Source organism: Microcoleus vaginatus FACHB-2002, from assembly GCF_040004035.1.
Lineage (GTDB): Bacteria > Cyanobacteriota > Cyanobacteriia > Cyanobacteriales > Microcoleaceae > Microcoleus > Microcoleus vaginatus_C.
Map to the genome: position 1 here is coordinate 1 of NZ_JAMPLN010000029.1, position 57,671 is coordinate 57,671.

The window sequence follows — 57,671 nt, forward strand, 5'->3', positions numbered from 1 at the left end:
AACTCTCCAGCGTAGCCTGCGACAAAAAATCAAACGGGCTGCGATGAACAATGACTATATGATGCAAATTCTCAAGTGCTTTTGTCAAGCATGATTGAGATGCTCTTACCCTGTCTTCTATGTCCTAACCAATATACACAAGTATGGGGAAGATGACCAAGGGGAGCGCGGAGTTCATAGGTCATTCTACTATTAAATGAATCCCATTTAACGTATTCGCAGAATTTGTCATAATCTTTGCCCGCTTCTTGCCAAATAGACCTTTGTACTGAAAATCCGAAACGCTCATTTGAGTATTTTACCCAAAGTTGGTTAATTGTTTGGAGGTCTGTACAAGGAAAGTTTACCCAATCTGAATGCCCTAAATAGCCTAATTTTTCACAGCACGCTACCCAAAGTATAATTTGTTTAGTTTCGCAATCAGCTTCTTTAAACTTGCCCTCTGCTAAAAAATTGCGTAATTGAGTGTAATCAGCTCCGCTTTCTGAAGCTGGATTAAGAAATTGGTTGTCATAATTTAAAGATTGAAAATCACTCATGGTCAGCGCCTAAGATATTTTGAATATGAGATTATTTGACTTGAGCCGTATGAATTTGCTTCGCGCCCGCTTCGAGAAACCCATGCTTGAGTTAATTATAGTTTTGTAGGGTGCGTTAGGCCGTAGCCGTAACGCACCCATACTAATACTAGCTGCCGCCAATTCGAGCGACATCGCGAGCGTTTTCTTCAAATGCAGCCGTCAGCGCATCATCACCGCTTAAACCCGATGCGATCGCCCTTTCAATAGCCTGCAACACCCGCTTATAATCCCTCGGCATCACCTTCACAAACACCGGCACCATCGAGTCCCAATTTGCCAAAACCTTCGATGCCTTCGCACTTCCAGTCAAATCAACGTGAGTCTGAATTAACTGCCGCAAATCGCTAATTTCCTCAACATCCTCCAATTTTTCCAAATCCACCATCGACATATTGCAGCGAGTAGCAAAATCCCCCGCTTCATCCAAAATGTAAGCAACACCGCCACTCATACCCGCTGCAAAATTGCGCCCGGTTTCGCCCAAAACTACAACTTTGCCGCCAGTCATGTACTCGCAACCGTGATCGCCCACACCTTCAACTACTGCGTTAACGCCGGAGTTACGCACCCCGAAACGTTCGCCCGCCATCCCTCGGATGAAAACCTCGCCGGATGTCGCGCCGTAAAGCACTACGTTACCGACAATCACGTTTTCTTCCGCGACAAAGGTGGAAGCCTGCGACGGATACAGGATAATCTTGCCGCCGCTGAGCCCTTTGCCCAAATAGTCGTTAGCTTCGCCTTCGAGCTCCAGGGTGACTCCCTTGGGCACGAATGCGCCAAAGCTTTGCCCAGCGCTGCCTTGGAAGTGCAGGTGCACCGTGTCATCCGGCAAACCTTCCCAGTGGCGTTTGGTGATTTCGTTGCCCAGAATTGTGCCGACAACGCGGTTGACATTGGTAATCGGCAGTTTGGCGTGGACTTTTTCGCCATTTTCGATCGCACCTTTGCACAAATCCAACAACACAGTCATGTCGATCGACTTTTCCAACCCGTGATCCTGCGCCATCTGGCAATAGCGCCCGACATCCGCCCCAACTTCCGGCTGATAAAGGATTTTCGAGAAATCCAAACCCTTAGCCTTCCAGTGTTCCACCGCTTGTTTCGCTTCCAAAACATCAGTCCGCCCCACCATTTCATTCAGCGTGCGGAAGCCCAACTGCGCCATAATTTCCCGGACTTCCTGCGCGACGAAGGTCATAAAGTTTACCGTGTGCTCGGGGTCGCCGGTAAAGTTTTTCCGCAGCAGCGGGTCTTGCGTCGCCACGCCCACCGGGCAAGTGTTCAGGTGGCAAACGCGCATCATGATGCAGCCCAATGTCACCAGCGGCGCCGTCGCAAAACCGAATTCCTCAGCGCCAAGCAAGGCAGCAATTACTACATCGCGGCCGGTTTTCATTTGACCGTCAGTTTCCACCACAATCCGGCTGCGGAGATTGTTGAGCACCAAAGTTTGGTGAGTTTCAGCCAGTCCTAATTCCCAAGGTAATCCCGCGTGTTTGATCGAAGTTTGCGGCGACGCGCCGGTACCGCCGTCGTAGCCGGAAATTAGCACAACATCGGCGTGGGCCTTAGCAACACCCGCCGCGATCGTCCCGACTCCAACTTCCGACACGAGTTTGACGCTAATCCGCGCTTCCCGGTTGGCATTTTTCAAGTCGTGAATCAATTCGGCCAAATCTTCGATCGAATAAATGTCGTGGTGAGGAGGAGGCGAAATCAAACCCACACCCGGAGTCGAGTTCCGCACCTTCGCAATCCACGGGTATACTTTTTTACCGGGCAACTGTCCGCCTTCACCGGGTTTCGCGCCTTGCGCCATCTTGATTTGCAGTTCCTGCGCTTGGGAAAGGTACAAGCTGGTAACGCCGAAACGCCCGGAAGCAACTTGTTTGATCGCGCTGTTTTTCGAGTCGCCGCGATCGTTCGTCCAAGTGTAGCGATCGGGATCTTCGCCGCCTTCACCGGTGTTCGATTTGCCACCAATGCGGTTCATCGCTACTGCTAGCGATTCGTGGGCTTCTTTGGAAATCGAACCATAACTCATCGCCCCAGTTTTAAAGCGTTTGAGAATAGATTCGATCGGCTCAACTTCCTCAAGGGGTATCGATTCCCGCTGCTTGAATTGCAACAAACCGCGCAAGGTAAAATGCTGCTGGTTTTGTTCGTTTACCAGCCCAGAATACTGTTTGAAAAGCGTATAACTGCCCTCGCGCACCGACTTTTGCAGCGCATGAATTGTCTGCGGGCTAAACAAATGCGCCTCGCCTTCTTTCCGCCACTGATATTCGCCGCCAACATCGAGAGTATGTCCGCTGGCTGGGCGGTCGGGGAATGCGTGATTATGGCGTAAAATTGCTTCTTGGGCGATGACTTCGAGGTCTACCCCTTCAATCCGCGAGGCTGTCCAAGCAAAGTATTTATCGACTACGGATTTGTTTAAGCCGATCGCCTCAAAAATCTGCGCGCCGCGATAACTTTGAATTGTCGAAATCCCAATTTTCGAGGCAACTTTCGTCACCCCTTTAGTTGCGGCTTTGATGTAGTTTTTGCAAGCTGTTTTGTACTCGACATTTAGCAGCAATCCTTCGCGGATCGAATCGGCGATCGTCTCAAAGGCCAAATACGGATTAATCGCGCCGCAACCATATCCAATAAGTGTCGCAAAGTGATGCACTTCGCGCGGTTCGCCGGATTCGAGCACGAGTCCCGCCCGCGTGCGCGTACCTTTACGGATCAAGTGGTGGTGCAGGCCCGCAACTGCCAGCAGCGCCGGAATTGGGGCTTTGTCTGGACTGATACCCCGATCGCTCAAAATGAGGATATTCACCCCGGAGGCGATCGCGCTGTCTGCTGCTGCAAAAACCTCTTCTAAGGCTTGTTCAAGACCTTTCACACCGCTTTTGGGGTCAAACAAAATCGGCAGTGTAATCGACCGGAAATTGCCCTCTTTTACGTGTTTGAGCTTAGCTAATTCTTCATTGCTGAGAATGGGCGTTTTCAGTTCAATCAAATGACAGCTTTCCGGTTCCGGTTTGAGCAAATTGCGTTCAGCGCCGATCGTAGTTTCGGCAGAAGTTACAATTTCTTCGCGGATAGAATCGATCGGCGGATTGGTAACTTGAGCAAACAACTGCTGGAAGTATTCATAAAGCAGTTTTGGCCGATTGGAAAGCACCGCCAGCGGCGTATCCGCACCCATCGCGCCGACAGCTTCCACGCCATCTTTCGCCATCGGTGCTAACAGCAACCGCAGTTCTTCAAAGGTGTAGCCAAAGGCCATTTGCCGCTGCAATAATGTTTCGGGATGAGATTCTGCTACTGCAGGCGCATCTTTCAGTTTGGCAATTTCGACCATGTGCTTGTCGAGCCACTCGCGGTACGGGTGTTCCGAGGCAATTTGATGTTTAATTTCCTCGTCAGAGACGATGCGGCCTTCCTCGGTATTTACTAGGAACATCCGCCCCGGTTGCAAGCGACCTTTTGATACAATTCGTTCTGGGGCGATCGGCAAAACTCCGGCTTCCGATGCCATAATTACCAAGTCGTCTTTGGTAACGCAGTAGCGGGAAGGGCGCAAACCGTTGCGATCGAGCACTGCCCCGATCGATGTACCATCGGTAAAGGCGATCGAAGCTGGGCCGTCCCAAGGTTCCATCAAGCAAGAATGGTATTCGTAGAAAGCTTTTTTCTCGTCACTCATCGACTCGTGGGCTGTCCAAGGTTCGGGAATCATCATCATTACAGCGTGCGGCAAAGAACGCCCAGCCAAAGTCAGCAATTCCAAAGCATTGTCAAAAATTGTCGAGTCGCTGCCTTCGATATTGATTAAATTGGGGATTTTCTTTAAGTCATCGCCGAATAGTTCCGACTCGAACAGCGATTGCCGCGCGTGCATCCAGTTAATGTTGCCGCGCATCGTGTTAATTTCGCCGTTGTGAGCGATGTAGCGGTAAGGGTGCGATCGTTCCCAGCTCGGAAAAGTATTCGTGCTGAAGCGCGAGTGAACCAGGGCTAGAGCGCTTTCCATGTCGGGGTCGTGCAGTTCGGGATAGTAATCGCCGACTTGCACCGGCATTAACATACCCTTGTAGACGATCGTCCGGCACGAGAGAGTGGAATTGTACCAGTAGGGGTCTGTATTAGTCCTGCGGATGGCATTGTGAGCCCGTTTGCGGATGACGTACAGTTTCCGCTCGAAAGCCGCCTCGTCAATACCTGCGGCCCGCCGGAGGAACACTTGCTGCATGAAGGGTTCGCTAGATTTGGCGGTGTCGCCGAGGGACGAGTTGTCGGTGGGAACATCGCGCCAGCCGAGCACTTCCTGGCCTTCTTCGGCGGCGATTTCCTCAAAAATGCGTTTGCCGTTTTCGCGTTCAGTTCGATTTGGCGACGAGTAAATCGCGCCAACTCCGTACTCGCCGGCTTCGGGAAGTTCGATGTTTAGGCCCGCCGTTACTTTCTTGAGAAACTTGTGGGGCACCTGCATCAAAATCCCCGCCCCGTCTCCGGTGTTGGGTTCGCAGCCGCACGCGCCTCGGTGGTCGAGGTTCAAGAGGATTGTCAGTGCCTGCTCGACAATTTCGTGGGATTTGTTACCCTTCATGTGTACGATGAATCCGACTCCGCAAGCGTCGTGCTCGAACTGCGGATCGTACAGACCTTGCTTTTGTGGCAGTCCGTTGCTGTTCATTTTGATGCTCCTGTCAAAGTGGCGAAAAGATGTTGATCTAGAGTAGATGGTGGGATGCCGATCGCTCTAGTATCATGTATTATATGTGGATCTACTCAATTGGGTAGATGCACCAAAAAATCGAAGCTTATTCGATCCGAGGAAAAAAATAGTTAAAGCCGATAAATTAACTATGGAACCCGGAGGTTCAAGATTTATGCTTAAAGACTCTTCAATTATGTGAATTATTAAACCGCAGAGGCCGCAGAGAGCGCAGAGGAAGAGAAGAGAGATGAGTAATTCCGATACCAACTCACATCTTGCACCCTTGTTAATAAGCTTTTCAAGGGCGGGCAAGATGCCTGTTCCACAAAATTTACTCTCTGTGGAACAGGCATCTTGCCTGTTATTGAGAAAGGAGTTTATAGCATTTTTAATGCGACTGTATCCTCAGCGTCTGGGTGACATTCTCCACCAACATTTTGCCTTCTCATCCGCGATGAACCTTTCTGAAAAATTGCAAAAAGTCGATCGACTCCAAGCCTGGTTAGATAGCTTTCGGCCGCTTTCTCCCAACCTGATTGCAGAATTGAAAAAACTCTATGACGTTCGGGTTACTTATCACTGCTTCACAGAACTTAGCCAAACTTATTCAAGTCTAACTATTCAACCAGGTTTCATCCCAGAGGGTCTCTAACCAGATGCTAGAATTTTTGCAGCAGCAGTCTCAAGAGCTGGATTAGGATTCACCTTTAATCAATATTCAAGAACCAGCGCCCTTTCTATGAAGATTTGATGTAGATTGGGGCGATCGAGCTAATAACAGGTGACAACAGCTATGTTGGTTTTGCTATGGTTGTTAAGGCAGGTCGATCGGGCTGAGCACAACTCTTGCAAAACTCTACAGTCGGCTAACCAGTCCCCGCAGGTGGGCTTCGGTTTTAACTATAGATTAGTTAATCTCAAAAAACAACGTCGTTTACCACAGGATTCAGCAAGCAATCCTCAAGGAGTAAAAATCATGGTTCAGATTCAAGAAATTTCTCAAGTATCTACCCTGCACGCACCTGCAGCACCCAACGCAATAGCCGCTACAGAATTGCGGCCTTGGGGCTCCTTTACGACTCTAGAAGAAGGCCCAGGATATAAAATTAAGCGGATCGAAGTTAAGTCGGGACACCGCCTCAGCCTGCAAATGCACCACCACCGCAGCGAACACTGGATTGTGGTTTCTGGTACTGCAAAAGTTACTTGTGGCGAAACTGAACAAGTTCTGTTTACAAATCAGTCTACCTACGTTCCTCAGTGCACTTCTCACCGCCTGGAAAATCCGGGAGTTATCCCCCTGGTTTTAATTGAGGTGCAGAATGGCGAATATCTGGGAGAAGATGATATTATCCGCTTTCAAGACGATTATGCTCGTAATGAAAAGGCTAAGTAACTCAAGTTGCTAAAAATATAGGGGTAAGGTGCGCTGCGGCGCACCCTACATTCTCCGGGTAAGGTACACGCCGAGGCACACTCTACATTTTCAAAACTCAACATTACTTCCCAAATTACCAATTACCAATTACCAATTACCAATTACCAATTACCAATTACCAATTACCAATAATGATTCATCTGAGCAAAACAGCAGCAACAGAAGTAACGCGCCTCAAGTCGAAGCATCCGAATCCCAATGCTTTATTTCGTCTGGGCGTGGAATCGAGCGGCTGCTCCGGTTTGTCTTATACAATGGCATTTGACGATGCGCCAGCCCCAGAAGATGCTGTATGCGAGTCCGAGGGAATTTCCGTTGCGATCGACCCCCAGCACTTAAAATATCTCAATGAGCTCACCTTGGATTATTCTGAAGACTTGATGGGCGGAGGTTTCCGATTTCACAATCCCAATGCCGCCCAAAGCTGTAGCTGCGGCAACTCCTTTTCCGCAAAGGAATAATCAATATGATGACAGTCAAAGACTTAGAAAAAGTCCAAAAAACCTTCAAAGAAGCCGGTCAAGACTACCAAGTTGAACTAGAAAGCGGGAAGATTATCATTGTGGGCCCGTCAGACATTGTATCTAGTGAAATTGGCATTCGCTTGAGTGCCTTTCTCTTCGTTTGGGTGAATCCCCGCCGTTTGGGTCGAGTTTTTGACTCCGCAGGCGGCTTTATTTTACCTGATGCTAACCTTACAGCACCTGATGTTTCTTTTGTCCGAGCCGCACGTCTCAGGCAAAGTCCCCGTTATTTCGGAGAATTAGTCCCAGACTTGGTAGTAGAAATTAAATCACAGAGCGATCGCATTAAACCGCTAGAAAAAAAGATTAATAATTTTATAGAACTCGGAGCGCAAGTAGGAATTTTGATCGATCCAGATGAAGAAACTGTAACAGTTTATCGTCAGGAAGGTGAACCGATTGTGTTGGGAAATGAAGATATTTTGACTGTCCCCGAACTTTTCCCTGGTTGGCAATTGCCAATTGCTGAACTGTGGCCGCCAATTTTTACTGAAGCAGAAACTCAAACTGAAGCCTAATAAAGTTTATGCAGGTTTTACATAGCCAGAAATGCGAAAAGCCTCTCTTCTCTTCCTCTGTGCCCTCTGCGCTCTCTGCGGTTAAATCATTCCTATGCAACCGTAAACGATATGAGTGCCATCGAAAAGCTTTCAATCAAGCTGGCGTACCGAGAATAGTCCACTGCATTAACTGCTGCCACTCGGGAGATTGAGCTAATAAATCTGCATCGAATTCATTTCCCGCATCCTGCGAAAACTCGGCGAAAGCTTCCGCCCAATTAATTACTGTTTCCACAGGCAAATAAGGCGTATAATTCCAAGAACGCTGCAAAAACTCTACCATCTCAACAGAATGACCGGTGCGGTACAAATACCAAGCAATCCAAACTAAGGTACTGTACTTGATTTGCTTTTCCAACAAACGTATTTTATCCGGCAACTCGGGACGGGCAAAAAAATTGTCCATGACTGCGGCGAGGGATTTAGCTTGCGGTAAACCTTTGTACATGGCGCTTTGTTCGTGCTGGCGGTAGCAAACAGTTACTTGCTGCAACCACTCTGCTTCACATCCCATTAAGGCTAAACGCAACACTAAATCTGTATCTTCCGCCGGGGGAAATCGAGGATCAAATCCGCCGGCGCGCTCTAACCACTGACGGCGAAATACCATCGCGCTGGGTAATACTGGTTTCCACCGCAGCCACATTTCTAAGTCTAATTTAGGGACGTTTTGCCAGGGTTTGACATCTTTTAGGGGTTCGCCTATACTATTAACTAGACGCCAGCCACTGTGGACTATTCCTAGATTTGGTTTCGCTGCAAATACAGCCATTTGTGCTGCTAATTTGTCGGGGAAAAAGTAGTCGTCAGCATCAAGAAAAGCGATGAATTCTCCTCGCGATAGCTTTATGCCGTGATTTCTGGCAATCGAAACTCCTTGATTTTGTTGGTAAATGTAGCGAATTCGATCGCCATATTTCTCTAAAACTAACTTGGTATCGTCTCTGGAGCCGTCGTCTACGACAATAATTTCCCAGTTAGTATAGGTTTGGTGCAGAACGCTATCTACGGCTTGGCCGACGTAAGCAGCGCAGTTGTAAGCCGGAATTACTACGCTCACCTGCGGGGTGCGATCGATCGTAACATTACTCATAATTAATTATCTTAAATTCGATTGCGTCTTTATTTTACAATGAGCGTAGGGTGCGTCAGGAACTGACGCACCCAGCAAGGGGTTCTTGTGTTCATTAATTTGGGGTCAAGAATTTGCCAAGGTAAGTTGGTGCGAGTTCAGTAAATCATTGGGGCGAATTGCGAAAGGGTAGCGATCGCCTTTTACCTTCAAATACTTGTCAACTATTTCCAAAACCTGTTCGGGATTGGCCGGCTTGCTCAAAAAATCGGAAGCACCTGTAAATTTCGCCCGCGTGCGGTCAATTATACTATCTTGACCGGTCAAAAACACGATCGGAGTTTCCCGAAAAGCGGGTGTCTTTCGCAAAAAATTGCACAAAGCAAAGCCACTTGTCTTCGGCATCACCACGTCCATAAAAATTAAAGCAGGCTTTTGTTTGGCGAGGAGGCCCACTCCCTGCATGGGGTCTTGAATTTTTAGGACTCGATACCCCTCCGGCAACAAAATTTGCTCTAAAAATTCGCATACTGTCGGACTGTCATCGATACAAGCAATCAAAGGGCGACCCGGCCCTGCAATAGCCGCGGCAAGGCGCCACTGTTCTATAGGCGACGGCAAGTCTGGTACTGTTCGGAAATTTACTAAACCCTGCTTGATGTAATTAACTAAACCGCGAGTGGCCACTGTCACGCACTGCTTTTTCTTAAATGCAATATCCCAAAGAGTATTCTCGCCGTTGAATACGTTACCCAAAGCGATCAAAGAATTAGAACTAAATCGATTTTGCTGCAACTGGGCCGACGGTTTTAAAAGCGGTGCTTGTTCTGGATCTACCAACCACAAACCCATTCCTTTCCACTTCTGCCAAATTTCTTCTGTACAACACAGAACTTTCTCTACTTCTGTTAAAGACAGCAGCAAAGAAGAGGTAATTGTAGAAAAATATTTCTGGGACGGACGCCACTCCCGGCGCAAACCCGATTGACCGATCAGAGCAAATAACACTTCGGAAAGGCTGGTGTGGACGATCGCCCTAGCTTGTTCGAGACTCATTTCGCTGGCTGCTATCCCTCGCTGAAGCAGTTGATATTCCCACAGTTCTCCAGCATCGAGGTTTCTGAGATCCACTTGAAAGTTTCGACAGTGTTGCCCGATCGCTCTGTACCAGCGCCTCGATCTGTGCGCTCCTCCCGTGGCATACACCAAACTACCCTGAAAAAAGTAAAGTTGCCATTGTTGCTCCCCTTGCTCTAACAGCAGTTTCCCCGTTGCTTGTTTCTGGCTGAGTACAGCCAGAGTATGGGACAACATTTTGTATCCGATTGCGGTAGCAGACATATCAACTCGCATCCCCTGTACTCTGTTTGTACCATTATATAGCTGCTGAGTTTTGAAAGATAACAGTAATATTACTGAATTTAGGTTAAAAAACACCACTAATTGTGCGAATTTAACCGTCTTAGGGAGTGATTCCCCTCGGTAGTTTTAGCCATGAGGATGCAACGCCTATTTGCACTATTAACTAATAACTAAAATACTGTTTGTAACTAATAACTAATTGCCCTCGCTATCTTTGGGAGGTACAGGATCGTAACCCCCTGGATGAAAAGGATGACAGCGCAAAATCCGCTTAACCGCCATCGAGCTGCCACGGGCCGGCCCAAATCTTTCTATTGCTTCGATCGCGTATTGGGAACAAGTTGGCTGAAATCTACAGGCGTTAGGCAGGTAAGGAGAAATCCCCATTTTGTAGCCTCGGATTAATCCGATCAGCAATATTTTCACAATTTTTACCTCAGCGATTGATTAGATTAATAGCAAAATATCGTCCCGTACCGCTGTAAGCTAGGTGAATCTAGGGCATTCCCAGCAGTTAGAGTTACGCCAACTTTTACAGTACCAATTATACCTATTTTCATTTTTATTTTAGATAGCTACAGCACAATTTGAGGAGATAATATGGTACTTGTCTCTGAGTTCGCTACTTGACCGATACCTAAAAAATTACCGTCTCGATCGTAAACCTGCAACGGATAGGGAGGTTGGGGTATTGGGTTGTCGGGGGGATTGTTCGTACTTTCCTCCTCAGGCCCGATCGGCGTTTCGGGAATCGGGAGGCGCTGTCCTTGAAACCAGCGTTTGGTATATTGAGGGGAAAGGACGATCGCGCCTAAATGTCCCAAAACCGCCGATGGCAAAATCGGGCAGAATTTATTTTCCTGCAATTGCAGTTCCAATTGTTCAAAACTGAGACTTTCCTCGATCGAAAAACCGCTACTTTCGGTGCGAGTCAAACAAGCCAAAGTACCGCCTGCATTCAACACAGCACCCAGATCCCGCGCGATCGCCCGAATGTAAGTACCCGCCCCGCAGGCGATCGACAAATCCAATTCAGGAAAATCCCCCGGCCGCCAATCCAAGATTTCCAGTCGAAAAACCTCAACATTTCTAGCAGCAACTTCCACAGTTTCGCCTTTTCTTGCTAACTCATAAAGGCGTTTTCCTCCCACCTGAACCGCACTAAAACTCGGCGGAAATTGCTCGATTTTTCCTAGGAATTTTGGCAGTGCAGCTTGTACTTGTTCCAAACTCAACTCTGGCACCGGTCGAGAATGGATAATTTCTCCTTCTAAATCGTCAGTAGCAGTAGTTAAGCCAAACCGAATCGTGCCTCGGTAAGCTTTATTGTGTTGGAGATATTGCAGCAGTCTGGTTGCTTTGCCCAGGGCGATGGGCAAAACGCCAGTCACAGCAGGATCGAGGGTTCCTCCGTGTCCGACTCGCTTGAGTTTCAATAGCCGACGCACTCGCCCCACGCAGTCGTGAGATGTCATGCCCGCAGGTTTGTTGAGATTGAGAAAACCGTCAGTAGTCATTAGGAAGTTCGGCAACGGATTTTGTAACGGATGTAACGGATATAACGGATGTCAGGAAGAGGGAAGAGGGAAGAGGGAAGAGGGAAGAAGTGTACGGGATTTAATGGAGAGAAGGAAGCAGGAAAAAGGAAGATGAAAAGTGTTGAGATTGCTTGCCTTCGCATTGCGAAAGCTAACGTTACTTGCAACGCGAAAGCGGTTTTGAGTTAAAAAGTTCAACATTGAAAACTTAAAACTACAAAGTACCCGCCCGCCCAATTATCAATTCCCAATTCCCAATTACCCATTAAAGAATAAAGTCCGCCTGACTGATAGAAGTGCGGGCAACTCCGAATAAAGTAGCCAGAGTTTCCTTGGTGCTTGTAAGCTGAATAATTGTACTCGGCGAAGTTCCCGCCCCAGCGGCAATGGTGAGTTCGCCAAAGGTGAGGCCGGCAGTCAAGCGAATTCGATCGGTACCATCAGTAAAGTCTGTAATCACATCACCATCTGCCGATCGCCCGATCGCAAAAGTATCGTTTCCGGTGCCGCCAGTTAAAGTATCTGCGCCGCGATCGCCCGATAAACAGTCATTGCCGATGCCACCAAACAGCGAGTCATCGCCGGCACCCCCAAAAAGCGAGTCATCGCCCGCGCCTCCCAACAAAGTATCGGTGTCTTGGTTGCCAAACAGCAAATCATTACCCTCGTCGCCCAGCATTGAGTCAGAACCTTTGCCGCCGTAGAAAGTATCGCCGCCGGCGCCGCCCAAAACGCTGTCGCGGCCGGCACCGCCGAACAGCAAATCATTGCCAACGTCGCCCAGCAGTGAGTCATCGCCGTCGCCGCCGTAGAGGGAATCGTCTGCGCCTAAGCCCAAAATGCTGTCAGGGCCACCCAAACCAAATATCAAGTTAGCGCCCGCAGTACCTCTGAGGGAGTCGGGGCCGCTGGTGCCGCGAGTGCCACCAGGTGATCCTCCGGGACTGGTACCGTTGGTGGGGGTTGGGGTTGTGACGGGAATTGGTACAAGTGGCACTGCTGATGGCATGATTCTCAAGATGGTAGAAATTTGCCATTCTAACTTAGCTTAAAAGCGGAAGTTATATGCTCGCCAACCACCCAGATCGGAAATATCGATCGCATCCGCCACAGCATAAGGTTCGCACAAAAAGCCCTGCACCGTGGAGCCGTCCTCCAACACCAACGTACCAATTCCCAGCGGCGGGGGAATTTTAGCGACAAATCCGCCGAAAGCCGCGATCGACAACTCCCAAACTTCCACCTCGATCGCGCTACCGCCCTCTATCTGACGCACCAATCCCGGCTTGCCCAGAGCAGTACCCGTCAAAGCGTACAGCTTGTAAATCGGGCTGGTACGGCAGGCGCGAACCAAAATGCCTCCCCCCTCGATTAGTTGATAATTCAGCGGCTCACCGCTCAAATGAGCCCCAACTACGGCTATTTTGACTCGTTCTTCTGAGGAAGATTTTGCTGCGCTGGCGGGTTCCGGGACGGTTGGCAGCGGTAGGTTGGTTGCGCCCATAGTTCCCCCCAAACTAGCGTGGAAAGCAGATCCCAGCCGGCAGAGCGATAAATCGTGCCACGCAGGAGCCATCAGTGTCAATCCTGCGGGCAATCCGCTGCTTTGAAACCCGCTGGGAACTGCGATCGCGCACAAATCGAGCAAATTCGCAAAGTTCGTGTAGCGCCCGAGATTGGTGTTGAGCGCGATCGGCTCGGCTGCAACTTCTGCGACAGTATAAATCGTACCTGTCGTCGGCACCGCCAACACATCCATTGACTGCCACTGAATTTCTGCAAGCTTGCGGAGTTCGGCCAACCGGTACGACGCGCGGTAAGCGGCGACGGCATCGTAGCGTTTGCCGCCGCTGATAATTTCGTAGACGATCGGATCGATATCCTCTGGGTGCGCGTCGAGGAAATCGCCGATCGCGGCCAACCTTTCTGCTACCCAAGGCCCGCCGTAGAGGAGTTCGGCAGCATCCGCAAAGGGTTTGAAGTCAATAGGTGCGATCGTGCAGCCCAATGATTGCAAGCGCGCGATCGCCTCCCGGTAGCGCTGTTCGGCTTCTGCATTCCCAAAAAATTCGAGTTCGCCGTCTCCGGGAACTCCCACCCGCAAGCGGGATAAATCCGGCAAAACTTTCGTTTCAGGGTGACGAGAAAACGCATCCTCAGCGTCAAAACCGCTGGCTACTTGCAGCACAGAGGCTGCATCCGCACAGGTGAGAGCGAACACAGAAACGCAATCGAGCGATCGCACCGCCGGCAGCAGGCCGCGAGTGCCGATCGAGCCGCAACTTGGCTTCAGCCCGACAATGTTGGTAAAAGCAGCGGGAACCCGCCCCGATCCTGCGGTATCGGTACCCAGAGCAAAACTCACCAATCCGGCCGAGACTGCTGCTGCGGAACCGGAACTCGATCCGCCCGGAATGTAGCGCGAATCGAACGGATTGCGACAAACTCCATAAGGCGTGCGGGTTCCCACTAATCCTGTGGCAAACTGATCCATGTTTGTTTTGCCGATCGCGATCGCACCTGCCGCGCACAGGCGCTCTACGACTGCGGACGATCGCGCTGGAGTGTGAGCAAACGGAGGACATCCCGCCGTAGTCGGAACGCCCGCCCAATCGAGATTATCTTTGATCGCAAAAGGTATCCCGTAGAGCGGCAATTGTTGCGGGTCTAGGTTTTCCAATGCTTTGGCGCGATCGAGGGTTTCCGCCAGCGGTGCTAAATAAATCCATACTGCCGGATCTGCATAGCGTTCGATCCGATCGTACACGCTGGCGATCGCATCTGCAGGCGCGATTGAGCCGGTGCGGTAGCGATCGAGCAGCGAATGAATGTCGAGACTGTTGCTGTAGTTAAATTTTTCCATAGTGCACCGTCAGTCGATTTTAGATTTTAGATTTTAGATTTTAGATTGAAGAGTTGACTTCACAGGCTGTGTTTGGCGATCGTTATTACAAATAGACGGTTAGTTTACCGCATTGTCGATCGTACTCGCATCGAGTCAGCGGGCTCGAAGTATTTCTCAAGAAATCTTCAAGCCAGGCCTTGCGGGTTTCGTCTTTGTGTGTTGGTAAACTTCGCGATTTCCCATAGCCCCGTCTCATCGCCCGGTTTAATCTTCCCAAACATTTAATTTTACAAATTCGAGAAAAACCGTTTTTTGTAACATTTTACACATTTTCGCATTAAGTTTGCTGTTACCGTTTGAAACGTAGCAATCTAGTAAGATTGCAAACTACAGTATGCCTACCTTTCAAAAAGCTAAGTGCATTGCTGTTACTAACAGTCTCGAATAACTCCTTGGGTTGCAAACAGGACTTATACAGACAAAAACCGAAAAAATTTAACCGCTTCTAGGGTTCCGATTTGAATCATTTTCTAACTCAGCTTAGAAAGTTCAAGTGCTGGTCCGAGAGAAGCAGACTGGTTCTCCCCAAATTTAATTTTAGGGAAACACTAGCCAGTTACACGGCGGGATAAAAGCCCGGGAGAAACGCGATCGGTCATCAAGACTCGGTTCGTTAGCTCTCGGGCTTTATCCTTGTATATCAAGGGGGTTTGCGGCAGCTAAGGAAGCCAAAGAAGGTGCAAAAGCTCGATCGACATATTCACCTCTAACCAGCAACCAGAATATAGTATGAATATCCGATATTGCTCCCCAAAAATAACGCGATCGCCCTTATCCTACTGCGCCCTATTTTTCATCACATTGTTTTTCGCTGTCGGCTGCGTCAACCCGGCAATTTATATCAAAACCACGACAGAAAGCGAAGCAGCTTCTTCAGTAAGTGCTGATGCAGTTAGCCTCGGATTCAGCGCGTGGCCCGGCTGGTTTCCTTGGCAAATTGCCAAAGAGCAAAAGATATTTGAAGCCAACAATGTTGCTGTAGACTTAAAATGGTTTGACGGCTACTTAGAATCGATCAGCACCCTCACAGCAGGACAGATAAATGCTAACAGCCAAACCCTCGGCGATACCGTAAACTCCATATCAGGCGGCGCCGACCAAGTAATTGTTTTAGTCAACGACAACTCGACGGGAAATGACAAAGTGATTGTCGCTGAAGGTATCAATTCCGTTGCCGACTTAAAAGGGAAAAAAGTAGCAGCAGAGGAAGGTACAGTCGATCACTTTTTATTGCTGTTAGGGCTGAGAAAAGCAGGTTTATCAGTGCAAGATATTCAATTTGTACCGCTGGAAACCGGCAAAGCTGCGGCGGCTTTCGTCGGAGGGCAAGTCGATGCGGTGGCAGTATTTGCGCCGTTTACCACGCAGGCATTAAAACGAGCTAACAGCAAGGAACTGTTTAGTTCAAAAGATTTTCCGGGGGCGATTTCCGACCATTTGGTATTCACGCGAAAGTTTATCGACGAACACCCCGATCGAGTGCAAGCCCTGGTCAATTCATGGTTTGCAACATTGGAATACATGAAAGCAAATAAAGAGAAATCTTACGAGATTCTAGCCAACCGCGCCGGAGTTAGCGTTGAGGAATACAAAGAATATGAAAACGGGACTAAGATATTTACGATCGAGGAAAACTTGAAAGCCTTTCAACCGGGAAATGATATGACATCATTGCAGTTTGCGGCTGCCGAAATGAGTAAATTTCTCGTAGATGTAAATTTAGCAAAAACCCAACCAGATCTCAGCACATTATTTGACGATCGTTTTATCAAAGCTTATGCGGAAGGTAAAAGCTAAAAGGCAGAAGTTACGATTTGGCAGACCAAAAAAAACTTAAAAAAAATACTTTTTATAATCCCCAACATCTACTCCAATTACTCGACAAACCATTCCGCAATTAAATCATGCCATCAAATCCCGAACGCCGATCGATCCAATCCCACCTCAAGCAAAAAAGCCTAAATCCCACCGTTTTCTGGCGGATTGCGGAAGAGATACCACAACCCCTCAATATTGGGTTAACGGTAACATCGATCGCACTTCCGCTGCTGCTGTGGTGGCTAGTAACAACCTTCGCCAACGTAGACCCCAAATTTTTGCCTTCCCCCGGCAAAGTTTTAGAGGCATTTGGTCGGCTTTGGAACACTCGCGAACTTTTGAAAGACACGGTAGCGAGTTTGTGGCGGGTAGGAGTGGGCTTTCTGTTCGCCTTGGTTTTTTCCATACCAATTGGCGTGCTGATGGGCAGTTTTCCCAGTATTCGCGCCTTGCTGGAACCCATGTTCGGCTTGATGCGATATATGCCCGCACCAGCATTCATTCCCCTGCTAATTCTCTACTTGGGAATCGGCGAAGAACCCAAAATAATGCTGATATTTATCGGCGTCTTTTTCTTCAATTCGCTGATGGTGATGGATACAGTCAAGTTTGTTCCCAAAGACTTGATCGAATCTACTTATATGTTGGGTGGGAATCGCTGGGAAATCCTAACTCAAGTTATTTTTCCCCACGTTTTGCCGGGAATTCTTGATGCTAGCCGCATCAACCTAGCTGCGGCTTGGCAATTGGTAATCGTCTCGGAATTGATTGCGGCAACCGAAGGCTTAGGTCGTCGGATCAGCGTCGCAGGTCGATTTCTCCGAACCGAGGAAATTTTTGTGGGGCTGATTGTCATTGGGGCGATCGGACTGACTTTTGACTTGCTTTTTCAATATCTGCTGCGGGTTTCTTGTAAATGGTCAAGTCAGAAACAGTAAGCAGATTTTGAAGGAAGAAGGAAGAAGGCAGTGGTGTAAAATAAAATTCAAACCCACGCTAGATATCGTTGTTAGTCCTAAAATTTACAGATTTTGGGAATGAAAAAATCCATTTTTTACTTACAATACAGAGGATAAACTCATGTTTCTGCAAATCAACAACCTGCACAAAAACTTTGAAACGAAAAACGGTAAATTAGTTGTCCTCAAGGACATCAATATGAGCATCAAGCAAGGCGAATTTATCTGCGCGGTAGGCGCATCCGGTTCGGGCAAATCTACTCTTTTGAGGCAGATTGCGGGATTGGACAAGCCGACAATAGGGGAAGTGAAAATTGACGGCAAGGAAGTTGTTGCGCCTGGGCCGGATAGAGGTATGGTATTTCAGCATTACACTCTTTATCCTTGGATGAACGTGCAGGAAAATGCCGAGTTTGGCCTCAAACTTCAAGGCGTGTCGAAGAAAAAGCGGCGCGAACAAGCGAGCTATTATTTGAATGTGGTAGGATTGACGCAGTTTGCTTCGTCGCTGCCGAAGGAATTGTCGGGCGGGATGAAACAGCGGGTGGCGATCGCCCGCGCCCTCGCTTCTGAACCTAAAGTGTTATTAATGGATGAACCTTTCGGCGCCTTGGATATCCACACTAAAGAATCGATGCACGAATTTATGCTCGATTTGTGGCGCCGCACTCAGATTACAATCTTTATGATTACCCACGATGTCGAAGAAGCGGTGTTTCTTTCCAATCGGATTTATGCTTTGGGCGCCCGTCCCGGTACAGTGAGAAAGGAAATGTCGATTAATTTGCCCGATCGCACTCCCAGCGTTAAACGCCACGCCAAATTCCACGATTACCGCGACGAACTCATGGATTTGATGCGGAAACACGGACAGGAAGCAGTTGCAATGGCTGCTTAAATAGAAATAGGTTTGTAGTTGCACTTTTTGCACCCGCGCCAACCGTACAACGGCAAACCTAAGTAAGTGGAAACTTAACATCTTGTACCCTTGTCAATTACCTATTTAGGAACGGGCAAGATGCCCGTTCCACAATAAAATTGAGTTTTGTGGAACGGGCATCTTGCCCGTTCTTAAGAATGGTGCAAGATATCAGTGGAAATAAATATTACTTTGGGAGAGGGCGGGTTTTGCCGCTACAGAATACTATTGTTTGGTTTCGCAGACCTACCCAAATACATCAAGAGGAACTTATGGTGCAACTATCATCGATCGACACAAACTCACAAATTGATTCTGACCTCGTATTAATCGAAGAAACCGTACCGGGCGGCGCGTACTGGTCGGGGGTCATCAAGCGGGGAAACACCCTGCGAATCACCGATTTAGAAGGCTCTCGCGGCGTTTCCATGCTGTGCTACAACGCCGACAATGCGATCGAACGTTTCAACGCAGCAGACACCGCCAAAATTCAATTCAACGCCTTTCTCAAAGAAGGCATGGTGATCTACACAGACATGGGACGCATCCTATTTTCTATCACCCAAGACACCTCCGGCTGTCACGATTTGTTAGGAGGATGCAGCAACGCCATTAGCAATGCCAAAAAATACGGCGAAGGAGACTGGAAAAACTCCCGCGACAACTTCCTCAAAGCCCTAACTCGATGGGGATTGAGCAAAAAAGACATCATGCCCAACCTCAACTTATTTACTCGCATTGCCGTCAAACCCGATGGCACGATGGAGTTTCGCGAAGGCTGCGAAAAACCGGGTAGTTTTATCGATTTGCGAGCAGAAATGAACGTATTGACAATTATCTCTAACTGCCCCCACATCCTGCATCCCGGTTCAATTTACGATCCAAAACCCATTCAAATTCAGATTGTGAAATCCCCCGCACCCGTACCAGACGACTTGTGCCGCACCGCCAACCCGGAAGCCGTGCGCGGCTTCACCAACACCGATGCTTTGTTCGTGCAATAGACCCGATTCCAGCACTTAATCTTGTCCGCATCAATCTGCGGTAAAAAACTCTGCACTTCCATCATAAAAAGTGAACCATGATTGCAACTACCCAACAAATCCTCGATCCAAAAACTGCAATTTATAACGAAGTCTTACCAGCCAGACATCCCTGGTCTCGTGTCATCAAAAAAGGACAGATTCTTCGTATTGTAGATTTAGGCGGAAATCAAGCAGTAGATTTTTTAGTTTACAATGCCGATGACCCTTCCGAACGTTACAGCGCCCCCGATACGATCGTCAATCAAGGCAATATCTTTGTCACTACAAACAGCCAACTCATTTCCAACGAAGGGCGAGCCATTATGACCATAATTGCTGACTCCTGCGGGCGGCACGATACCTCCGGCGGCGCCTGTAGCTGCGAGAGCAATTCCGTGCGGTTTGGGCTAGATAAAAAATACCAGCACGCCTGTGTTGAAAATTTCCTCGCCGCAATTCTTCCCCACGGTTTGGGCAAGCGAGATTTAGTCAGCAATATCAACTTCTTTATGAATGTTCCGGTTAGCGAAGATGGCACTCTTGAAATTGTTGACGGCATCTCCGATCCGGGAAGCACAGTTGATTTGCGAGCCGAAATGAACGCGCTAGTTGCTATTTCTAACTGCCCGCAAATGAACAATCCTTGCAATGCTTACAATCCTACGCCGATTCAGTTGATTATTTGGGATTCCGTGTAATCTAATATGCCCGCCGAGAGGGGGACGCTGGCACTATTGTTAGCGCCCTTCCCTATTGCCCGAAAAGACTTGCATAGCATTCCCAAGCTTTCCTATCTGGAAATTATCTGCGTTTATCTGCGTTCATCTCCCTTACATCTGCGGTTGACTTATCAATCAAAGATTTATACAATTACCCAAATGTTTAACAAAGTTTTGATTGCAAATCGCGGTGAAATTGCCTGCCGAATTATCCGCACGCTCGATCGCCTAGGCATTGCTTCGGTAGCAGTATATTCTGAAGCCGACGCCCGCGCCAAGCACGTTTTCGCCGCCAGCGAAGCCGTTTGTATCGGTGCAGCCGCCGCAGCCGAGAGTTATTTGCGGTTCGATCGCATTCTCGAAGTTGCGCGCAAAACTAAAGCTCAAGCTATTCATCCGGGTTACGGCTTTTTGAGCGAAAATGCTGAATTTGCCGAAGCTTGTGCAAGCGAAAATATTGCATTTATCGGCCCGACTCCGAGTCAGTTGCGCTGCTTTGGATTAAAACACACCGCGCGGGAAATAGCCGCTGCAAATCAAGTGCCGCTAACTCCCGGAAGCGAACTTTTAGCAAGTTTGGAGGATGCCCAAAAAGCGGCTGGGGCGATCGGCTATCCGGTGATGCTCAAAAGTACCGCAGGCGGCGGCGGCATCGGTTTGCAGGCTTGTTTTGGCGATCGAGATTTGGCAGAAGCATTTGAAAAAGTACAGCGTTTGAGTCAAAGCAATTTTAAACAAAGCGGCGTTTTTTTAGAGAAATATATTCAAACAGCTAGGCACATTGAAGTCCAAATCTTTGGAGATGGCAAAGGAAATGTCATAGCCTTGGGTGAGCGAGATTGTTCGGTACAGCGGCGCAATCAAAAAGTAATAGAAGAAACCCCCGCCCCTGCTATTACCGACGAACAGCGAAATCAGTTGTACGGTGCAGCAGTGCGGCTGGGAAAAGCCGTAAATTACCAGTCAGCGGGTACTGTTGAATTTGTCTTTGATGTCGATGCGAAACAGTTTTATTTTTTGGAAGTCAACACGCGCTTGCAAGTTGAACACGGCGTTACTGAAGCTGTCAACAACATCGACCTCGTTGAGTGGATGATAAAACAGGCTTCTGGAGATTTGTTCCCCCTGGAAGAGTACCGCTATCAACCGCAGGGACACTCAATTGAGGTGCGAATTTATGCGGAAGATGCCGGCAAGAATTTTCAGCCGAGTTCCGGGTTGCTGAATAAAGTTGCGTTTCCAGAAAACGTCCGCTGCGACAGTTGGATAGAAACCGGCACGGAGGTTACTCCTTTTTACGATCCGCTGCTAGCCAAAGTAATCGTTTGCGGGGATAATCGAACCCAGGCGATCGTAAAACTAAAAGCTGCTTTAGATGCCAGTGAAATAGCGGGAATTGAAACTAATTTAGATTACCTCCGCCAGATTTTGGACGATTCCCGATTCAACCGGGGCGAACTGAGCACGCGCTTTTTAAACTCTTTTGAATACGCACCTTTAACGATCGATGTATTGGATGGGGGAACCTACAGCAGCATTCAAGATTATCCGGGGCGGATTGGCTATTGGGATGTTGGCGTGCCGCCTTCTGGGCCGATGGATCATCTGGCATTTCGCTCGGCAAATCGTTTAGTAGGAAATCCCGAATCGACAGCAGGATTGGAATTCACAGCGACAGGCCCAACTCTGCGCTTTAATGCCGATACAGTTATTAGTTTGACTGGCGCAATTATGAAGGGAACGCTAAACGGCGAATCGGTGCCGTTTTGGACGGCAATTTCCGTAAAAGCTGGCAGCATTCTCAAGTTAAAAGCCATTCAAGGCGGCGGCTACCGCACTTATTTAGCAGTCAAACACGGCTTTAATGTCCCCGATTATTTGGGCAGCAAATCAACTTTTGTACTGGGCAAATTTGGCGGACACGCGGGCCGCACGCTGCGTCCGGGAGATGTCTTAAAACTCAACCAAACTGCAACTCTGGAAGCGGAAATATCTTTGCCTCCGGAACTAATTCCCACCTATAGCAATAATTGGGAAATCGGCGTTTTGTACGGGCCTCACGGCGCGCCGGATTTCTTTACTGAGTCAGACATTGAAATGTTTTTCTCAACAGAATGGCAGGTGCATTACAACTCGACACGGACGGGAATTCGGCTGATAGGGCCGAAGCCGACTTGGGCGCGTCAAGACGGCGGAGAAGCGGGTTTGCACCCGTCTAACATTCACGATAATGCTTACGCGATCGGCACGATCGATTTTACGGGCGATATGCCTGTAATTCTCGGTCTTGACGGTCCGAGTTTAGGAGGTTTTGTCTGTCCTGCTACTATTGTGCAGTCGGAATTGTGGAAAATCGGACAACTAAAACCGGGGGACAGCATTCGCTTTCACTGTTTGAGTTTTGCTGAAGCTTTGCAGCGGGAATTAGCACAAAATAGGCAAATTGCTACTTTTTGTTTGCCTGTTTTTGGGGAAAATGCAGAGGAATTTCCCGCCGTTCCCGCTTCTCCAATTTTGCACGAAATTCCCGAATCTCCGGGACAGGTTGCTGTTACTTACCGTCAAGCTGGGGATAAATATATTCTAGTTGAATACGGTCCGTTGGTGCTGGATTTAAATTTGCGTTTTCGGGCGCACGCATTGATGGAACAGTTGAAAGCAAATCCGTTGCCTGGTGTTATCGAATTAGTGCCGGGAATGCGATCGCTCCAAATTCACTTTGACAGCCGCCAGATTTCGCAACAGCAGCTAATGCAGGCGCTGATTGCGGCGGAGGCGGAACTTCCGGCGATCGAGGATTTGGAAGTGCCGGCGCGAATTGTGCACTTGCCTTTATCTTGGGAAGATGAATCGACGCTGTTGGCCATTGAAAAATATATGCAGTCTGTGCGATCGGATGCACCTTGGTGTCCGAGCAATATTGAGTTTATTCGCCGCATAAACGGGCTTGAAAGCATCGAACAAGTCAGAGAAATTGTATTTAATGCTAGCTATTTAGTGATGGGTTTGGGAGACGTTTATTTAGGCGCGCCCGTCGCAACTCCCCTCGATCCGCGCCACCGTTTGGTTACTACTAAATACAATCCCGCCCGCACTTGGACTCCTGAAAATGCAGTGGGCATTGGCGGCGCGTATTTGTGCGTTTACGGGATGGAAGGGCCCGGAGGTTATCAATTTGTCGGCCGCACGGTGCAAATGTGGAATCGGTTCAAACAAACGGCGGATTTCCAGTCTGGTAAACCTTGGCTGTTGCGCTTTTTTGACCAAATCCGATTTTATCCGGTTTCTCATGAGGAATTGCACCGCTGTCGGGAAGCATTTATCGAAGGGAAGTTTAAATTAAAGGTTGAGGAAATTACTTTTAATTTGAGAGAATACAATGAGTTTTTGCATTCTATTGCTAACAGTGCGGCTGAGTTTAAAGCGCAGCAGCAGGCCGCATTTAATGCAGAGCGCGATCGCTGGGCCGCATCCGGGGAATTTGAAGCTGAATCTGCCGCAGAAGCCCCAGATGTGGCTTCTGAAACAGCGGCGGAGATTACTTTGCCGATCGGTTGTGAAGCAGTTGTCGCTCACGTTTCGGCCAATGTTTGGCAGGTGCTGGTTAATGTGGGAGATGTGGTTGCAGAGGGCGATCGCCTGTTAATTTTGGAAGCGATGAAAATGGAAATTGCTATTACTGCTGATGGTGCGGGCACTGTTGCCGAGTTGTTTTGTGAAAAGGGGCAAACGGTGACAGCCGGACAAATTCTAGCGGCTGTTCAACCGAATTAATCCCTCTGTTGTCAGTTCGGGGACAGTAGAAGCCGTTGGATAATTGGGGGATGATTTTGATTGTTTTGTGGGATGGGATATCGTAGCCAGTCAGGTGTATTTTCACTGAAGGCGGGACACGCCACAATAATCATCCTCTAATTGTGCAATGCTCGCTCATTTAATCAAGGTTTAGCAGCAGTTAGGGCTTCAAAAGGGTGCGGATACATCAATCAAACAGGCCAGTGGGCGATCGCCCCGCAATTTTCGGCGGCGGGCAGTTTTTCGGAAGGCTTAGTCGCTGTCAAGCGCAATGGCAAATCTGGCTTCATCAATCAAGCTGGAAAGCTGGTCATTTAGCAGGTTCGATGCTCTGTTTAGGCTTTAAATTTGTTTAAATCTAGTTAACTTAACTCCAGCAGCCCAGAAGAGAGCGGCAAACCATCCTGAAATACCAGCAATTCTCCCGGCTGAATTTGCGTCCAAACTTCGTTATCTGTCAGCGGAAAAGTCGCAATAACAGCCACGCGATCGTCCTCCTTTGTCAATTCCCGAAAATCGACAGTTACATCTTCGTCGATCGAGTGAGCGCTAGCAAAAGGTGCTTGTCGCACAATATAATGCAGATTAGTAGAACAGTGGGTGAACAAGTGTTCTCCATCGGAAAGTAAATAATTAAAAATTCCGTGTTCTGCCAAAATTTTAGTAATTTCCTCCAGTACCGGGTAAATTTCCGCTACAGCAGGCTTACTTTGAGGAAAAGTGGAGCGCAGCTTTTCTAATATCAAACAGAATGCTTTTTCGCTGTCAGTTTTGCCAACCGGTTTGTAAACTCCGGCACATTCTGGATAAAAGTTTTCGAGATTTCCGTTGTGAGCAAACACCCAATAACGTCCCCAAAGTTCCCGAATAAAAGGGTGGCAGTTTTCCAGAGCAATTGCGCCTTGCGTAGCTTTGCGGATGTGAGCAATGACGTTAGTTGAATGAATGGGATAGCGGCGCACTACTTCAGCAACCGGAGAAGCAATCGCAGGTTTAGAGTCTATAAAAAGGCGACATCCCAAACCTTCAAAGAAAGCAATTCCCCAACCGTCTTGATGAACGTCCGTTTTGCCCCCCCTTGCAGAAAAACCCTCAAAAGAAAAGCAAATATCTGTTGGAACATTGCAGTTCATTCCCAGTAATTGGCACATAGCTTTTAAATCTCTGGAGTTTGAATGGATGTCGCAGCTATTGGCAGCTACAGACTTGCGATTATACTATTATAGTATGAATTGATTTAGCCTTATAAAAAAAACACAATAATTTTGGATTGTCAACCATAATGCTACTTAAATTTAAAAAAATGCGTGAAGCCAAGCTATCCCGAACGCGCGTGCGAGCGCGTTGCGGTAGGGAATCGCCCAGAATTCAATCGCGTTCCCCGCAGAACAGTCTTCATCGTTCCATTTGTCCTGCAATTTTTTTTATTAAATTTATGTAAGATTCAATTTTATGGGGGAAAATCTGAAAGTTGTTTGATATCCTTCAAAACTATTTGAGGCTTCCCTTTGTACTGTTCTACCTTCCCACTGACATACACATATCCCCGTCCCAGACCCGCATAACGTTTCTCAATTAGCCGCTTCAAGGGAGCCATTTCATCAGTTTCAGCATCTGGTATCCACAAATCTAATTTATGATACACCGAACCAGCATACATTAGAGCGCTGCCGCCGATCCATTTAGTAATTCCCGCCTGCAAATCGCAGAAAATAGTAATAGATTTAGCTCTCTCAGAAGCAGCTAATATTTTCGGGTAGTGCAACCTCAAAGAAACCGCTCCTGCCGTTGCTTCCGACAACCGAAACTCTTCAACAATCGAGCCTCGCATCGACCACCAAGGCAGTAAATTAGCATAGTTGCGAGAGGGAATTTTGGCATTGACAATCGGATTCCAAATCATCAGATTGTAAGCTTTTGCCGCCGATTCTGCCTCAGTCATTTGTCGGTGATACAATCTGGAGCGCCCGTATTTGACGAAGTAGGGACTCCAGCCTTCTTCAATCAGTTTAAGATTGTAATTTTCTCCATCTTTATGTACGTAACAAAGGAGACGCCCGTAGTTGTCGCGGTGTTTTTGTAGAGCCACTTCAACCGAATCGTCGGTATCAAATTCTATGTCAATTTGAGCAAGTCCATCATCTGCTGTCGCGAAGTATTTTTTAGCCATTTCCGTACCTGCTTTCCCCGCCGCAGTTACAGGTTTGGAGCCTCCCGGATGACTTTCTTCTGTATCGACGCAAATCAGCCGGAGAGACTCGGTTTTGCCGTTAAGAGAAATTTTGATGCTGTCGCCATCAACTACTTTAGTTATTTGCAGGTTCGGAATTCTGGTTGCCATATTTTCAACCCTGTTGCACTTGAGATTTCATGCAGGTATCGGTTGAATCATACACGAGTTCGCTATCAATAGCAACTGTAATTTTTGTTGTTTGTATTAATATTTGTCAACTGTCGCGTATTTTATCAAATCGGGGAAAAAATCCCGAAAATCAGATTCTAAGCGCTGATAGTTAGCTGTCAAATCTTCTATGCCGCTTGCCAAGTTATTTGTCCGCTTGATTCGGGCGGACATTCTTGTAAGAGTGATGCCGATTTCGGCAATTTCCTGATAAGATGAAAGCAAGTCGCGGGCAATTATTGTTGGCAGCACCCGCTGGAGAGATTCAGGCAATATATCGCGATTGTCTTGCAGGACTTTATAGACATGGCAAGAAAAATCGGGAAGCGGAATTTCTGAATATTCCAGCCAATTTTTAGCCAAGAAGTGGTCGTAAAACACGTCAATCAAAACTCCAGCAAACCTGCGTCTCTCGGAAGAAACAAGGCTTTTACTCGCTCGCACTATGGCGTGAGAGTCCGTGTAGCTATCTACTTTGCGGTGCAAATCGATGCCTTTTCTAATTTCATCGGGATAAAGGTTGACGGCCGTTCCTTTGACAAAATCTCCTAAGAGGTTGCCAATCAGGGATTCTGGCGTGCCTTTTGATAAGAATAGATGAGCCAAATAATTCATTGCTACAGTAAAAATATCTAACATAGCATAAGGAGAAAGAATAATGGCTCTTCTGGAATGTGTAAAACCGGGTGCTAAACTCGGTCAAATTATTTTTGCCGTCGATGAATCTTGGATAACAAAAGAGCGATCGCCTAACTGTAGTATACAGGCGATCGCTGCACCCACGCTCAAATATTGCTTGCGATCGATTGACTGATGCTCGATCGTTTCACAAGAGAAGCTTAAATCTTTGTAAACCAAACTGATCGCATCAAACTATTGACTGCCTAAACGCTCTAATAGCTTCCCCAGCATCAGTTTCCGCCATCAAAATACAGCGTTTCATCAAATCGATATCGAGGTTGTTGAGTCCGGGTAGCTGACTGCGATCGCTATTTTCATAGCTACCATCTTGGAGATGATATATCTTCAGTAATCCATCTTCCCAAAACCAAACCTCTGGAACACCTAAAGCTTTATAGCGCTCTAACTTACTGATTCCTCCACTGGTAAAGACAACTTCGATCGACAAATCTGGAATTGGTTTTACACTCCCAATATAGTAGGATTCGTCTGCTTGCACAGAGACAACTCCCGATCTTTCCTGCGTCATTGCCCCTGTGGGCTTGAAGAAAATTCCCTGTTCGACGAGAAAGGTAGTCACTAAGTAACCGATAACATGAGCAAAAGTTTCGTGGTCTTCTCCAGGCATCAGAATCTCGATCGTCCCATCATAGTAAAATAGTCGCACTCTAGGGGAGCCTTCAAAGCCTTTTTGGATAAATTTAAACCGTTCCCACATTCCATGATGAACAATTCGCTGATCTGTGGTTTTGCTAAGTAATGGAGGCATCGCGCTCAGATCCAGTCCAGAAGTTATCTTGATTGTAGCTCATATTTTTGACGTTCAATCAAATTTTGCCAAACCCAAAATAGCTTGTTTATTGACAATAGAAATTGTCTAAAACCGCAGATAAACCAGACTACTATCCGCGTTTATCTGGGTTCATCTGGGGTTAAAGAATCCCCCTAAGAACCACCTCGCAACTTATCTTCAACTTTTAAACTCCTAATCTGTTCGCGAATCACATCGGTTTTTGTTCTACCACTGTTCGCGCAATAAGCTTCTAGCCGAAGCATTTCTACTTCAGGCAGTCGAATGGTTAGAACTTTAACATTGTTACTCATACTGCAATTATACTGAAAAATGCAGTACAATTATAGCAGATAAATGCGCCTTGGCAGAATGTTGCCGCACCATGCCAAGACGACTTCCCCGAAGTTGAACGTCCAACAAAGGAGCAATTTAATTATGATTCAAGATCCAGAAAAAGAACCAGAATGCTGGGACGAGCCGATTTTAGCGGATAATCCCAGGCAAGCGAAACAGGATTGCCAAAAACGAGTCGCTACCGGGTTGAATTAGAATCTGTGACTCAACCCCGAAAAGTTGAAAATCGCCCTCAAGTCTACCGTTGCAACTACAAGGAGAAAGAGTAATGGCTGTTCTAGAATGTGTAAAACCGGGTGCTAAACTCGGTCAAATTATTCTTGCCGTCGATCTTACTGTTGCCGGTGCTGTCGATCGCGTTCTGGCAAAAATTCAAGACTTGGGATATGACCCAGAAATTCGTCATGTCAACTATCCGTCTGGAGTTCACGTCTTGGCAATTCTCAAAAACGAACAGCATTCAGAAGCAGTCGATGATGACTACTTGTTAGACGAGTGGCTGCAAGTAAGATCGGAAATTAACCCCGATGCGGTTCATTTGTGGCGCGGTAAATAAACCAATTAACAATTAAACCGCAGATAAACGCAGATAAACGCAGATGAGCTGATGGGAATTTCATCTGCGTTCATCCGCGTTAATCAGCTAAAATCTGCGGTTGCATACCCCTACGAACCTCCCCGCAACTTATCCAAAACCGTCCGGTCTTCCAAAGTCGAAGTATCTCCAGAAACCTCTTCTCCCGCAGCTAAAGAACGCAGCAAACGCCGCATAATCTTCCCGCTTCGAGTCTTCGGCAAAGCATCGGTAAATCGAATTTCGCCGGGACGGGCGATCGCCCCAATTTCCTTAACAACGTGCTGCTTCAACTCAGACGCCAATTCATCGCTAGGTTGCTGCGAGTTGTCCAGCGTGACAAAAGCCACAATATCCTCACCTTTAATCTCATCCGGTTTACCAACAACCGCAGCTTCCGCCACCGCTGGATGCGATACCAAAGCTGACTCGACTTCCATTGTGCCGAGTCGGTGTCCGGCCACATTAATTACATCGTCAACGCGGCCCATTACCCAGAAATAACCGTCTTTGTCCTTGTGCGCGCCGTCCCCTGCAAAGTACACGAATTCGCCATCTTTCGGGTGCAAATATTCCCAATAAGTGCGGCGGAAGCGATCGGGATCGTTGTAAAGTGTACGCATCATTCCCGGCCAAGGATGTTTCACCACTAAATAACCGCCACTTTCGTTAGTTACTGGTTCGCCATCTTGGTCAACAACATCGACCACAATTCCAGGGAACGGTAGGGTTGCAGAACCAGGTTTTGTAGGAATTGCACCGGGCAAAGCGGTAATCATAATTCCCCCGGTTTCTGTTTGCCACCAAGTATCGACGATCGGACAATTCGAGTTGCCAATTACGCGCTGATACCACATCCAAGCTTCGGGATTGATCGGTTCGCCGACAGTTCCTAACAACCGTAAAGATGACAAATTTCTGGCATTTGGCAAGTGTTCGCCCATTTTCATAAAGGTGCGAATTGCCGTGGGTGCAGTGTAGAAAACGGTGACGCCGTATTTTTCAATTACATCCCAAAAACAGCCAGGATTTGAAGGGCGAGGAGCACCTTCATACATTAAAGTTGTCGCACCGTTGGATAGCGGCCCGTAGACAATATAACTGTGCCCAGTAATCCAGCCGACATCAGCAGTACACCAGTAAACATCGGTATCTTGGAGGTCGAATATCCACTTGGTTGTCATGTGGGTATAAAGGTTATAACCGCCCGTTGTATGGACGACACCTTTCGGTTTGCCGGTACTTCCCGAAGTGTAGAGTACGAACAGCATATCTTCGCTGTCCATCGGTTCGGCGGGGCAGTCGGCGGAGGCGTCTTTTTGCAAGTCGTGCCACCAAAGATCGCGCCCCGGTTCCATGTCAATTTGCTGTTTGGTGCGCTGAACTACGAGAACGTTGGTAACGCTGGGTGTGGCGTTGTTGGCGAGGGCTTTGTCTACTTGTGCTTTGAGGCCAACTGCTGCATCTTTGCGGAAGCCACCGTCAGCGGTGATGACGAGTTTTGCTTGGCCGTCGTTGAGCCGATCGCGCAAAGCTTCTGCACTAAAACCGCCAAAAACAACGCTGTGTACTGCACCGATTCTGGCGCAGGCTAGCATGGCGATCGCAGCTTCGGGAATCATGGGCATATAAATGCCCACGCGATCGCCCTTTTGGACTCCCAATTGTTTGATGACGTTCGCCATTTGGCAGACTTCGCGGTGGAGTTGCGCGTAGGTGAGGGTGCGCGAGTCTCCGGGTTCGCCTTCCCAAATCAGGGCGGCTTTATTTTTGCGCCAAGTGGTTAAGTGGCGATCGAGACAATTGTAAGAAATGTTTATTTTGCCGTTGACAAACCATTTGGCAACAGGCGGTTGCCAGTCGAGCACGGTATCCCAGTTTTGGAACCAGTGCAATTCTTGGGCGGCAAGTTCTGCCCAGAATGCTTGGGGGTCAGCTTTGGCTTTATCGTAGAGGGCTTGGTACTCTTCTAAGCTTTTGATGTGAGCTTTTTCGGAGAATTCAGCGGGCGGGTGAAATAGGCGTTTTTCCTGAAGAATTGATTCGATGGTATCTTGTGACATTGCTTTTTCTGTAACTGCATCTACTTCTTTAAACTATTTTGTACGCAATTGAGCGCAAAAATATCTTGAGTTTCGTTAAGAATTTTGGTTATTGTGTAAATGTTGGGGCTGTGGCTGTTTATTTGAAAATTATAATTTCATCGAATTTGGAGGCTAAATAAAGTTCGATCGAGCTTCGTTTAGTGAAAATATTTTATATAAAATATTGTAGAAGTTTTAGTTTAATAGTATAATGATGTGAAGCTGCTTGAAAAGAATTATTCAACCTGAATGAGAGGGGAAAGCATGACCCAAAATTTAGAAGCAAGCCAACTTTCGCTAAATGACGTTCGCCGCCTTCTCAAACTGGAAGAGCGAGAAGGAGACGCCTTCACCGATTTTTTCTCTTTGGAACCGCTGTCTGAATTAGAACAGCAGGAAATATTAAAAATTAGAACAGACTTTCGACGCTACTTATCCGCCGGAAAAGTTTCAGAAGAACTTGTTAAATTTTTAGTGCTTTCACCGTTAATGAGATTAGGAGGATTTTTTGATATTCCGATTGTGCTGACAATGGAAGATAGCATCCCGATCGAGGTGGAGGATGGGGATACTTTAATTAAAGGGCGCTTGGATATCTTAGCCGTAAATCAGCCGGATGCAGAGCTCGTGGCGGCACAGTTTTGGATTTTGGTAGTGGAGGCGAAAAATAGTGCGATCGCACCTTTGACTGGTTTGCCGCAACTCCTAACTTATACTTATAAAAGTTTGCAGCAGCAATCGTCTGTTTGGGGATTGACGACGAATGGCGAAAGTTATCGGTTTGTGCGGGTGACGCGGGGCAATCCTTGTACTTATCAGATTTTACCGGAATTGAATTTGATTGACCCAGAGCGATCGCTCTTGTTGGCGCAAGTGTTGAAAGCTATTTGCAAGTTGCAGAATGTGCAGTTGCAGTTGGCTTAATCTCTCAGGTGAAAATCTGTGCTTATCCCTACTGCCTAGACAAATATTTTGTAACATCGGGGGAAACACCTTTAGTCGCTAATCGCCCTCTATCGCTGGTTCCAAATGTTGTTAACTTCTGTTTAGAAACTGCCGATTCAATTAGAAATTAAGATTTGTTAAAAATTTGCTCTCCTGAGTGACAAAATACAAGTCGTTCTTTAAAATAAGAGACAATTTGACCCGGAAACTGAAGGTAAGAAAATGTCTGAACTTAGACAAAATCTAATTACCAGAGATTGGGTAATCATCGCCACCGAACGGGCGACAAGACCGGATCAATTCGCTAACAAAAAAAAGTGCGAAATATTAGTCCCACCGCACCGTGCCGATTGCCCGTTTTGCGTGGGAAATGAGGAAGACGGAACCTTAGAAACTTGCCGTTTGGGCGATCGCACTGGCTGGAAAGTCAGGGCAATTCGCAACAAATATCCCGCCCTCTCCCCGACAGCAGAATGGATGAGGATATCATCGGGAATTCACCGCACGATGGCGGGAATCGGCGTTCACGAAGTAATTGTCGAACACCCGCGACACGATTTGACCACAGCTTTGTTGAGCGTTGAAGAAGTTGAAAACATACTTTTAGTATACCGCCAGCGCTATGTAGAAATTAGAAAAAATCCCCACATTGAAACAATTATTATCTTCAAAAATCACGGCGAAACTGCCGGAACTTCTCTCGAACACCCCCACTCGCAGATAGCAGCGACGCCCGTTGTACCCAGCCAATTTCGCAGCCGCATCGACGAAGCTATTAGATATTTTGACGACACGGGAGAATGCCTCTTTTGCCGGACTTTGGAAGATGAATTAGCGGCGAAGGAAAGAGTGATTTGTGAGAGTGAACATTTTGTGGCTTTTATCCCTTACGCTGCACTTTCACCGTTTCACACTTGGATTTTTCCGCGCCGGCATTCCTCTTCGTTTGATGAAATTACTGATGCGGAAATTGCGGATCTTGCTGATACTTTGAAAATTGTACTGGCTAAGCTTTATTACGGATTGAACAATCCCGATTACAACTATAATATTCGATCGGTGCCGATCGCCCAACGGGCAACAAAATACTTTCACTGGTATATCGCAATTATTCCCAGAGTCACCAAGCAAGCTGGGTTTGAGTTGGGCAGCGGGATGTTTATAAATACTGCTTTGCCCGAAGAAAGTGCGGCGTTTTTGCGATCGATCGAAATTCCTAGCCACAGTAATTTCCCCCCCATCTAAAGTATCCTACATCACAACAGTCAAATTTACTTCAAATTGGGGTGGAAATGTACGCAGGCAGTCTGAATTGCGAGTCTGTCTTGGGGGAGGAAAGTGATATTATTTGAGATTTGATATTTGAGATTAAAAAATTGGGGATAACGAATGATCTAAGGGTTTAGATCACCCGGCTACAGTTGCATTCTTTTGTGAAACTGGTATCATTTACGAGCTCAAGTTATGAAGGTACAAATACTTAGGGATTGTACCAAACTCACAATAAACTTTCGACATACTGCCAGCCGTCGTCGCTAAAAGTAGCTCTCAACATATCTCTAATTTTGGCATCGATCGATAATATCCCCTCGCCCGACTCACCATTCTCGCCGATTTCGCAACTGTCTTCAGACATATGTTCTTGGATATGGGCCAGAGTATGGGCGAAATTAGCCAGAAAATAATGTTCGTGCACCCACGCTGTCGGATCGGGTATTTCTGCACTCCCAAAAGCTCGATCGACTAAATCTTTTTTGGCAACATCGTCAGTCTGGTTTTTCATGTTGAGTTCGATTTAGGTAGAACTGGTAACTTATCCATTCTAAGCTTAATTGTCAACAGGATCGCGATCCTGATCGACCACAGCAGTGACAAATTTGTGTATTGTGTGCGATCGCGATCCTAATTTTTTGGTCAATCGCGTGTTATCATTTTACCTCAAACTCGGTGGTCAATAATGTTCACATCGAGCAGAATAGACTTGGGAATCATTCCGTGAACTCCTTTTTGAGGATTGTTGACAGCCTGCGTAATCCGAAAATTAACCGCGAGGGAACACAAAACATAAGCATCTTCTTCTTTGAAACCTGCAAACTTTTGTAGCCAATAAACCGTCTGTTTTACCGCCATCTCAAACGCTTCATCTAATGTTATACCGAATCCCATAATCACAATATGAGTGGGCGTTTCAGCAAACGGAAATATCAGAAATAAATCCTTGCGTAAGATGATTTGAATAGTCCCGTTCATGGAAGTTTCAATGGCAGTACCGTCAACTTCACCGTCTCCTTGTGCCGAATGTCCGTCGCCGATGGACAGTAAACCGCCGCGCATAAAAACAGGTAAAAATAACCGCGTTCCTGGTTGGAGTTCCTGATTGTCCATATTGCCGCCGTAGCGCTCTGGAGGAATAGAAGAACGGTTAATTTCTGCATTGGCAACGCCGATAATGCCAAAAAAAGGATGCAGGGGAATCCGAATGCCGCTACCTGCGGGAAATTCAGCAATTTTTTGCTCTAAATCTAGCGAAATAAACCGCAATTTAGGTTCGGAGAAATACTCCGGTAAAGCTCCCCATCCGGGCCGAATTGCATTAAATCCTACTGGTAAACTTGGGTAAACATCCTCAATGTGAATTTCTAAAACGTCTCCCGGTTCGGCATTGTTAACATAAATCGGGCCTGTTAGCAAGTGGGGCCCCGGCCCAACTTTGCGGTTGGGAGGCAAATTCTGACAAATATCTAAAAATTCGGGGGTGAGAAATTCCGGCGGCGCTTTGTCAGCAACATAATATCCTGAATAGGTTTCGATATCGATGCGATCGCCCGAATCGACGATTAAAGCAGGTTCGATGTTCGGAGAAAAACCGCCTAAGTGTACGGTTTTGCAGTTAGCCTTGAGAAGGTGGCGAGTCATGGGATTTTAGATTTTAGATTTTAGATTTTAGATTGAAGGAAGGGTGTTAAGAATGTTATATCGCAAGTCTTAATCATTTTTGAGAATTTTTTTTTAAATGAACCGCAGAGGGCGCAGAGGGCGCAGAGAAAGAGAATTCAGAGATAAGAAGAGGTCAAAAAATGGTTGAGGTTTGTTTGATGTGAGATATTTTACTAATTTCTTAACTTTTTGATAACGTTGGTAGTTTAAAATTTAAAGTTAGCGGGGCGGGTTTATATCTATTGGGGTGGGGAGTTCTGTTTGGCTGGTGAAACCCCCCCTACAACTAATGACTAATGACTTATGTTAACGCCTTTGCCTAATAAACTAGAAACTTCTCAAGGTTATTCTCGCAATCCCTGGTTTTTTGCGGTTTTGATTTTGATTGTCCTATTGCTAGGTTTTATGATGCCATCTAACCTCAACGAACCTCAGCTTTTAACCGATCCGTTTTTGCAAGTCCCAACAGCAAACTCGGTGCGAGTTGTCTGGTTTACCGAGTTTGCCGGTACTCGCAACACGGTTGCTTACGGCGAAAATCTGAATGAAATTGCGGCTGCAAATACTACGAAGCTAAGCCGCACTCGCGAAGACAAAGACTCGCGCATTTCCGATGAAATCAAACAAAGCATAATTGACAGCAATCCAATTGTCCGCGACATCTGGCGCCACGAAGCAGAAGTCCCCAATTTAATGCCCGGTGTTCGCATTCCTTATCGAGTCACTAGCGAAAGGAAAGACGGCGCATCTGTCAGCAGCAAAATATTCACTCTTTCTCCCACACCAGCAGCAGGAATTGCGCTCAAAATTCTCCTCACTTCCGACCATCAATTGATGCCTATGACAGCAGCAAATCTCCAGAAAGTAGCCGAAAAAATGGGGAGAGTTGACGCGGTTTTTATGGCTGGGGATTTAGTTAATATACCCGATCGCGCTTCTGAATGGTTTGACGACTACCGAGGCCGCGCCTTCTTTCCCGCGCTGCAAGGGCGCGCATTTTCCGAACTGGACAAAAACGGCATCAAAACCGTTTACAGCGGCGGCGAAATGATCCAACACGCGCCTTTATTTACCGCCATTGGCAATCATGAAATCATGGGTCGCTTTGCAACCAACAGCACACTCGGCGACCAATTTAACGATCCTTTTCCCCGCGCCGCTGCCGAGAAAATATACGCTCAACGTGCTGCCTCTTTGAATCCCAAGAATGACTCTTCAGTGCGGGAAATATGGCTAAAAAACAATAGTTTTAATAGCGATACCTATGACGAGATTTTCAATTTACCGGGAGGCAAAAAATACTATGCTGTGACTTTTGGCGACGTGCGGTTAGTGACTTTGTATGTTACGAATATCTGGCGGACTCCGAATTTAGATCCGGGTGCGAGAGGCAGGTATCGGGAACGGGACGAAGATTTTAATAATCCCGAAAAATGGGGATACGGACAGCATATTTTTGAGCCTATTGTCAAGGGCAGCGCTCAATATACTTGGCTGCAACAAGAGTTAAAGAGTTCGGAGTTCCAGCAGGCCAAATATAAAATTGTGATGTTTCACCACCCGCCGCATTCTCTGGGTGACAATATTGTACCTGCTTATACCGATCCAGTGCAAATAGTCGATCGCGCTCTCGATGGCGAGATTAAAATGGTGCGTTACGAGTATCCGAAACAGCAAGATTATCTGATTCGGGATGTAGTGCCACTACTAGAAACAGCGGGGGTGCACTTGGTATTTTACGGACATTCGCACTTGTGGAATCGGTTTGTAAGTTCCAGCGGAATGCACTTTTTGGAGACTTCTAATGTGGGCAACAGTTACGGTGCTTTTGTGGGGGAAAAGCGCCGATTTGTGCCGCCGGCATATCGGGAAGATTACAGCGCTATTGGAAACCCGAACGGATTGGAACCTGTGGTGCCAACTGTTGCGCCTTTGTTGGGAGAAGACGGGCGGCCGCTGCCGTATATTGATAGCAATGATATTACGGCTTTTACTATTTTTGATACGGGGGAGGGTACGGTTAGCAGCTACTATTTTGATACGCGGAAACCGGAGTCGCAAGTGGTGAAGTTTGATGAGTTTAAGTGCGAAAGATAAGGGCACGGCATTGCTGTGTCCCTACAGATATCTGAGTCAACTCAGATGTTGCACTATTCTCAATTAGCTGTTTAGGAACGGGCCGGAGAGCCCGTTCCACAAGAAAATTGAGTTTTGTGGAACAGGCATCTTGCCTGTTCTTAACAATGGTGCAAGATGTAATACCAAGTTGCATTCTGATGTAGAATCTAGTTGAGGGTGATAAATGTCAAATAATTTGGAAATTCCCAACAATATTGGGCTGTTGACTCAACCGTCTTATAGCCCCGAATTAATGCCAGTTGAACATCTGTGGGAAGATTTACGAGAAAACTACTTTAATAACCGAATATTCAAGTCAATGTCTAAGCTAGTCGATAAACTTTGTCAAGGGCTTGTCAATCTACCATCTAATCCGGAACGCTTGCGCTCAATGACTTATTTCCCACATTTTAGAATAAGCTCTTTGAAAGCAACTTAGTATCAGCTTATACAACAGGCATACAATGTTAGCTGGAAAAAAAGTCGAGCTAATCGCTCACTGAAAACGTGTTAATACTTTGTTCAAACGTGGGCCTGCGCTGTTCAAATTCCTCAGCACTGGTAGAGAATGCAACAATCCACATATTGCTCCCCTGCTTAATCGTGTAGATTATCTGTTTGGCAGTTACACCCGAAATTGTTGCTTCTGTCACAATCTGACCTGCCTGATAGCGGTCAAGCGACACCTTCTTCTGCTCCACGACACGAAATTCGCTGGGTAATTGTTTGGTAATGATATCCAAGTATGTATCTATTGTCACTGTAGATCCAACTGACTCTCTAGCAATAGCGACATTACTCAGAAAACCGGGTTTACCAACCTTCGAGTCAAAAGCCCAAATGACGAATGCGGATGGATTCTGTTTAAGAGACTGAGCTATCTGCTGATAGTAGGGCCCCAAAGATTCCAGCTTTTGAACCACCACGTCCAGATTTTGGCTGAGATCTCCGCCGCTATAACTCTCCGGTAATTGTAATTGTGCACCACGTCCCTCAAATTTTTTCCAACCTGGGATGGTGGTGGTTTGTGTGGCGACAAACGGACTTGATGCGTGTTGTTGAGAAGTTTCTGGTGGCTTGCAGCCTATGACTAGGCTTGGTAGCAACAGACAGAGTACCAGCAAAAAGTTTTTCTTATTCATGGAATTACGGTTTATACCCCAACTTGGTATCACTCATGATTGTACGTCTGAACGCAACTTGGTATAAGATTAAACTGAGATGTTGCACCCTTTTTAATTACCTGTTTAGGAACGGGCAAGATGCCCGTTCCACAAAACTCAATTTTATTGTGGAACAGGCATCTTGCCTGTTCTTAACAAAAGTGCAAAATTTCAGATTAAACTTTCTCTTTCGCAGGCGGAACCAAACCAGTTTTATTCAAACCCGCATCAATCTGCCTGAGCAATTTAAAATCGTCTTCGGGTAAAGAATTAACAGGCGAGTGTTTTTCCAGAAACGAGAATGCTTGGCGAAATTCACGGGGCCGGGAGTCGATCGCACTATCAAAGTGACAAGGTACAATCCTTTGAAAGTCCCAAGTCGCCACTTTATCCACCCAATCGAGAGTTTCCCTCGGCGCGCGGTTGAGAATCAAAGTCTGCAAAATCGGCGCGACAAACAACCGCCCTCCTCCCCGCAAAGCCTCAAACGATCGCACCCAATCTGTTTTCCACTTGAACGGATACAACCCGAAATAAGCTTTCCTAGAGCGTTCTGGCGCTTGGCGTGCGCTGGCAAATACCTCCGACCACGACGGCACTTCCAGCACGCTGGGGCTAAAATACATGGCAAATAAGGCGATTCTCTGCCAGCCTTTGCGCCGATTTTCGTGGGTGTCTGCCACGGTGTCCGAGGCGCTGTCTTTGGCGTGAAACAGCAGCGGGTACGAGTCGAGTTGGACGATCGCCGGCGGATTTTCAGGAATGGAAACTATGGAATCTGTTAACATCAGCGTGTGCGATCGCCTGTGAAATAACGCAACTTCCGCAAATCTCCCCAAACCGAGGTCGAGGGGGCCGAGAATTGCCCAGTCAAATTGATCGGCTAACGGCGTGTTGCTGCTGTCAAAGGGGAGTACAGAGGTGCGTTTGGCGGGCAAACCCAGCCAACTCAGCGGCAAATTCACGGGGAAACTCCACTGCTGCGGGGCGACAAACACCTGCGCTTCGGGAAAACACCTCGCAAAGGGGCCGACAAAAACTTTGTGCTCGATGCCCGAAACCGTTGTCAGCAGGATGTACTTAACCTCGCCGTGCTCCGCTACTAACTCTTTTACCAAGCGGATGCACTCAGGAGTCGGTGCAACGGGGGCGTAGACGAGAAGGCCTTCGGGTTCTAGTTTAATTACAGTCATCCGAATCGGAACGACAACGTAAAAAATGCCTTGTAGTTGGTCAAAAGTCCAGATTGTATCTTTAACTATTTCCTTGCGGATGGTGCGCCGCTTGCTGTAGGGATAGAGGGGGACGACTGGCCAAAAGGCCCAAGAATAGTCCCTAGAATCAATCTGTGCTGATGTTGGTATGCCTTCGCCCTCTGCCACTGGTGCGACTCCTTGCCGATTTTTTTGTATGTGCGTGCGATCGAACTGTTTTTATCTTATTTCACTCGTGTTGCGCGGATTCGAGGAGTTGAAAAGGGGTTTCACCAGGCCTGGGTGCGAAAACTATTAAACCAACTGTTCAGGATCGATGCCTAACTCCCGCAACCGCGCCGCTAGTCTTTCCTCTCGCTGTTGAGATTCTGTCAGTTGCTGTTGAGCTTCAATTACTTGCTGTTGAGATTCTATCAGTTGCCGTTCCGCCGCCGTTGCTCTTTCACCCGGACTCAAAATCAACCCTCCTTGGGCCGTAAACCACCGCAACCACAACCGATTCATACTCTTATAAGTGCCTTGCCACCAACCTAAACTCAACTGCAACTCAGGAATAAATAACCGCCCATCAATTAATTCTGCAGGTTCATAGTGGCCTCCTACAAGATGAAAAGCTCGCAATTCATCCGTATAGCGACTGAACACAAAATAGTAAGGAATCCGCAAAATTTGTTCATAAACTTGCCACTTAGTCGGCGGTTCCCCAGCTTGCTGAACAGTCCGCCCTAAATCTTCATCTTCAGTTCCCGGCGATAGCAATTCCACCACCACAAAAGGATTTACCCGTTCTTGCCAAACTACATAACTCAAACGCATATCGCGCCCTTGATAAAGCCTTGGCACACCCACCGCAGCAAACCAATCCGGGCGTTTATGCCAGCGCGGTTGTGTTGCATCGTAATACAAATTTAGGTCACTCGCTGTAAAGACTTGTTCCGCATCCCATCCCGGCGGCAAAAACGTGAATTCCAAGAGTTGCGGCTGATCTAAATGAAATGTATCTGGCAAACCGGGCTCCTTTGGGTCTTCGCTAGGTAAATCATACATTGTTGGCAAACTCTGTCGGGGGTCTAGAGGCGGTTCAGCTTGAGCAGGCGGGTAAGTCGGGAATGTCATAATGAATTCTGAGGTTGCTTATCCTGATATGATTATAGCCTTGTGAGAATGTCTTGCATTTCCAAAGAATTCCCATTAACTCTCAATCTCAAATCTCAAATCAAAACTCCAAAATCGATATGACTCAAAACTACCGCATCACTCTTTTACCAGGAGACGGCATCGGCCCTGAAATTATCGCTGTGGCGGTAGATGTCCTGAAACTTGTCGGTCAACAATTGGACATCGGCTTTGAATTTCAAGAAGCTTTAATGGGCGGCGCTGCTATTGATGCAACAGGCAATCCGCTGCCAGAAGAAACACTCTTAAAATGCCGCGACTGCGATGCAGTATTGTTAGCAGCAATTGGCGGTTACAAGTGGGATAATTTACCCCGCGAACAGCGCCCTGAAACTGGATTATTAGGACTGCGCGCCGGATTGGGATTGTTTGCAAATTTGCGTCCGGCGACTATTTTACCGCAATTGGTTGATGCTTCTAGTTTGAAACGGGAAGTTGTCGAAGGCGTGGATATTATGGTCATCCGCGAACTCACAGGCGGCATTTACTTCGGCAAACCGAAAGGTATTTTTGAGACGGAAACAGGCGAAAAACGCGGTGTTAATACGATGGCTTACACCGAGTCGGAAATTGACCGCATCGGGCGAGTCGCTTTTGAGACGGCTAGGAAGCGGGGAAAAAGGCTGTGTTCCGTTGATAAAGCGAATGTTTTGGATGTTTCGCAACTGTGGCGCGATCGTATTATTGCCCTTTCTTCAGAATACCCTGATGTCGAACTTTCTCACCTCTACGTTGACAACGCAGCCATGCAGTTAATTCGCTGGCCGAAACAGTTCGATACAATTGTCACCGGCAATTTATTCGGCGACATTCTTTCCGATGCGGCGGCGATGCTAACTGGTAGTATTGGGATGCTGCCTTCTGCTAGTTTGGGAGCAACGGGGCCTGGAGTTTTTGAACCCGTGCACGGTTCCGCACCAGACATCGCCGGACAAGATAAAGCAAATCCCATCGCCCAAGTTTTGAGTGCGGCAATGATGTTACGTTACGCCTTAAATCAGCCGGAAGCTGCTAATAAAATCGAGCAAGCAGTTGTCGAAGTTTTGGATCGAGGTTATCGCACTGGTGATATCATGTCGGAAGGCATGAAACTCGTTGGCTGTCGGGCAATGGGCGATGCTTTAATTGAAGTTTTGCAAGGTTGATCTATTTATTTTGTAGATAGTGTCTTGACCTGTCAAGGGGTAGCGTTCAAATAATTGAGATCGAAAGGCTTTTGGGATTTTAAAATCCCAAAAGCCAAATGCAGCAACTTCCGATATCATTGCATCAATCACCTGCATTTTGACCTTTCCACGACCCCATAATCGCACAGCGAGTCGCTTGGAGTAACGGGTTGCAGGGCATCGCGACTACCTCCTGCAGATACAACGCTTTTTTTCGTCGGACGTTTCCGGTACAAAACAAACGAGTTTTGCCTTTAACTGAAGTTCCAGAAGTGCGATCGCCCTTGAGTTAGACCAGCATAGGCTGCTAATTGACGCAGCAGCAAGTTGCGGATGAATTGGACGTGAGTGTAACCACTGTGAAAAATTGGGAAGCGGGTAGACATATTCCAAAACTCTATCTAGAAGAAACGAAAGTTTTGTGCGAGATCCTGAAGCTTTCCGTAGGCGATTGGGTAGATTAAAAAAGCAAGCTAAGCAATAGCAAAAGTAACAGCGATCGCACCTATTCCATATCTAATCAAAAAGTGCGATCGTCTCTTTTCTTGCCCCCTTAAAAAAGAATGCCAGTATTGTGCCGCGGCGATTGATTGAGAAAAGTGCAAGATCCGGACTTAGGCATGAGCTCCCGATATGGTGTGGGCCACTCCTCCGGTGGTTGCCCCTACCTCATAACTGCGGGTATTGTACAATAGGTAGTTCGTAAAACTTAACACATTTCTCTCTATTTAAAATCTCTATTTAAAAACATCTTTCGTCTTTGGTAGCACCAAAGTGGCTGTCAAGTAAACTGCTGCGTGGATGCTTAAAATTCGCCAATAATTCAAAGCCAAGTTTTGCCAAGTCGGTTCGTAGACTGCACTCTTCTCGAATAAATGCGGTAAGATTGTGCGATCGCACAATCTTACCGCATTTCCCTCAACCGTTTATGTAATAATCCCGCGTTCCCTTCGCATTCATCGCTTCTCCGAGTCGATTTAACCCGTACACGTAAGCAGCAGTTCTCATGGAAACTGACAATTCCTGAGATTTTTTCCAAATTGCTTCTGTTTCTTCGACCATTTTATGCTTCAACCGTTGGTTGACTTCCTCCAGCGTCCAATAAAGCCCGCTGCGGTTTTGCACCCACTCAAAATAACTAACCGTTACGCCTCCGGCATTGACTAAAATATCAGGGATTACTTGAATTCCCCTCGCTTCTAAAATCAAATCTGCAGCAGAATCAATCGGGCCGTTAGCTACTTCAAAAATAAACTTAGCCTTAACATCATTAACATTCGCTTCCGTTATTTGATTCTCCAAAGCTGCTGGAACCAGCACGTCTACATCTAATGCTAAAAGCTGTTCATTTGTCAAGATTTCGTGTTCTATAATATTGCAAACTGAACCTTCGCAGTAAACAGCTTTGATACCTTTGTTAGAGTCTTTAAAGCCTCGAATACTGGGGATATCCAGCCCTTGTTTTGCATAAATTCCGCCTTGGGAATCGCTGACAGCCACAACTTTGTAACCTGCTTTCCAGAGCAGTTCAGCTATTTCGGCACCTGCATTACCAAAACCTTGTACTGCTACAGTGGTATCTTGAGGATTGAGTTCAAATTTGGGTAAGATAGTTTCTACTACAAAAAAAGCACCCATTGCTGTTGCCGTATCTCTGCCCAGACTGCCACCAATTGTCACTGGTTTTCCAGTCACAACCGCCGGAGAAAGCTGCCGCTTAATAATATTATACTGATCCATCATCCAACCCATAATCATGGGGTTGGTGTAGACATCCGGTGCGGGAATATCGACATCGGGACCGATGAAATCTGCGATCGCATCGACATAGCCCCGGCTCAACCGTTCCAATTCCAGTTTAGACAATTCCTTGGGATTGAGAGTAATTCCGCCCTTGGCTCCTCCAAAAGGCAAGTTCAAAACTGCACATTTAAACGTCATCCAAAATGCTAAGGATTGCACTTCATCAAGGGATACTCCCGGATGATAGCGAACTCCTCCTTTAGAGGGGCCTCTAGTATTGTCGTAGCGCACCCGATAACCTTGAAAAATTCGCAGGGAACCGTCGTCCATCCGCACGGGAATCGATACAATTAAACTGGATTTGGGGTGTTTCAGCCTTTCAATCGTATCCTCGGAAAGCGACACATATTTTAAGGCTCGTTCTAATCTGCGGCTGGCATCGGCAAATAATGAATCAGACATAAGAAGTTAGTTGACTGTTGACTGTTGTTAGTTGAGTGTTGTCAGAGAGAAGAAGGATTCGGGTTCTTAAGCTAATTTAATCACAATCCTGGTTGAATGCTGCCTCCTTTCTTCTGACAACAGTCAACTACCTTGTGTCGATCGACTTTTCGAGCAGTGCCAAGCAGCCATTAAGCAGATACACTTACAATAGAAGGTGATATTAAAGCTCAAGCCGCACTTTGAGTTCGATCGCTCAAATCAGTGCCAGCCATCAGGGGAATTAAATTCTGAAATAGATCGAGGCTTTAGCTGACGTTAGAAACTGAATTATTATTATGGTTGGACTCCTAGCCGCACTCTCTGCGTCTGCGGCAGGGGGTATGAGAATTGCCCTGCCCCTGCTGTTAATTGGTTTGTTGCGGATTGACAAACTTTGGTCGGAAATACCTCTATTGTCGGGGGTTCCCCCCCAGGTGGCTATCACCATCTTGGTGAGTTGGTCGCTGTTAGAATTATTTGCTTCTAAAACCTTTGTAGGGCAGCGGGTACTGCAAATTGTGCAAATTATTTTCAGCCCCATTGTAGGAGCAATTATGGGAATTGCGATCGCTCAGGTAAGTTCGATCGATGAAATTATTGCTCACCCTTGGATGCTGTGGATAATTGGTATTGTCGGAGGTTTGTTGGCTTTAGTGCTGCAACTGGTACAAGCAGGATGGTTTTATCGACTGCGGGGTTTGCCGATTTGGGTGATTTTCCTCCAAGATGTTCTGTGCATTTCCTTGGTTTTGTTTGCCTTTGACGCACCACGGCAGGGAGGGTTAGTTGCGATGATACTGCTGTGGCTGGCAATTCGCAGTTCTAAAGAGTGGTATCGCTGGTACAAAAGTCAGGGAATACCGGGCGATAAGGGAAATCCCCGCCGCCGCAAGCGCGATCCTGATTAATTATTGATTAGTTATTAGTGATTACTTATGGGTGATTAGCTATTGGTGATTAATCATATCGCTTACGCTTGTTACGGAATGATTTAACCGCAGAAACCGCAGAGGGCGCTGAGTCTCCAGAAGAGAGAGATGAATAATTCTGATACCAACGGATTTGATCTCATTAGTCATGTGTAACAACAGTCAACAGTCAACAGTCAACTGTCAACTGCCAACTGTCAACTGTCAATTTAAAGCAATCCGATCGAGTGTAGCGGGCCTTGACCCGTAATTAACTCCAGCAATAGTGCCACAAAACCAATCATCGCCACACGACCGTTCCAGACTTCTGCCCCCGTGGTCAAACCCCACTCCCACTGCTCTTGAGGGTACATTTTCACTCTCTTGGAAGGGCGTATCACATCAGAGAATTTAACGTTGGGAGATTCGATCGACTCGATGACTAAATCGGCCAAAGCTTCAATAAACACCGGATGAGTATTCAGGGCGGGCACTCGGTAGAAATTTTTAATCCCCGATTCTTCTGCTAATTCTCGATACTCCATGTCAATTTCTTGCAGAGTCTCGATGTGTTCGGAAACAAAACTAATCGGAACTACCAACAAATCTTGGACTCCATTTTCTGCCAATTCGGTAATGGCGTCTTCGGTGTAAGGCTTGAGCCATTCCACCGGGCCAACCCGACTTTGATAAGCTAGAGTGTGTTCGTTCGGTCGGTTCAAATGTTCCATAATCAGACGAGTGCAATCTTCTATCTCGCGCTGATAGGGGTCTCCAGCCTCTTCTACGTAGCTGAGGGGGACGCCGTGGGCGCTGAAAAAGATGTGAACGCGATCGGGATCGGGATTGTGGTCTAGTTGTTGGGCTATCAGTTCCGACATTGCCTGAATGTAGCCTGGCCGCTTATACCAAGAAGGAATCGCGGTATATTCGATATCCTTGAGAGCTGGATCTTTGCCCCACATTTCTTCTAGCTGTCGGAAGCTAGAACCGCTGGTGCTGATGGAAAATTGAGGATATAGCGGCAAGATTGTCAAATGTTCGATGCGATCGCGCTTAATTTTGGCGAGTGCCTCTTCAGTAAAAGGATGCCAGTAGCGCATCCCCACGTATACTCGAGCATCTTGTCCCTTGGACTGCAATCGTTCTTGCAGGGCTACGGCTTGTTCCTCGGTAATTCGCCGCAAAGGAGAGCCGCCCCCGATTTGGCGGTAGTTTTCCTGGGATTTTTGAAAGCGCAGGGTCGAAATCAACCAGGCGAGCGGTTTTTGCATCCACGGAAACGGGATGCGAATGATTTCCGGGTCAGCAAACAAGTTGAACAGGAAAGGACGGACATCCTCGATTTGATCTGGCCCGCCCAAGTTTAATAGCAATACTCCCACACGACCCATAGCGGTTACAGCTCTCCCATCGTCTCAGTTCTGTTACTTATCTTTATCATATAACTTAATAATATCTTAAGTCGATAGCAAGGTATACATAATTTTGACTGTGGCAACACTTTTTAGAGATTTAAGTTATCGGTATCAGTTTCTCTCAGTGACTCTACGATGTGATCGCGCGTCTGGCTGCGAGTGAGCGTAGGCGGCACTGCTCGTTTGGGTCAACTAGCCTGGGAAAATTTGACCGTCAGCGCCGAAACTAAAGTTTTAGACCGTTGCTGCGGTAGCGGTCAAACTAAGCAATTTCTGGTGCAATATTTCCCGGATGTCACAGGACTTGACGCTGCGCCATTATCTCTGCAAGGGGCAAGGAAAAATGTACCATCAGCCAATTATTATTTAGAAGCTTTTGCCGAGTCGATGCCTTTTCCCGACTGTCAGTTTGACAGGAGTACACAGCAGCGTTGCGATGCACGAAATGCAACGGGCGCAATTGCGACAATCTTTCAGGAAGTATACCGCGCGATCAAGTCCGGTGGTCTATTCATTTTGGTAGATTTTCATCTGACCATAAATCCGGTACTTTTGCCAGGGTTGGCTGTATTTTTGTGGTTGTTTGAGACTGAAACTGCAGGGAAGTTGAGCGAAACAGACTTGGAAAGTTTGTTGGCAGAGGTGGGATGGCGATCGTACAATTCCAAAGAAGCTCAACAACCCAAAATTTATGCTGGCGGCAGCATTCAAGTAATATCATTTCCGGTTACACCGGAATGATGTTGACGGTTGACTGTTCACGGCGTCAACAGTCAACCGTCAACAGTGAACTCGAATTTACTCTTCCGATGCTAACGGATTTGATATAATCCAAGTTCAAAAGTCATTCGTCAAAAGTCATTAGGAGACAAGATTGCCTTTCCTTGCAAACAATCTGGAAAAGCATCGGCGTTTATCTGCGTTTATCTGCGGTTTCCCTAGCACTCAAAAAAATTTGCAATAAGTCTACTAATGACTCATGACTCATAACTAAACAAACTTTTTCGCTGCTGCCAAAGCCGCCTCAAACTTGAGCAACACATCCTTTTCTGTGTGAATAGCTTTCTCTTGTTCCAGCAGCGGGCGGCCAAAGCGAAAAATGCCGTCTTGTTCTACGTGGTCTACATAAGGCAGCGTTTCTGGATGCGGCAAAAATTTTCTGCCGATTGGGTACGGCGTGTGGAAAGAAAAGCTAAAATCGGGAAACTTGTCGCTCTTGATTTCGAGATAGTAAAGCGAGTAATAATCTTTGGTTTCGCAGTACACACATTCGCGGCACTTATTTACAAGTTTGCGGTTCTGATAGAAAAAATCCCACTTGTCCCAATAGTAGCCATCTTTCATCATTTCCTGGTGGTCGTCGCACAGTTCGAGATATAATTTGTCAGAATCCGCCGGACGGTAGAAATAAAGCATGGCGTAGGGCATTTCAATCAGTAACTTGACTGCTTGATTTTTTCGCTGGTACCATTCTTGTTGGTGAGTTTCGTAGACTTCCTTATATTTAATTGCTTTAAAGCTGTTGAGCTGATTTTCTTTGGCCCAGCGCGACGCCCAAACTGTCCAGTAAGCTAGCTGGAAGGTTGCTGAAATTTCCGCCGAACCTTGTTCTTTCCAGTCGGCAATAATTTTTTCCCAAGCTGAACTAAAAGCTACTCGTGATTGTTCGTTTTCTTCAGGCTTTTCTGTATTGATTGGGGGGGGGATTTCGCGATTATTTTTAATCAGCCCTTTGGGTTCTTTGCGCCAATTATTAATATCGGTTGGCGTTAGACTTAAGATGAATCTTCTGTCGTGAACGGGATATTCTAAATGGATTCCTGATTTACGGAAAGAGCGGTATTCTAAAATAGGGAGTTTGTCTTGTTCAATCCACTGCTGGCGTTCTGCTGGCGAACACTTGAGTATTGTTTCTAATTCTACCGGATCGACGGCTAATTCACTTTTGAATGTCTCCCAAAATCTTTCTTGTTCGGCTGGATTTTCTTCCAGCAGGGATACAATTCGGTTGACGAGATGATCGGTTTGGTCTTGGCAATTTTCGGGAAGTCCTAAGAAGTCGAGGAGTTTGGTCTTGAGTATGCGTCTGGCTGAGATTAGCTCGGCTAACATGAGAAGCTCCAGTAGAGTCATGACTTGCGCCCTTGAATTGGCAAGATTTGCACAAGTCTTATATATCTTAATAGATTCTCTTGGGTTGTCGGCAATTGAAATGTCTGCGCCAGCGAAGCTATCCCGATCGCGCGTGTGTGCCCGTTGCGGTAGGGAATCGCCCACCAGCAGCCCCATCCCTAAGCTAAAATACTCAAAGCTAGACCAAAAGCCCGATCGACCTTTTGCCCTTATTGGCTAAAATCGATAATTGCGATCGCGCACCCACAAACTCACAGGCACAGCATGGCCTGTTTTGTCAACCTTTACTTCTACTAAAAAAGATTGTCGCTGGTTCCTTTGAGCTTCGCTAATCTCCTGATTGACTTTTTCCCTTTCATCCTCTGGCATATAATAAGTTTCTAAGCCGTATTCCATCTGCCAACCGTTATATTTGCCCTTAATTGCGATTTGGTTGGCGGGCAAATTGGTAGGATTTTCTAGACTGACGCGGACGGGTTTCCAAGCTTGGGGGCGGCCGGGATTAGTCGCCGCTTTTGGCGCTTCTAAGATTACATAAAAACTGGTTTTTGCCTTGACAGTGTTCGTATTTTGTGGACAAACAACTCCGGGCGGACAATATATTTTTTCCGTGGGTAAATCTTTCCAGCCGGGGAGTTTTTGGAGATTTGTGCGATCGGAAATATCATAGCTCAAAACTTGGTAATATCCGCGCAAAAAGTCGTAAGGGTCTACTGGTGCTGTTTGCAGGACAACTGTTTTGCCAGTAATAAAAGTGTAAACGGCGGTGGCGGGTACGGCGGCAATTAGTCCGATTTGCAAGAGTAAAGGAACCCACATTCGCCACGCGGGAAGGCGTTTTGCTTCCGGGGGAAGCTGAAACAGATTTGTTGTATCTGGATTGTTAACTAATAAGTCAATGTTGTTTGTGTTCATGTTATGTATGGGTTATATTGTTTACGGTGGTTTCGGAATGATTAAACCACAGAGAACGCAGAGGGCGATGAGTGAGAGAAGAGAGAGGTGAATAATTTCTATTCATCGGGAATTTTTGCGAAGTGGCGCTCGAACCACAAACCCGCAGCAATTACGCCTATTCCGCACAAAACAAATACAAAAGATTTGAGCAACAATCCTGTGTTATATTCAAACACTCTGCTGATAATTTGCAGGGTGATTAATACCATGCCTCCCCAAAAAGTCCGGCGGTTTCCTAAAGCTAAACCTTCTCGGATTAAGCCGACAGCGAGCAAAAATAAGAAAACATTGAACAGAAAAGTCGCTAATTGAGGAATGGGAGTAAAACTGAGGTGAAAAAACGGTATAAAGGCGCTGGCGAGGATTAAAATGCCGATCGCACTTGTGGTCAAATCCACACCATTTTGTTTGGGCCGCCGGAGTTCCAAACGTCCCAGACGCAGCCATTCAAACACCGTGAAACCCCCCAAAACAACCACATTTGCCAGCAAAACCCAATCGGGCTTAGTTGGCGCAGGATTCGGCGAATCTTGCCAAAACCAGTGGAAAGAAAGAAAATAAAACAAACCGGCGAGAAACAGCAGTGCTAAACTGCGGGCGGTAGGTTGAAACAGCTTGTTGCGTACCTTGGGCCAGATTGCATCGTCGTATCCCCATAGCAAAGCGGGCGGTAAAGCACAAAAAATTGCTGTACCCCAGGTTTGATTTAACCCTTGGACTATAGAAACTTGTAGGGAAAAAATTATCGCGATCGCACCTAGGGTAAAAATAGCACGCGATCGACACCAATAAGCCAGGGGCACAAACATTATACTGGCTGCGATCGGCATTTGCCGCACCAAAACTTCCAGCCAAGAAAACTCGACTTTGGAAGACCAATCTAACACGGCAAACCAATAGCCCCAACCGATTAAAAGTGCGGACAAAACGCCCAAGGAAGTCAACCGCAAACTGTAAGCCATTCCGAGCACGCCGATTCCCCAAGCAAGGAAAAGTCCGTAGGAAGAACCGCCAATGTGGAACATTTGCGCCATCAATGCCATATTTGCTCCTAAAATCAGAGCACCTAACAGCAACAATCCTTCACCTAGGAGTGTGTTTCGCCCTTTTGTTGCGGGCATATTGGGATGGGAGTTTTGGCTTCGGGATGGGGGAATTCGCCACAGATAGAAACCCCCCGCATTGACTGCTACGAAAAGACTTAGCAGCAGTGCAACTCTCACTTCGCGCGACCAAACTTGCCAGTTTGCGGCTACAAAGGTGATGACTCCTATACCGAGGAGAATGCCGCCGAGACTGATGAGAATGCTGAGGAATCGGTTGCGGGAGGCGGTTTCGAGTGTGTTGAATTGGTAGCGTTCGGAAAGTTGTTGGTAGAATGAAGTGTCGATGAGTCCTTCTGCTTGCCAGAGTTTGGCTTGATCTCGCAACTCGCGCCGAAATTTATCTGAAATCATTGTTTATATTCCAGAGGATTTGAACTCAATACGGTTTAGTTAAGGCCGATCCCCCCTAGCCCCCCTTAAGAAGGGGGGGACAAGAACTTACTCAAAGTCCCTCTTTTTAAGGGGGGGACAAGAACCTACTCAAAGTCCCCCTTTTTAAGGGGGATTTAGGGGGATCTCCGAGGAATAAACAGTTTTAACCCAAGCGTATTGGATTTGAACTGTGATAGTTTTTAATATGTCACTTGTGGGTCGATTGTCGATGGAGGCTGGGACACCTGCTGAACTTGCACAGCAGTTTTGATTGATATCCTTCGGCTGTTGAAACCGTTTCTACATAAACAAACTACCAGCAGAAAGGAACGAATAAATCAAGGAATGTAATATTATGGTACAAGCTCACTCTAAAAAATTAACTTTTGACGAGTACCTTAATTACTCAAATGATACGGGTCAACGCTATGAGTTAATTGATGGGGAGTTAATAGCTTTGCCACCAGAATCTGAACCTAATAATTTCATTGCTAACTATCTATTTTTCTATCTGGCTAGCAGCGGGCTAGTGCCACTCAGGCTGATTAAAACGCATAATTGCGAGGTTCAAGTTGCCGTTTTGCGATCGGGAGATGCGGCCAACCGCTACCCCGATTTGATAATTCTGGAACCTGAACATATTCCGCTGACAGGAATCAGGCTAACTATCACTTTCGATATGCTGCCTCCTCGGTTTGTTGTGGAGGTAGTGAGTCCGGGTAGAGTGGGCAGGGATCGGGATTACGATCCTCTTCGAGGGCTTCGCCAACGCAAACGAGCTCAGTACGCAGCGCGGGGCATCGCAGAGTATTGGGTTATCGATCCAATAGAACAAGTGGTGACGGTTTTGCGGCTTGAGGAGGGGCAATATGTTGAGGTTGGGGTATTTCGGGATGGAGAGGCGATAGTATCTCCGATGTTTCCACAGCTAAGTTTGACGGTTCAACAGATTTTGAGTGGAGAGGTTTAAGGGCGGATCAATAGCTAATTGGTTAGCATTCATATAACCAATTAGCTATTAGTGAAAATCTCCACTCTCAACCTGATTAAGGCTATGTTTCAATCCCTAATAGAGTTTTAGTTTGATTGCGGCAGCGCTCGATTTGCGTCGAGATGCAATTTGGAGTAACCCGTTTCAATCCCTAATACCAATTTTTTATGAGGCCCCGTAGAATCCGATCCCCCCTAGCCCCCCGCGTCCGGGGGGGGACAAGAGTCCGATCTTTCGTCCCCCTACTATCAGGGAGATGCGAGGGGGATCGAGATATGTGCAACTTCACATTAAATTGGTATTGTAAAACTTCCTTGAGTTTATAAGCAATTATAAACAATAATGGTATTATATTGTTGTGAGTGTTGAACAAGGAATACGCATAGCCCAAAAAACGCAAGTCTCAAATGCAACTAACACAGAGGCACATCATTAAATCAACGGAACACCGTTTCGCCCAAATAGACGAACTAGCTTTCAAGTCCAAAAACCTCTACAATGCCGCCAATTACGTCATTCGTCAGAGCTTTATTTATGGATGGGGTTATGTCAGTTATAACGAAATGAACCGATTGATGAAGTCTCACGAAGCATATAAGGCTTTGCCTGCTAAAGTAAGTCAGCAAATCTTGATGGTGCTAGACAAAAATTGGAAATCGTTTTTTGAAGCCGTTAAAGCTTACAAAGTCGATCATTCCAAATTCACAGGTCGCCCAAAACTACCAAAGTACAAAGATAAGGTCAAAGGGCGAAACCTTCTCATCTACACGATTCAAGCAATTAGCAGCAAACAGTTGAAGAAAGGAATCATTAAACTTTCCGGCACTGAACTTTCAATTAAAACCCAACTCAATCCCAACCAAATTTGTCAAGTTCGACTGGTTCCGAAATGTGATTCATATATAATTGAGGTCATTTATGATGCTTGTACTGAGCGTAGTCGAAGTGAAGCGGAGTCCACCCTTGACAATGCCAACTCTGTAGCTAGTATTGATTTGGGACTGGATAATTTAGTAGCGCTAACTTCAAATCAACCGGGATTTATCCCTTTGTTGATTAACGGGCGACCATTGAAATCGATTAACCAGTTTTACAACAAGCGGAAAGCACGATTGCAATCCCAGTTAAAAGGGAATCGCAAAACTTCGCCCCGCATTCAGCGCTTAACTCGCTGTCGCCATCAAAAAGTTGACAATTACTTACATCATGCTAGCCGTCTAATTATTAACCTTTTGCTCACCAAGCAGATTGGGACCCTAGTAATTGGCAAGAACGCGCAGTGGAAAACAGAAATCGAGTTAGGGAAGAAAAACAATCAAAATTTTGTTAGTATTCCTCACTCTCGATTAATTGAAATGTTGGAGTACCAAGCTCGGTTGGCGGGAATCACAGTAATTGTGCAGGAAGAATCCTACACATCCCGCTCCAGTTTTTTAGGTTTAGACCCAATTCCTGTTTATGGAAAAACCGAAAAAGAGCCTGTGTTTACTGGTAAGCGGATTAAGCGGGGTTTGTACAAAACATCGACTGGTCAGCTAATTAATTCCGATGTGAATGCAGCGTACAATATCCTCAGAAAAGCAATCCCAAATGCGTTCCGCAATGGGATAGGGAGCTGCGTAGTTCAGCCGAGGCGGGTCGATCCGCTCAAAGTGAAAGGGAAGGGGGAGGGACTTAACGCCTCCCATGTCATGCAATAAATGACTATACTTTTACCAGCTATAACCGCTCGTAACTGTCCATCGTTTTGCTGCCTAGTATTTGTAAGCAGCAAAACCTGAGCGGAACCAAGACGATTTACCTCTCAAGGTAGATGTCGGTGAATCGTGTCTTTGAGATGCTCGATATGAAATATAACTATTTATACTAATGCCGCATCTTTTGTTGGTAGACGACGAAGCCCCACTCTGTGAAAGCCTTGCTTACTCACTGAGAAAGGAAGGCTATGAGGTCACTACAGCACCTGATGGACACAGCGCGATCAAACAATTCCACAAGCAAGTACCCGATATCATTCTGCTCGATCTGATGATGCCAGAAGTTGATGGGATGGAAGTGTGTTGGCGTATCCGGGCTTTTTCTAATGTGCCTATACTGATGCTAACGGCTAAAGACCAAGATATGGATAAAGTGTTGGGCTTAGAGGCAGGGGCAGATGATTATGTGACCAAACCCTTCAATACGCAGGAATTGCTCGCACGGATTAAAGCTTTGCTGCGCCGCCATCATGCGGAATCTACTTAAAAGCGGTTAAGGCATCCTTCAAGGGTTTGATAGCTCGGTTGGCTCAATCCGTGACCAATGGCGCTAGGTTAGGATCACTTGCAACGGATACACCATTTATACCAGCCATGTTTGAGCGGATGAAACTTTTTGCCCAAGACTCCTTCACGAGCAGATGGTTAGCATCTTTTCGGTGGAATTCAATCCACACGAAGCTCTTGTTTACCTATCTACTCCTGATCGTCTTAGGAACCTCGCTTATGTCTGGTTACATCCTATGGACGTTTTATGCCTTTTTCATGCAGTCTCGTCAGACAGATTTAGAAAACTGGGCAACAGCACTGAGCGAGAGCGTTGCAGATGCCCTCGAAGAAAAAGATACGCAACGGGTGCAGACCACTGTTCGGCGCTATGGGGCACCCGCCAATATCACACTCCGTGTCTTTGATGCCCAAGGTTCGCTGCTAGCCACCTCTAACCCTCAAACAGATCGACAAATCACCAATTGGCTGCTGATACCTGGCGTTTCAGAAGCACTACACGGTCATTCGGTGCAGGGCATGGCTAAAGGGGTTTTATCAACGGACGATCGCCTCTATATTGTCAAACCGATGACTCGCAACGGTCAGATGTTGGGGATATTACGCATCTCGATTACTTTAGAACAGTTTCAGAAACAGTTTGTAAGGGTGATCTGGACAATTTTAGTGGCCCTTGGCATTACCATTCTTCTCTGTACCTTGGTCAGCGAGCGATTAGCCCGGAGTCTCTCTAAACCCATTGAGGTGATGCGAAACTTTGCGATTCGCGTGGGTAGAGGACAGTTTGATGACAAACTCGTGATTCGTCAAAGTAATGAACTAGACCAACTCGCAACGGAACTGAATCGTATGAGTGAACGGTTGAAATCATTGGACAACGAACGCAGAGTCTTCCTAGCGAATGTTTCCCATGAACTGCGGACCCCTGTGAGTAATGTTCAGGTCACCATTGATGCGCTGGAGCGTGGCGCTGTGGATGAGCTGGAGTTGCGCGATCGCTTCTTTCAAACCATCAAAGAGGAGACGAAGCGGCTTTCGGGCTTGATTCACGATTTGCTCGATTTAGGACGCTTAGAAGCGGGTGTCACGCTATTAGAAATCCAAGCCATTCCCTTAGAAAGTGTCATCAGCCGTGCGATTAGAGCAATGGAAGTTCGTATGCAGGCTAAAAACGTGACTGTAGAAGTTGATGTTGCTGACCTTCGGATTATGGGCGATTCGGAACGCTTATTACAGGCTTTTTTGAATCTCTTAGACAATGCGATTAAATACTCTACCCCCAATGCTCGTATTTTCATTGCTGCCTCTGGCAACAAGCAACAGGCTCTGATTTCAATTCGAGACCAGGGAAGCGGCATTCCTGAAACCGATTTACCTCGCATTTTTGAACAGTTTTACACCACGAGCCGCTCTAGTAAGAATGGGGTTGGTCTGGGTCTAGCGATTGCCAGACGCATTATTGAAGCGCATGGAGGCAGCATTACAGCCAGTAGTAAACCCGGTCAAGGGGCTGTATTCACCCTTTCTCTACCCTTAGAATCATAAGTAGTTGATCCCGTTGTCTGGTTCCGTGTCACTTCTTCCACCAAACCCAAACCGAGGCCGAACTTTGCACAGCAGCGTTTCAATCCCTGATAGGGATTTAGGTTGATTGCAACTAGGTTTTCCCTGAGCGTTTATTTCTTCCAAACTCATAGTTTCAATCCCTGATAGGGATTTAGGTTGATTGCAACTTGAGTTAAATGCCGTTCTCGATACAAACAAGCGTTTCAATCCCTGATAGGGATTTAGGTTGATTGCAACTTGAATGTACAAACTCATTACAAATAGCGATTCGGGTTTCAATCCCTGATAGGGATTTAGGTTGATTGCAACTCTTTATGGGTGAGACTGTTTCAACTTGTACCCCTTTGTTTCAATCCCTGATAGGGATTTAGGTTGATTGCAACCCAATATAGAGAAACAGATAGAAGTTTTACGAGAGCGTTTCAATCCCTGATAGGGATTTAGGTTGATTGCAACGTTTCTATAATTTCGATGAAATGCTTTACGTAGGCGATCGTTTCAATCCCTGATAGGGATTTAGGTTGATTGCAACAGGTCTTAATAATGTTTGCCTTTCTCCTTACTTGTTTCAATCCCTGAGAGGGATTTAGGTTGATTGCAACGCTAGCTGATACTGTTTGTGGCGATATACCCAGGGTTTCAATCCCTGATAGGGATTTAGGTTGATTGCAACTGCAGTCATGGCAAGCGTGAAAGCGTCGGATGTCGATGTTTCAATCCCTGATAGGGATTTAGGTTGATTGCAACGGCCTCGTGCCTCGGCCGGCCGGCGCAGGCGCCGGCGCCAAGTTTCAATCCCTGATAGGGATTTAGGTTGATTGCAACCGCATTCCCTTTATCTTAAAAAGGCTAATTGCTAAGTTTCAATCCCTGATAGGGATTTAGGTTGATTGCAACCCGGATCGAATTCTTCGGGTTCTACAACCGGAGGGGTCAGTTTCAATCCCTGATAGGGATTTAGGTTGATTGCAACGAAAATAGTGATACCCCTATCGCTACCTTTTTTCAGGTTTCAATCCCTGATAGGGATTTAGGTTGATTGCAACAACTAGCGGTTTTTCTGTGGAAGCCTAAACTATGAGTTTCAATCCCTGATAGGGATTTAGGTTGATTGCAACCGCCGATCGCACTCCGGCTCCCTGTTCGTGTTCATAAGTTTCAATCCCTGATAGGGATTTAGGTTGATTGCAACGCTCAACCCAAGTAGGATCAACCATATATTTAGTGTTTCAATCCCTGATAGGGATTTAGGTTGATTGCAACCACAAGACTTTGACGAAACAAACCCAGAATACTGGTTTCAATCCCTGATAGGGATTTAGGTTGATTGCAACCCTACAATGCCATACTTCCCTGCGACAAGATATGTTTCAATCCCTGATAGGGATTTAGGTTGATTGCAACAACGGAACGACAGGCATGAACACCGCAGCAATCGCGCGTTTCAATCCCTGATAGGGATTTAGGTTGATTGCAACCTTAAGTTCTTCAGGCATAGGGGAGAAGGTGTTGTTTCAATCCCTGATAGGGATTTAGGTTGATTGCAACTGTACGCCAGCTTGCAGCTGATGGAGCAATCGACTCCTACCGACCACAAGTTTCAATCCCTGATAGGGATTTAGGTTGATTGCAACCGAAACTCCACCACCGACACGCGGGGGATTGCTTGTTTCAATCCCTGATAGGGATTTAGGTTGATTGCAACATTGAGCTTTTCCAGTTCAAAGGCTGGAATCTCCTTGTTTCAATCCCTGATAGGGATTTAGGTTGATTGCAACAAGTGCGGCTGCAACGATTGCTTGAATTTGTTGCTAGTTTCAATCCCTGATAGGGATTTAGGTTGATTGCAACTTTAGACGATCTAAGCGAAATAGATGATTCTGAGTTTCAATCCCTGATAGGGATTTAGGTTGATTGCAACTTGGAATTGTTAGCCAAGTTCCATATACATTAATGTTTCAATCCCTGATAGGGATTTAGGTTGATTGCAACCTGCGGTCATACCAAAGAAGTCGTAGAAAGAACAACGCCGTTTCAATCCCTGATAGGGATTTAGGTTGATTGCAACGCGGGTGCGATCGTTCAAGTCCATGCCTTTAAGCATGTTTCAATCCCTGATAGGGATTTAGGTTGATTGCAACACCGGATTTGCACGATGAGAAGTCCGAAGTTTGGGAGTTTCAATCCCTGAT

49 protein-coding genes, 1 CRISPR repeat array and 1 riboswitch (1 of these 51 running past the window's edge) are annotated in these 57,671 nt (G+C 46.7%); of the genes, 24 read left to right on the forward strand and 25 right to left on the reverse strand.

The window, feature by feature from the left end; genetic code table 11:
• Positions 1-71 precede the first annotated feature (71 nt).
• Positions 72-539, reverse strand: a complete 468-nt coding sequence (locus NDI35_RS21775; protein ID WP_445314551.1) for a GUN4 domain-containing protein — start codon at positions 537-539, stop codon at positions 72-74.
• A gap of 148 nt (positions 540-687) precedes the next feature.
• On the reverse strand, positions 688-5,274 hold the full coding sequence (gene gltB / locus NDI35_RS21780; RefSeq protein ID WP_445314552.1) for a glutamate synthase large subunit: 4,587 nt from the start codon (positions 5,272-5,274) through the stop codon (positions 688-690).
• 337 nt (positions 5,275-5,611) lie between these two features.
• Between gltB and NDI35_RS21785 the strand changes: the two genes are divergently transcribed.
• From NDI35_RS21785 to NDI35_RS21800, 4 genes are all read left to right on the forward strand, one after another.
• Positions 5,612-5,950 (forward strand): hypothetical protein, encoded by a 339-nt coding sequence (locus tag NDI35_RS21785; protein ID WP_445314553.1) that lies wholly within the window; start codon positions 5,612-5,614, stop codon positions 5,948-5,950.
• 324 nt (positions 5,951-6,274) lie between these two features.
• Positions 6,275-6,694, forward strand: a complete 420-nt coding sequence (locus tag NDI35_RS21790; protein ID WP_333075032.1) for a cupin domain-containing protein — start codon at positions 6,275-6,277, stop codon at positions 6,692-6,694.
• A 173-nt stretch (positions 6,695-6,867) separates the two neighbouring features.
• Positions 6,868-7,197, forward strand: a complete 330-nt coding sequence (locus tag NDI35_RS21795; protein WP_333070615.1) for a HesB/IscA family protein — start codon at positions 6,868-6,870, stop codon at positions 7,195-7,197.
• An 8-nt stretch (positions 7,198-7,205) separates the two neighbouring features.
• Entirely contained in the window at positions 7,206-7,778 is a 573-nt protein-coding gene (locus NDI35_RS21800; protein ID WP_445314595.1) for a Uma2 family endonuclease, read from the forward strand.
• Positions 7,779-7,914: 136 nt separating this feature from the next.
• Here the strand turns inward: NDI35_RS21800 and NDI35_RS21805 are convergent, their stop codons facing one another.
• The 6 genes from NDI35_RS21805 to atzF all read right to left on the reverse strand — a co-directional run bounded on the left by NDI35_RS21805 (position 7,915) and on the right by atzF (position 14,655).
• Entirely contained in the window at positions 7,915-8,913 is a 999-nt protein-coding gene (locus NDI35_RS21805; RefSeq protein WP_445314554.1) for a glycosyltransferase family 2 protein, read from the reverse strand.
• Positions 8,914-9,018: 105 nt separating this feature from the next.
• Positions 9,019-10,233, reverse strand: a complete 1,215-nt coding sequence (locus tag NDI35_RS21810) for a response regulator (RefSeq protein ID WP_445314555.1) — start codon at positions 10,231-10,233, stop codon at positions 9,019-9,021.
• 216 nt (positions 10,234-10,449) lie between these two features.
• Positions 10,450-10,680 (reverse strand): membrane protein insertion efficiency factor YidD, encoded by a 231-nt coding sequence (yidD, locus tag NDI35_RS21815; protein WP_190655801.1) that lies wholly within the window; start codon positions 10,678-10,680, stop codon positions 10,450-10,452.
• Between the two features lie 149 nt (positions 10,681-10,829).
• Positions 10,830-11,771 (reverse strand): tRNA pseudouridine(55) synthase TruB, encoded by a 942-nt coding sequence (gene truB / locus NDI35_RS21820; RefSeq protein WP_445314556.1) that lies wholly within the window; start codon positions 11,769-11,771, stop codon positions 10,830-10,832.
• A 286-nt stretch (positions 11,772-12,057) separates the two neighbouring features.
• Positions 12,058-12,801 carry a calcium-binding protein gene (locus tag NDI35_RS21825; RefSeq protein WP_445314557.1) on the reverse strand — a complete coding sequence of 248 codons (744 nt, stop codon included), beginning with the start codon at positions 12,799-12,801 and terminating at the stop codon, positions 12,058-12,060.
• A gap of 39 nt (positions 12,802-12,840) precedes the next feature.
• On the reverse strand, positions 12,841-14,655 hold the full coding sequence (gene atzF, locus NDI35_RS21830) for an allophanate hydrolase (RefSeq protein WP_445314558.1): 1,815 nt from the start codon (positions 14,653-14,655) through the stop codon (positions 12,841-12,843).
• A 476-nt stretch (positions 14,656-15,131) separates the two neighbouring features.
• Positions 15,132-15,282, forward strand: a riboswitch (guanidine-I (ykkC/yxkD leader).
• A gap of 144 nt (positions 15,283-15,426) precedes the next feature.
• On the opposite strand from atzF, the gene NDI35_RS21835 reads away from it, so the two are divergent.
• From NDI35_RS21835 to NDI35_RS21865, 7 genes are all read left to right on the forward strand, one after another.
• Positions 15,427-16,494 (forward strand): ABC transporter substrate-binding protein, encoded by a 1,068-nt coding sequence (locus NDI35_RS21835; RefSeq protein WP_445314559.1) that lies wholly within the window; start codon positions 15,427-15,429, stop codon positions 16,492-16,494.
• Positions 16,495-16,601: 107 nt separating this feature from the next.
• On the forward strand, positions 16,602-17,453 hold the full coding sequence (locus tag NDI35_RS21840; protein ID WP_445314560.1) for an ABC transporter permease: 852 nt from the start codon (positions 16,602-16,604) through the stop codon (positions 17,451-17,453).
• A gap of 142 nt (positions 17,454-17,595) precedes the next feature.
• Positions 17,596-18,372 (forward strand): ABC transporter ATP-binding protein, encoded by a 777-nt coding sequence (locus tag NDI35_RS21845; protein ID WP_190731928.1) that lies wholly within the window; start codon positions 17,596-17,598, stop codon positions 18,370-18,372.
• Between the two features lie 293 nt (positions 18,373-18,665).
• Positions 18,666-19,397: an urea amidolyase associated protein UAAP1 gene (locus NDI35_RS21850; RefSeq protein ID WP_445314561.1), complete on the forward strand. Its 732-nt coding sequence runs from the start codon at positions 18,666-18,668 to the stop codon at positions 19,395-19,397.
• A 77-nt stretch (positions 19,398-19,474) separates the two neighbouring features.
• On the forward strand, positions 19,475-20,116 hold the full coding sequence (locus NDI35_RS21855; RefSeq protein WP_445314562.1) for an urea amidolyase associated protein UAAP2: 642 nt from the start codon (positions 19,475-19,477) through the stop codon (positions 20,114-20,116).
• 6 nt (positions 20,117-20,122) lie between these two features.
• A complete protein-coding gene (uca, locus tag NDI35_RS21860; RefSeq protein WP_445314563.1) occupies positions 20,123-23,911 on the forward strand; it encodes an urea carboxylase in 3,789 nt (1,262 codons plus the stop codon).
• 141 nt (positions 23,912-24,052) lie between these two features.
• Positions 24,053-24,250 carry a WG repeat-containing protein gene (locus tag NDI35_RS21865; RefSeq protein WP_445314564.1) on the forward strand — a complete coding sequence of 66 codons (198 nt, stop codon included), beginning with the start codon at positions 24,053-24,055 and terminating at the stop codon, positions 24,248-24,250.
• Between the two features lie 44 nt (positions 24,251-24,294).
• Here the strand turns inward: NDI35_RS21865 and NDI35_RS21870 are convergent, their stop codons facing one another.
• The 3 genes from NDI35_RS21870 to NDI35_RS21880 all read right to left on the reverse strand — a co-directional run bounded on the left by NDI35_RS21870 (position 24,295) and on the right by NDI35_RS21880 (position 26,972).
• A complete protein-coding gene (locus tag NDI35_RS21870) occupies positions 24,295-25,083 on the reverse strand; it encodes a class II glutamine amidotransferase (RefSeq protein ID WP_445314565.1) in 789 nt (262 codons plus the stop codon).
• A 299-nt stretch (positions 25,084-25,382) separates the two neighbouring features.
• Complete coding sequence (locus tag NDI35_RS21875; protein WP_445314566.1) at positions 25,383-26,273, reverse strand: thermonuclease family protein; 891 nt, start codon at positions 26,271-26,273, stop codon at positions 25,383-25,385.
• Positions 26,274-26,369: 96 nt separating this feature from the next.
• Positions 26,370-26,972: an acyl carrier protein phosphodiesterase gene (locus tag NDI35_RS21880; protein ID WP_445314567.1), complete on the reverse strand. Its 603-nt coding sequence runs from the start codon at positions 26,970-26,972 to the stop codon at positions 26,370-26,372.
• Positions 26,973-26,991: 19 nt separating this feature from the next.
• Between NDI35_RS21880 and NDI35_RS21885 the strand changes: the two genes are divergently transcribed.
• Positions 26,992-27,147: a hypothetical protein gene (locus NDI35_RS21885; protein ID WP_445314568.1), complete on the forward strand. Its 156-nt coding sequence runs from the start codon at positions 26,992-26,994 to the stop codon at positions 27,145-27,147.
• A gap of 54 nt (positions 27,148-27,201) precedes the next feature.
• Here NDI35_RS21885 and NDI35_RS21890 read toward each other — a convergent pair whose 3' ends face one another.
• Both NDI35_RS21890 and NDI35_RS21895 read right to left on the reverse strand, forming a co-directional pair.
• Positions 27,202-27,783: a Uma2 family endonuclease gene (locus NDI35_RS21890; RefSeq protein WP_445314569.1), complete on the reverse strand. Its 582-nt coding sequence runs from the start codon at positions 27,781-27,783 to the stop codon at positions 27,202-27,204.
• A 176-nt stretch (positions 27,784-27,959) separates the two neighbouring features.
• Positions 27,960-28,118 carry a YlcI/YnfO family protein gene (locus NDI35_RS21895; protein WP_445314570.1) on the reverse strand — a complete coding sequence of 53 codons (159 nt, stop codon included), beginning with the start codon at positions 28,116-28,118 and terminating at the stop codon, positions 27,960-27,962.
• A 311-nt stretch (positions 28,119-28,429) separates the two neighbouring features.
• On the opposite strand from NDI35_RS21895, the gene NDI35_RS21900 reads away from it, so the two are divergent.
• Complete coding sequence (locus NDI35_RS21900) at positions 28,430-28,717, forward strand: hypothetical protein (RefSeq protein ID WP_445314571.1); 288 nt, start codon at positions 28,430-28,432, stop codon at positions 28,715-28,717.
• Between the two features lie 110 nt (positions 28,718-28,827).
• Here the strand turns inward: NDI35_RS21900 and acs are convergent, their stop codons facing one another.
• Positions 28,828-30,798, reverse strand: coding sequence for an acetate--CoA ligase (gene acs, locus NDI35_RS21905; RefSeq protein ID WP_445314572.1), 1,971 nt, complete (start codon positions 30,796-30,798; stop codon positions 28,828-28,830).
• A 285-nt stretch (positions 30,799-31,083) separates the two neighbouring features.
• Here acs and NDI35_RS21910 point away from each other — a divergent pair, with 285 nt between their 5' ends.
• Both NDI35_RS21910 and galT read left to right on the forward strand, forming a co-directional pair.
• On the forward strand, positions 31,084-31,743 hold the full coding sequence (locus NDI35_RS21910; protein WP_445314573.1) for a restriction endonuclease subunit R: 660 nt from the start codon (positions 31,084-31,086) through the stop codon (positions 31,741-31,743).
• A gap of 243 nt (positions 31,744-31,986) precedes the next feature.
• Positions 31,987-33,009, forward strand: a complete 1,023-nt coding sequence (galT, locus tag NDI35_RS21915; RefSeq protein WP_445314574.1) for a galactose-1-phosphate uridylyltransferase — start codon at positions 31,987-31,989, stop codon at positions 33,007-33,009.
• A 253-nt stretch (positions 33,010-33,262) separates the two neighbouring features.
• On the opposite strand, the gene NDI35_RS21920 is transcribed toward galT, so the two are convergent.
• Positions 33,263-33,547, reverse strand: a complete 285-nt coding sequence (locus NDI35_RS21920; protein WP_333041379.1) for a hypothetical protein — start codon at positions 33,545-33,547, stop codon at positions 33,263-33,265.
• 155 nt (positions 33,548-33,702) lie between these two features.
• On the reverse strand, positions 33,703-34,680 hold the full coding sequence (locus NDI35_RS21925) for an acetamidase/formamidase family protein (protein ID WP_445314575.1): 978 nt from the start codon (positions 34,678-34,680) through the stop codon (positions 33,703-33,705).
• A 324-nt stretch (positions 34,681-35,004) separates the two neighbouring features.
• Between NDI35_RS21925 and NDI35_RS21930 the strand changes: the two genes are divergently transcribed.
• Positions 35,005-36,798: a metallophosphoesterase family protein gene (locus NDI35_RS21930; RefSeq protein ID WP_445314576.1), complete on the forward strand. Its 1,794-nt coding sequence runs from the start codon at positions 35,005-35,007 to the stop codon at positions 36,796-36,798.
• A 509-nt stretch (positions 36,799-37,307) separates the two neighbouring features.
• Here NDI35_RS21930 and NDI35_RS21935 read toward each other — a convergent pair.
• The 3 genes from NDI35_RS21935 to NDI35_RS21945 all read right to left on the reverse strand — a co-directional run bounded on the left by NDI35_RS21935 (position 37,308) and on the right by NDI35_RS21945 (position 40,312).
• Complete coding sequence (locus NDI35_RS21935; RefSeq protein ID WP_445314577.1) at positions 37,308-37,961, reverse strand: hypothetical protein; 654 nt, start codon at positions 37,959-37,961, stop codon at positions 37,308-37,310.
• 197 nt (positions 37,962-38,158) lie between these two features.
• On the reverse strand, positions 38,159-39,364 hold the full coding sequence (locus NDI35_RS21940) for a DUF4336 domain-containing protein (RefSeq protein WP_445314578.1): 1,206 nt from the start codon (positions 39,362-39,364) through the stop codon (positions 38,159-38,161).
• Between the two features lie 126 nt (positions 39,365-39,490).
• A complete protein-coding gene (locus NDI35_RS21945; protein ID WP_333311633.1) occupies positions 39,491-40,312 on the reverse strand; it encodes a Uma2 family endonuclease in 822 nt (273 codons plus the stop codon).
• 119 nt (positions 40,313-40,431) lie between these two features.
• On the opposite strand from NDI35_RS21945, the gene leuB reads away from it, so the two are divergent.
• Positions 40,432-41,517: a 3-isopropylmalate dehydrogenase gene (leuB, locus tag NDI35_RS21950; protein WP_445314579.1), complete on the forward strand. Its 1,086-nt coding sequence runs from the start codon at positions 40,432-40,434 to the stop codon at positions 41,515-41,517.
• A gap of 275 nt (positions 41,518-41,792) precedes the next feature.
• On the opposite strand, the gene NDI35_RS21955 is transcribed toward leuB, so the two are convergent.
• Positions 41,793-41,924 carry a hypothetical protein gene (locus NDI35_RS21955; protein WP_445314598.1) on the reverse strand — a complete coding sequence of 44 codons (132 nt, stop codon included), beginning with the start codon at positions 41,922-41,924 and terminating at the stop codon, positions 41,793-41,795.
• Between NDI35_RS21955 and NDI35_RS21960 the strand changes: the two genes are divergently transcribed.
• Positions 41,883-42,002: a hypothetical protein gene (locus NDI35_RS21960; protein WP_445314596.1), complete on the forward strand. Its 120-nt coding sequence runs from the start codon at positions 41,883-41,885 to the stop codon at positions 42,000-42,002. The genes NDI35_RS21955 and NDI35_RS21960 overlap by 42 nt on opposite strands.
• Before the next feature lie 454 nt (positions 42,003-42,456).
• Here NDI35_RS21960 and NDI35_RS21965 read toward each other — a convergent pair whose 3' ends face one another.
• Entirely contained in the window at positions 42,457-43,743 is a 1,287-nt protein-coding gene (locus NDI35_RS21965; RefSeq protein WP_445314580.1) for a Glu/Leu/Phe/Val family dehydrogenase, read from the reverse strand.
• A 317-nt stretch (positions 43,744-44,060) separates the two neighbouring features.
• On the opposite strand from NDI35_RS21965, the gene NDI35_RS21970 reads away from it, so the two are divergent.
• Positions 44,061-44,672 carry a DUF4126 domain-containing protein gene (locus NDI35_RS21970; protein ID WP_445314581.1) on the forward strand — a complete coding sequence of 204 codons (612 nt, stop codon included), beginning with the start codon at positions 44,061-44,063 and terminating at the stop codon, positions 44,670-44,672.
• A 230-nt stretch (positions 44,673-44,902) separates the two neighbouring features.
• Here the strand turns inward: NDI35_RS21970 and hemH are convergent, their stop codons facing one another.
• Entirely contained in the window at positions 44,903-46,066 is a 1,164-nt protein-coding gene (gene hemH, locus NDI35_RS21975) for a ferrochelatase (protein WP_445314582.1), read from the reverse strand.
• A gap of 183 nt (positions 46,067-46,249) precedes the next feature.
• Between hemH and NDI35_RS21980 the strand changes: the two genes are divergently transcribed.
• Positions 46,250-46,831 carry a class I SAM-dependent methyltransferase gene (locus NDI35_RS21980; protein ID WP_445314583.1) on the forward strand — a complete coding sequence of 194 codons (582 nt, stop codon included), beginning with the start codon at positions 46,250-46,252 and terminating at the stop codon, positions 46,829-46,831.
• 249 nt (positions 46,832-47,080) lie between these two features.
• Here the strand turns inward: NDI35_RS21980 and NDI35_RS21985 are convergent, their stop codons facing one another.
• The 3 genes from NDI35_RS21985 to NDI35_RS21995 form a co-directional block, all read right to left on the reverse strand.
• A complete protein-coding gene (locus NDI35_RS21985; protein ID WP_445314584.1) occupies positions 47,081-48,202 on the reverse strand; it encodes a hypothetical protein in 1,122 nt (373 codons plus the stop codon).
• Positions 48,203-48,439: 237 nt separating this feature from the next.
• A complete protein-coding gene (locus NDI35_RS21990) occupies positions 48,440-49,138 on the reverse strand; it encodes a GDYXXLXY domain-containing protein (protein WP_445314585.1) in 699 nt (232 codons plus the stop codon).
• Between the two features lie 98 nt (positions 49,139-49,236).
• Positions 49,237-50,637 (reverse strand): DUF2157 domain-containing protein, encoded by a 1,401-nt coding sequence (locus tag NDI35_RS21995; protein WP_445314586.1) that lies wholly within the window; start codon positions 50,635-50,637, stop codon positions 49,237-49,239.
• A gap of 376 nt (positions 50,638-51,013) precedes the next feature.
• Here NDI35_RS21995 and NDI35_RS22000 point away from each other — a divergent pair, with 376 nt between their 5' ends.
• The 4 genes from NDI35_RS22000 (at position 51,014) to NDI35_RS22015 (ending at position 55,458) form a co-directional block, all read left to right on the forward strand.
• The gene (locus NDI35_RS22000; protein ID WP_445314587.1) at positions 51,014-51,628 is read left to right on the forward strand and encodes a Uma2 family endonuclease; all 615 of its coding nucleotides are present in this window, start codon (positions 51,014-51,016) and stop codon (positions 51,626-51,628) included.
• Between the two features lie 428 nt (positions 51,629-52,056).
• Entirely contained in the window at positions 52,057-53,349 is a 1,293-nt protein-coding gene (locus NDI35_RS22005; RefSeq protein WP_445314588.1) for an RNA-guided endonuclease InsQ/TnpB family protein, read from the forward strand.
• 169 nt (positions 53,350-53,518) lie between these two features.
• Positions 53,519-53,893, forward strand: coding sequence for a response regulator transcription factor (locus NDI35_RS22010; RefSeq protein WP_190659809.1), 375 nt, complete (start codon positions 53,519-53,521; stop codon positions 53,891-53,893).
• A 239-nt stretch (positions 53,894-54,132) separates the two neighbouring features.
• Entirely contained in the window at positions 54,133-55,458 is a 1,326-nt protein-coding gene (locus NDI35_RS22015; RefSeq protein ID WP_445314589.1) for a sensor histidine kinase, read from the forward strand.
• Between the two features lie 76 nt (positions 55,459-55,534).
• Positions 55,535-57,671: direct repeats of the CRISPR family, unit length 37 nt; unit sequence GTTTCAATCCCTGATAGGGATTTAGGTTGATTGCAAC (it continues 1,026 nt past the right edge of the window).

Bases quoted from the DNA above. Each gene is read 5' to 3' on its own strand.
- NDI35_RS21775 (WP_445314551.1), bottom strand. From the start codon at position 539: ATGAGTGATTTTCAATCTTTAAATTATGACAACCAATTTCTTAATCCA.
- NDI35_RS21825 (WP_445314557.1), bottom strand. From the start codon at position 12,801: ATGCCATCAGCAGTGCCACTTGTACCAATTCCCGTCACAACCCCAACC.
- NDI35_RS21910 (WP_445314573.1), top strand. From the start codon at position 31,084: ATGACCCAAAATTTAGAAGCAAGCCAACTTTCGCTAAATGACGTTCGC.
- NDI35_RS21995 (WP_445314586.1), bottom strand. From the start codon at position 50,637: ATGATTTCAGATAAATTTCGGCGCGAGTTGCGAGATCAAGCCAAACTC.
- NDI35_RS21955 (WP_445314598.1), bottom strand. From the start codon at position 41,924: ATGTCTACCCGCTTCCCAATTTTTCACAGTGGTTACACTCACGTCCAA.
- NDI35_RS21790 (WP_333075032.1), top strand. From the start codon at position 6,275: ATGGTTCAGATTCAAGAAATTTCTCAAGTATCTACCCTGCACGCACCT.
- NDI35_RS22000 (WP_445314587.1), top strand. From the start codon at position 51,014: ATGGTACAAGCTCACTCTAAAAAATTAACTTTTGACGAGTACCTTAAT.
- acs (WP_445314572.1), bottom strand. From the start codon at position 30,798: ATGTCACAAGATACCATCGAATCAATTCTTCAGGAAAAACGCCTATTT.
- NDI35_RS21880 (WP_445314567.1), bottom strand. From the start codon at position 26,972: ATGTTAGATATTTTTACTGTAGCAATGAATTATTTGGCTCATCTATTC.
- NDI35_RS21800 (WP_445314595.1), top strand. From the start codon at position 7,206: ATGACAGTCAAAGACTTAGAAAAAGTCCAAAAAACCTTCAAAGAAGCC.
- NDI35_RS21850 (WP_445314561.1), top strand. From the start codon at position 18,666: ATGGTGCAACTATCATCGATCGACACAAACTCACAAATTGATTCTGAC.
- NDI35_RS21895 (WP_445314570.1), bottom strand. From the start codon at position 28,118: ATGAGTAACAATGTTAAAGTTCTAACCATTCGACTGCCTGAAGTAGAA.
- NDI35_RS21965 (WP_445314580.1), bottom strand. From the start codon at position 43,743: ATGTCTGATTCATTATTTGCCGATGCCAGCCGCAGATTAGAACGAGCC.
- galT (WP_445314574.1), top strand. From the start codon at position 31,987: ATGTCTGAACTTAGACAAAATCTAATTACCAGAGATTGGGTAATCATC.
- NDI35_RS21935 (WP_445314577.1), bottom strand. From the start codon at position 37,961: ATGAATAAGAAAAACTTTTTGCTGGTACTCTGTCTGTTGCTACCAAGC.
- NDI35_RS21875 (WP_445314566.1), bottom strand. From the start codon at position 26,273: ATGGCAACCAGAATTCCGAACCTGCAAATAACTAAAGTAGTTGATGGC.
- NDI35_RS22015 (WP_445314589.1), top strand. From the start codon at position 54,133: ATGTCTGGTTACATCCTATGGACGTTTTATGCCTTTTTCATGCAGTCT.
- NDI35_RS22005 (WP_445314588.1), top strand. From the start codon at position 52,057: ATGCAACTAACACAGAGGCACATCATTAAATCAACGGAACACCGTTTC.
- NDI35_RS21990 (WP_445314585.1), bottom strand. From the start codon at position 49,138: ATGAACACAAACAACATTGACTTATTAGTTAACAATCCAGATACAACA.
- uca (WP_445314563.1), top strand. From the start codon at position 20,123: ATGCCCGCCGAGAGGGGGACGCTGGCACTATTGTTAGCGCCCTTCCCT.
- NDI35_RS21970 (WP_445314581.1), top strand. From the start codon at position 44,061: ATGGTTGGACTCCTAGCCGCACTCTCTGCGTCTGCGGCAGGGGGTATG.
- NDI35_RS21810 (WP_445314555.1), bottom strand. From the start codon at position 10,233: ATGTCTGCTACCGCAATCGGATACAAAATGTTGTCCCATACTCTGGCT.
- NDI35_RS21925 (WP_445314575.1), bottom strand. From the start codon at position 34,680: ATGACTCGCCACCTTCTCAAGGCTAACTGCAAAACCGTACACTTAGGC.
- hemH (WP_445314582.1), bottom strand. From the start codon at position 46,066: ATGGGTCGTGTGGGAGTATTGCTATTAAACTTGGGCGGGCCAGATCAA.
- NDI35_RS21920 (WP_333041379.1), bottom strand. From the start codon at position 33,547: ATGAAAAACCAGACTGACGATGTTGCCAAAAAAGATTTAGTCGATCGA.
- NDI35_RS21845 (WP_190731928.1), top strand. From the start codon at position 17,596: ATGTTTCTGCAAATCAACAACCTGCACAAAAACTTTGAAACGAAAAAC.
- NDI35_RS21900 (WP_445314571.1), top strand. From the start codon at position 28,430: ATGGCTGTTCTAGAATGTGTAAAACCGGGTGCTAAACTCGGTCAAATT.
- truB (WP_445314556.1), bottom strand. From the start codon at position 11,771: ATGACTACTGACGGTTTTCTCAATCTCAACAAACCTGCGGGCATGACA.
- NDI35_RS21805 (WP_445314554.1), bottom strand. From the start codon at position 8,913: ATGAGTAATGTTACGATCGATCGCACCCCGCAGGTGAGCGTAGTAATT.
- NDI35_RS21885 (WP_445314568.1), top strand. From the start codon at position 26,992: ATGGCTCTTCTGGAATGTGTAAAACCGGGTGCTAAACTCGGTCAAATT.
- leuB (WP_445314579.1), top strand. From the start codon at position 40,432: ATGACTCAAAACTACCGCATCACTCTTTTACCAGGAGACGGCATCGGC.
- NDI35_RS21930 (WP_445314576.1), top strand. From the start codon at position 35,005: ATGTTAACGCCTTTGCCTAATAAACTAGAAACTTCTCAAGGTTATTCT.
- NDI35_RS21985 (WP_445314584.1), bottom strand. From the start codon at position 48,202: ATGTTAGCCGAGCTAATCTCAGCCAGACGCATACTCAAGACCAAACTC.
- NDI35_RS21870 (WP_445314565.1), bottom strand. From the start codon at position 25,083: ATGTGCCAATTACTGGGAATGAACTGCAATGTTCCAACAGATATTTGC.
- gltB (WP_445314552.1), bottom strand. From the start codon at position 5,274: ATGAACAGCAACGGACTGCCACAAAAGCAAGGTCTGTACGATCCGCAG.
- NDI35_RS21795 (WP_333070615.1), top strand. From the start codon at position 6,868: ATGATTCATCTGAGCAAAACAGCAGCAACAGAAGTAACGCGCCTCAAG.
- NDI35_RS21855 (WP_445314562.1), top strand. From the start codon at position 19,475: ATGATTGCAACTACCCAACAAATCCTCGATCCAAAAACTGCAATTTAT.
- atzF (WP_445314558.1), bottom strand. From the start codon at position 14,655: ATGGAAAAATTTAACTACAGCAACAGTCTCGACATTCATTCGCTGCTC.
- NDI35_RS21840 (WP_445314560.1), top strand. From the start codon at position 16,602: ATGCCATCAAATCCCGAACGCCGATCGATCCAATCCCACCTCAAGCAA.
- NDI35_RS21890 (WP_445314569.1), bottom strand. From the start codon at position 27,783: ATGCCTCCATTACTTAGCAAAACCACAGATCAGCGAATTGTTCATCAT.
- NDI35_RS21945 (WP_333311633.1), bottom strand. From the start codon at position 40,312: ATGACATTCCCGACTTACCCGCCTGCTCAAGCTGAACCGCCTCTAGAC.
- NDI35_RS22010 (WP_190659809.1), top strand. From the start codon at position 53,519: ATGCCGCATCTTTTGTTGGTAGACGACGAAGCCCCACTCTGTGAAAGC.
- NDI35_RS21835 (WP_445314559.1), top strand. From the start codon at position 15,427: ATGAATATCCGATATTGCTCCCCAAAAATAACGCGATCGCCCTTATCC.
- NDI35_RS21785 (WP_445314553.1), top strand. From the start codon at position 5,612: ATGCCTGTTCCACAAAATTTACTCTCTGTGGAACAGGCATCTTGCCTG.